General features: G+C 63.0%; 52 protein-coding genes, 2 pseudogenes and 1 riboswitch (1 of these 55 only partly in view). Of the genes and pseudogenes, 25 read left to right on the top strand and 29 right to left on the bottom strand.

Annotation, left to right across the window (positions count from 1 at the left end):
* Nucleotides 1-737, top strand: the 3' portion of a protein-coding gene (locus H9K76_RS03220; RefSeq protein ID WP_187598147.1) for a M23 family metallopeptidase. 646 nt of this gene lie to the left of the window's left edge; 737 of the gene's 1383 nt are visible here — the last part of the coding sequence; its start codon lies beyond the left edge, outside the window; it ends in the stop codon at nucleotides 735-737.
* A gap of 72 nt (nucleotides 738-809) precedes the next feature.
* On the top strand, nucleotides 810-1949 hold the full coding sequence (locus H9K76_RS03215) for an anhydro-N-acetylmuramic acid kinase (protein ID WP_187598146.1): 1140 nt from the start codon (nucleotides 810-812) through the stop codon (nucleotides 1947-1949).
* 100 nt (nucleotides 1950-2049) lie between these two features.
* Here the strand turns inward: H9K76_RS03215 and erpA are convergent, their stop codons facing one another.
* From erpA to H9K76_RS03195, 4 genes are all read right to left on the bottom strand, one after another.
* The gene (gene erpA / locus H9K76_RS03210) at nucleotides 2050-2421 is read right to left on the bottom strand and encodes an iron-sulfur cluster insertion protein ErpA (protein ID WP_187598145.1); all 372 of its coding nucleotides are present in this window, start codon (nucleotides 2419-2421) and stop codon (nucleotides 2050-2052) included.
* A gap of 249 nt (nucleotides 2422-2670) precedes the next feature.
* Complete coding sequence (gene rpsI, locus H9K76_RS03205) at nucleotides 2671-3063, bottom strand: 30S ribosomal protein S9 (protein ID WP_187598144.1); 393 nt, start codon at nucleotides 3061-3063, stop codon at nucleotides 2671-2673.
* A 10-nt stretch (nucleotides 3064-3073) separates the two neighbouring features.
* A complete protein-coding gene (gene rplM, locus H9K76_RS03200) occupies nucleotides 3074-3505 on the bottom strand; it encodes a 50S ribosomal protein L13 (RefSeq protein WP_187598143.1) in 432 nt (143 codons plus the stop codon).
* Between the two features lie 274 nt (nucleotides 3506-3779).
* Entirely contained in the window at nucleotides 3780-5777 is a 1998-nt protein-coding gene (locus tag H9K76_RS03195; RefSeq protein WP_187598142.1) for a serine/threonine protein kinase, read from the bottom strand.
* Between the two features lie 213 nt (nucleotides 5778-5990).
* Here H9K76_RS03195 and H9K76_RS03190 point away from each other — a divergent pair, with 213 nt between their 5' ends.
* On the top strand, nucleotides 5991-6869 hold the full coding sequence (locus H9K76_RS03190; protein WP_187598141.1) for a 23S rRNA (adenine(2030)-N(6))-methyltransferase RlmJ: 879 nt from the start codon (nucleotides 5991-5993) through the stop codon (nucleotides 6867-6869).
* 66 nt (nucleotides 6870-6935) lie between these two features.
* On the opposite strand, the gene H9K76_RS23645 is transcribed toward H9K76_RS03190, so the two are convergent.
* From H9K76_RS23645 to H9K76_RS03165, 5 genes are all read right to left on the bottom strand, one after another.
* Nucleotides 6936-7898: a septal ring lytic transglycosylase RlpA family protein gene (locus H9K76_RS23645; RefSeq protein ID WP_425489670.1), complete on the bottom strand. Its 963-nt coding sequence runs from the start codon at nucleotides 7896-7898 to the stop codon at nucleotides 6936-6938.
* Between the two features lie 290 nt (nucleotides 7899-8188).
* Nucleotides 8189-9034, bottom strand: a complete 846-nt coding sequence (gene metF, locus H9K76_RS03180) for a methylenetetrahydrofolate reductase [NAD(P)H] (protein ID WP_187598140.1) — start codon at nucleotides 9032-9034, stop codon at nucleotides 8189-8191.
* 3 nt (nucleotides 9035-9037) lie between these two features.
* Nucleotides 9038-10036, bottom strand: coding sequence for a TlyA family RNA methyltransferase (locus H9K76_RS03175; RefSeq protein ID WP_187598139.1), 999 nt, complete (start codon nucleotides 10034-10036; stop codon nucleotides 9038-9040).
* Nucleotides 10037-10112: 76 nt separating this feature from the next.
* Nucleotides 10113-11531: an adenosylhomocysteinase gene (gene ahcY, locus H9K76_RS03170; RefSeq protein ID WP_187598138.1), complete on the bottom strand. Its 1419-nt coding sequence runs from the start codon at nucleotides 11529-11531 to the stop codon at nucleotides 10113-10115.
* Between the two features lie 76 nt (nucleotides 11532-11607).
* A riboswitch (S-adenosyl-L-homocysteine riboswitch) is annotated at nucleotides 11608-11689 on the bottom strand.
* A 26-nt stretch (nucleotides 11690-11715) separates the two neighbouring features.
* Nucleotides 11716-12426, bottom strand: a complete 711-nt coding sequence (locus H9K76_RS03165) for a response regulator (protein ID WP_187598137.1) — start codon at nucleotides 12424-12426, stop codon at nucleotides 11716-11718.
* 83 nt (nucleotides 12427-12509) lie between these two features.
* Between H9K76_RS03165 and cobG the strand changes: the two genes are divergently transcribed.
* The 4 genes from cobG to cobJ are packed head-to-tail and all read left to right on the top strand — an operon-like array spanning nucleotide 12510 to nucleotide 15969.
* A complete protein-coding gene (gene cobG, locus H9K76_RS03160; RefSeq protein ID WP_187598136.1) occupies nucleotides 12510-13793 on the top strand; it encodes a precorrin-3B synthase in 1284 nt (427 codons plus the stop codon).
* Nucleotides 13793-14422, top strand: coding sequence for a precorrin-8X methylmutase (locus H9K76_RS03155; RefSeq protein WP_187598135.1), 630 nt, complete (start codon nucleotides 13793-13795; stop codon nucleotides 14420-14422). The genes cobG and H9K76_RS03155 overlap by 1 nt, the downstream gene beginning before the upstream one ends.
* Nucleotides 14423-14482: 60 nt before the next feature.
* Nucleotides 14483-15172 carry a precorrin-2 C(20)-methyltransferase gene (cobI, locus tag H9K76_RS03150; RefSeq protein WP_187598134.1) on the top strand — a complete coding sequence of 230 codons (690 nt, stop codon included), beginning with the start codon at nucleotides 14483-14485 and terminating at the stop codon, nucleotides 15170-15172.
* Nucleotides 15166-15969, top strand: a complete 804-nt coding sequence (cobJ, locus tag H9K76_RS03145; protein WP_187598133.1) for a precorrin-3B C(17)-methyltransferase — start codon at nucleotides 15166-15168, stop codon at nucleotides 15967-15969. The genes cobI and cobJ overlap by 7 nt, the downstream gene beginning before the upstream one ends.
* Here cobJ and H9K76_RS03140 read toward each other — a convergent pair.
* Nucleotides 15951-16697 (bottom strand): cobalt-precorrin-6A reductase, encoded by a 747-nt coding sequence (locus tag H9K76_RS03140; RefSeq protein WP_187598132.1) that lies wholly within the window; start codon nucleotides 16695-16697, stop codon nucleotides 15951-15953. The two genes, cobJ and H9K76_RS03140, sit on opposite strands and share 19 nt — an antisense overlap.
* Here H9K76_RS03140 and cbiE point away from each other — a divergent pair.
* The 4 genes from cbiE to cobF are packed head-to-tail and all read left to right on the top strand — an operon-like array spanning nucleotide 16696 to nucleotide 20025.
* On the top strand, nucleotides 16696-17889 hold the full coding sequence (gene cbiE / locus H9K76_RS03135; RefSeq protein ID WP_187598131.1) for a precorrin-6y C5,15-methyltransferase (decarboxylating) subunit CbiE: 1194 nt from the start codon (nucleotides 16696-16698) through the stop codon (nucleotides 17887-17889). The two genes, H9K76_RS03140 and cbiE, sit on opposite strands and share 2 nt — an antisense overlap.
* A complete protein-coding gene (locus H9K76_RS03130; protein ID WP_187598130.1) occupies nucleotides 17871-18368 on the top strand; it encodes a cobalamin biosynthesis protein in 498 nt (165 codons plus the stop codon). The genes cbiE and H9K76_RS03130 overlap by 19 nt, the downstream gene beginning before the upstream one ends.
* Nucleotides 18365-19195 (top strand): precorrin-4 C(11)-methyltransferase, encoded by an 831-nt coding sequence (cobM, locus tag H9K76_RS03125; protein ID WP_187598129.1) that lies wholly within the window; start codon nucleotides 18365-18367, stop codon nucleotides 19193-19195. Before H9K76_RS03130 ends, cobM begins: the two co-directional genes overlap by 4 nt.
* On the top strand, nucleotides 19192-20025 hold the full coding sequence (gene cobF, locus H9K76_RS03120; protein ID WP_187598128.1) for a precorrin-6A synthase (deacetylating): 834 nt from the start codon (nucleotides 19192-19194) through the stop codon (nucleotides 20023-20025). Before cobM ends, cobF begins: the two co-directional genes overlap by 4 nt.
* On the opposite strand, the gene H9K76_RS03115 is transcribed toward cobF, so the two are convergent.
* The 6 genes from H9K76_RS03115 to H9K76_RS03090 all read right to left on the bottom strand — a co-directional run bounded on the left by H9K76_RS03115 (nucleotide 20001) and on the right by H9K76_RS03090 (nucleotide 28886).
* A complete protein-coding gene (locus tag H9K76_RS03115) occupies nucleotides 20001-22739 on the bottom strand; it encodes a sensor histidine kinase (RefSeq protein ID WP_187598127.1) in 2739 nt (912 codons plus the stop codon). The two genes, cobF and H9K76_RS03115, sit on opposite strands and share 25 nt — an antisense overlap.
* 18 nt (nucleotides 22740-22757) lie before the next feature.
* The gene (gene kdpB, locus H9K76_RS03110; RefSeq protein WP_187598126.1) at nucleotides 22758-24842 is read right to left on the bottom strand and encodes a potassium-transporting ATPase subunit KdpB; all 2085 of its coding nucleotides are present in this window, start codon (nucleotides 24840-24842) and stop codon (nucleotides 22758-22760) included.
* Between the two features lie 5 nt (nucleotides 24843-24847).
* Entirely contained in the window at nucleotides 24848-25531 is a 684-nt protein-coding gene (kdpC, locus tag H9K76_RS03105) for a potassium-transporting ATPase subunit KdpC (protein ID WP_187600435.1), read from the bottom strand.
* Nucleotides 25532-25568: 37 nt separating this feature from the next.
* Nucleotides 25569-27275 carry a potassium-transporting ATPase subunit KdpA gene (gene kdpA, locus H9K76_RS03100; RefSeq protein ID WP_187598125.1) on the bottom strand — a complete coding sequence of 569 codons (1707 nt, stop codon included), beginning with the start codon at nucleotides 27273-27275 and terminating at the stop codon, nucleotides 25569-25571.
* Between the two features lie 111 nt (nucleotides 27276-27386).
* Complete coding sequence (gene kdpF, locus H9K76_RS03095; protein ID WP_187598124.1) at nucleotides 27387-27485, bottom strand: K(+)-transporting ATPase subunit F; 99 nt, start codon at nucleotides 27483-27485, stop codon at nucleotides 27387-27389.
* A gap of 111 nt (nucleotides 27486-27596) precedes the next feature.
* Complete coding sequence (locus H9K76_RS03090; protein WP_246475271.1) at nucleotides 27597-28886, bottom strand: MFS transporter; 1290 nt, start codon at nucleotides 28884-28886, stop codon at nucleotides 27597-27599.
* Nucleotides 28887-28946: 60 nt separating this feature from the next.
* Here H9K76_RS03090 and H9K76_RS03085 point away from each other — a divergent pair, with 60 nt between their 5' ends.
* The 8 genes from H9K76_RS03085 (at nucleotide 28947) to H9K76_RS03050 (ending at nucleotide 37357) form a co-directional block, all read left to right on the top strand.
* Entirely contained in the window at nucleotides 28947-30119 is a 1173-nt protein-coding gene (locus H9K76_RS03085; protein WP_246475269.1) for an acyltransferase family protein, read from the top strand.
* 208 nt (nucleotides 30120-30327) lie between these two features.
* Entirely contained in the window at nucleotides 30328-31956 is a 1629-nt protein-coding gene (locus tag H9K76_RS03080; RefSeq protein ID WP_187598123.1) for a peptide chain release factor 3, read from the top strand.
* A gap of 7 nt (nucleotides 31957-31963) precedes the next feature.
* Nucleotides 31964-33031, top strand: coding sequence for an acyltransferase family protein (locus tag H9K76_RS03075; RefSeq protein WP_187598122.1), 1068 nt, complete (start codon nucleotides 31964-31966; stop codon nucleotides 33029-33031).
* A 35-nt stretch (nucleotides 33032-33066) separates the two neighbouring features.
* Complete coding sequence (locus tag H9K76_RS03070; RefSeq protein ID WP_187598121.1) at nucleotides 33067-34845, top strand: hypothetical protein; 1779 nt, start codon at nucleotides 33067-33069, stop codon at nucleotides 34843-34845.
* Nucleotides 34846-34966: 121 nt separating this feature from the next.
* On the top strand, nucleotides 34967-35317 hold the full coding sequence (locus H9K76_RS03065; protein ID WP_187598120.1) for a DMT family transporter: 351 nt from the start codon (nucleotides 34967-34969) through the stop codon (nucleotides 35315-35317).
* 16 nt (nucleotides 35318-35333) lie between these two features.
* Nucleotides 35334-36317, top strand: a complete 984-nt coding sequence (locus tag H9K76_RS03060) for a glycosyltransferase family 2 protein (RefSeq protein WP_187598119.1) — start codon at nucleotides 35334-35336, stop codon at nucleotides 36315-36317.
* 53 nt (nucleotides 36318-36370) lie between these two features.
* On the top strand, nucleotides 36371-36520 hold the full coding sequence (locus tag H9K76_RS03055; protein WP_187598118.1) for a hypothetical protein: 150 nt from the start codon (nucleotides 36371-36373) through the stop codon (nucleotides 36518-36520).
* Nucleotides 36521-36568: 48 nt separating this feature from the next.
* Nucleotides 36569-37357, top strand: a complete 789-nt coding sequence (locus H9K76_RS03050) for an HAD-IIB family hydrolase (RefSeq protein WP_187598117.1) — start codon at nucleotides 36569-36571, stop codon at nucleotides 37355-37357.
* Between the two features lie 212 nt (nucleotides 37358-37569).
* Here the strand turns inward: H9K76_RS03050 and H9K76_RS03045 are convergent.
* The 8 genes and pseudogenes from H9K76_RS03045 to H9K76_RS03010 all read right to left on the bottom strand — a co-directional run bounded on the left by H9K76_RS03045 (nucleotide 37570) and on the right by H9K76_RS03010 (nucleotide 45089).
* Nucleotides 37570-38386, bottom strand: a pseudogene (locus H9K76_RS03045) (IS5 family transposase).
* A gap of 113 nt (nucleotides 38387-38499) precedes the next feature.
* Nucleotides 38500-39576 (bottom strand): acyltransferase family protein, encoded by a 1077-nt coding sequence (locus H9K76_RS03040; RefSeq protein ID WP_187598116.1) that lies wholly within the window; start codon nucleotides 39574-39576, stop codon nucleotides 38500-38502.
* An 86-nt stretch (nucleotides 39577-39662) separates the two neighbouring features.
* The gene (locus H9K76_RS03035; RefSeq protein ID WP_187598115.1) at nucleotides 39663-40400 is read right to left on the bottom strand and encodes an amino acid ABC transporter ATP-binding protein; all 738 of its coding nucleotides are present in this window, start codon (nucleotides 40398-40400) and stop codon (nucleotides 39663-39665) included.
* A 27-nt stretch (nucleotides 40401-40427) separates the two neighbouring features.
* Nucleotides 40428-41099 carry an amino acid ABC transporter permease gene (locus H9K76_RS03030; protein ID WP_187598114.1) on the bottom strand — a complete coding sequence of 224 codons (672 nt, stop codon included), beginning with the start codon at nucleotides 41097-41099 and terminating at the stop codon, nucleotides 40428-40430.
* A gap of 1 nt (nucleotide 41100) precedes the next feature.
* A complete protein-coding gene (locus H9K76_RS03025; RefSeq protein ID WP_187598113.1) occupies nucleotides 41101-41853 on the bottom strand; it encodes an amino acid ABC transporter permease in 753 nt (250 codons plus the stop codon).
* Between the two features lie 140 nt (nucleotides 41854-41993).
* Entirely contained in the window at nucleotides 41994-42896 is a 903-nt protein-coding gene (locus H9K76_RS03020) for a transporter substrate-binding domain-containing protein (RefSeq protein WP_187598112.1), read from the bottom strand.
* Between the two features lie 131 nt (nucleotides 42897-43027).
* Entirely contained in the window at nucleotides 43028-43915 is an 888-nt protein-coding gene (locus H9K76_RS03015; RefSeq protein ID WP_187600432.1) for an amino acid ABC transporter substrate-binding protein, read from the bottom strand.
* A 229-nt stretch (nucleotides 43916-44144) separates the two neighbouring features.
* Nucleotides 44145-45089, bottom strand: coding sequence for a LysR substrate-binding domain-containing protein (locus H9K76_RS03010; protein ID WP_187598111.1), 945 nt, complete (start codon nucleotides 45087-45089; stop codon nucleotides 44145-44147).
* A 242-nt stretch (nucleotides 45090-45331) separates the two neighbouring features.
* Here H9K76_RS03010 and H9K76_RS03005 point away from each other — a divergent pair, with 242 nt between their 5' ends.
* From H9K76_RS03005 to H9K76_RS02985, 5 genes and pseudogenes are all read left to right on the top strand, one after another.
* Complete coding sequence (locus H9K76_RS03005; protein ID WP_187598110.1) at nucleotides 45332-45922, top strand: TRAP transporter small permease; 591 nt, start codon at nucleotides 45332-45334, stop codon at nucleotides 45920-45922.
* Nucleotides 45919-47217, top strand: a complete 1299-nt coding sequence (locus tag H9K76_RS03000) for a TRAP transporter large permease (RefSeq protein ID WP_187598109.1) — start codon at nucleotides 45919-45921, stop codon at nucleotides 47215-47217. Before H9K76_RS03005 ends, H9K76_RS03000 begins: the two co-directional genes overlap by 4 nt.
* Nucleotides 47218-47284: 67 nt before the next feature.
* Nucleotides 47285-48321, top strand: a pseudogene (locus H9K76_RS02995) (DctP family TRAP transporter solute-binding subunit).
* Nucleotides 48322-48441: 120 nt separating this feature from the next.
* On the top strand, nucleotides 48442-49449 hold the full coding sequence (locus H9K76_RS02990) for a thiamine pyrophosphate-dependent dehydrogenase E1 component subunit alpha (RefSeq protein WP_246475267.1): 1008 nt from the start codon (nucleotides 48442-48444) through the stop codon (nucleotides 49447-49449).
* Complete coding sequence (locus H9K76_RS02985; protein WP_187598108.1) at nucleotides 49446-50477, top strand: alpha-ketoacid dehydrogenase subunit beta; 1032 nt, start codon at nucleotides 49446-49448, stop codon at nucleotides 50475-50477. Before H9K76_RS02990 ends, H9K76_RS02985 begins: the two co-directional genes overlap by 4 nt.
* A gap of 37 nt (nucleotides 50478-50514) precedes the next feature.
* Here H9K76_RS02985 and H9K76_RS02980 read toward each other — a convergent pair whose 3' ends face one another.
* Nucleotides 50515-52353, bottom strand: a complete 1839-nt coding sequence (locus H9K76_RS02980) for an ABCB family ABC transporter ATP-binding protein/permease (RefSeq protein WP_187598107.1) — start codon at nucleotides 52351-52353, stop codon at nucleotides 50515-50517.
* A gap of 317 nt (nucleotides 52354-52670) precedes the next feature.
* Here H9K76_RS02980 and H9K76_RS02975 point away from each other — a divergent pair, with 317 nt between their 5' ends.
* Entirely contained in the window at nucleotides 52671-53096 is a 426-nt protein-coding gene (locus tag H9K76_RS02975; RefSeq protein WP_187598106.1) for an acyl-CoA thioesterase, read from the top strand.
* A gap of 121 nt (nucleotides 53097-53217) precedes the next feature.
* Here the strand turns inward: H9K76_RS02975 and H9K76_RS02970 are convergent, their stop codons facing one another.
* The 4 genes from H9K76_RS02970 to H9K76_RS02955 all read right to left on the bottom strand — a co-directional run bounded on the left by H9K76_RS02970 (nucleotide 53218) and on the right by H9K76_RS02955 (nucleotide 56363).
* A complete protein-coding gene (locus H9K76_RS02970) occupies nucleotides 53218-53808 on the bottom strand; it encodes a bactofilin family protein (RefSeq protein WP_187598105.1) in 591 nt (196 codons plus the stop codon).
* A gap of 373 nt (nucleotides 53809-54181) precedes the next feature.
* Entirely contained in the window at nucleotides 54182-54685 is a 504-nt protein-coding gene (locus tag H9K76_RS02965; RefSeq protein ID WP_246475265.1) for a thioesterase family protein, read from the bottom strand.
* A complete protein-coding gene (locus H9K76_RS02960) occupies nucleotides 54682-55458 on the bottom strand; it encodes an enoyl-CoA hydratase (protein ID WP_187598104.1) in 777 nt (258 codons plus the stop codon). The genes H9K76_RS02965 and H9K76_RS02960 overlap by 4 nt, the downstream gene beginning before the upstream one ends.
* Before the next feature lie 71 nt (nucleotides 55459-55529).
* Complete coding sequence (locus H9K76_RS02955; protein WP_187598103.1) at nucleotides 55530-56363, bottom strand: acyl-CoA thioesterase; 834 nt, start codon at nucleotides 56361-56363, stop codon at nucleotides 55530-55532.
* Nucleotides 56364-56570 lie beyond the last annotated feature (207 nt).

Raw genomic sequence — 56570 nt, 5'->3', positions numbered from 1 at the left:
AACTGGCCGATGTGTTCTCGAGCAACATCGACTTCCATCGCTCCCTGCGCAAGGATGATCGCTTCTCGGTGGTCTACGAGACCCTGGAAGCTGACGGCGAACCGCTGCGCGCGGGCCGCCTGCTGAGCGCCGAATTCAACAACAAGGGCAAGACTTTCGACGCCATCTGGTTCCAGGAAGCCGGCTCCAGCAAGGGCTCGTACTACACGCTGGCCGGCGAAAGCATGCAGCGCGCCTTCCTCACATCGCCCGTCGAATTCACCCGCATCAGCAGCGCGTTCTCGATGCGCATGCACCCCATCCTGAAGACCTGGCGCGCCCACAACGGTACCGATCTGGCCGCCCCGACCGGGACCACGGTGCGTACCGTCAGCGACGGCGTGGTGAGCTTTGCCGGTGTCCAGAACGGCTATGGCAATGTGATTTACATCAAGCATGCCGCCAACCAGGAAACCGTCTACGCCCACCTGAGCCGCATCGACGTGAAACAGGGCCAATCGGTCGAACAGGGCCAGAAGATCGGTGCCGTGGGCTCGACCGGCTGGGCGACCGGCCCTCACCTGCACTACGAGTTGCGCGTGAACGGCGAGCAGCGCGATCCGATGGCCAACGCACTGGCAAGCAATGCCTCGCGCCCCATCTCCAAGGCGGCACGCCCTGCCTTCCAGCAACTGGCGGAGAACATGCGCGTGCAGCTGTCCTCGGCCGCCATGCTGTCGACGACCCAGGCCGAATAAGCGCGCCAAATAAGCGCCTCCCGGGCCGTACGGTTTTCCTGCTATCGTGTGCGCTTCGACCCAAGGAGCCACATGTCCCTTCCCAGCAGCGGCGCCCACCGCCATTTCATCGGCCTGATGTCCGGCACCTCGCTGGACGGCGTGGATGGTGTGCTCGTCGCGTTTGCAGCCGACGGCCAGCTCCAGTTGCTCCAGCACGCATCCAGGCCCTTTGCAGACGAACTGCGGGCCGAACTGCTGGCGCTCAACACCGCAGGCGACAATGAACTCCACCGTTCCGCGCTGGCCGCCAATGCACTGGCGCATGTGTATGCCGACGTGGTTCGCAGCCTGCTCACGCAGGGCGGCATGGCCGCAGCGGACATTGCCGCCATCGGCGCGCACGGCCAGACCGTGCGGCACCGCCCGCATGAGTTCGACGCCACGGGCTATACCATCCAGTTGAACAACCCCGCGCTGCTCGCAGAGCTCTCTGGCGTGAGCGTGGTGGCCGACTTCCGCACGCGCGACCTGGCCGCCGGGGGACAGGGAGCACCGCTCGTCCCCGCATTCCACCGGGGCGTGTTCGGCAGAGACGATCGCACTGTCGCTGTGCTCAACCTGGGCGGCATCGCCAACCTGAGCGTGCTGCGCGCAGATGGCGGTGTGCTCGGCTTCGATTGCGGCCCGGCCAATGCCCTGATGGACTACTGGTGCCACCGCCATACCGGCCAATGGTATGACGCCGGCGGCGCCTGGGCCGCCCAGGGCAGCATCGACGTCCGCCTGCTGGCCGCCATGCTGCGGGAGCCCTTCCTCGACCTCCAGCCCCCCAAGAGCACGGGACGCGACCTGTTCAACCCCTCATGGCTGGAGCAACACTTGGCGCTGCAGCCGGATGCGCCGATCCAGGCGAAGGACGTGCAGGCCACGCTGGCCGAACTCACCGCCCTGGCCTGCGCAAACGACGTGAAGCGCCATGCCGCCGACGCCAAAACGCTGATCGTGTGCGGCGGCGGCGCCCTCAACCACTTCCTGATGGGGCGGATCGCCGCGCACCTGCCCGGCGTGCAGGTGGAGTCCTCGCAGTCGCACGGGATCGACCCGCAGCAGGTCGAGGCCGCTGCCTTTGCGTGGCTTGCAAGGCAGTGCCTGCTGGGGCTTCCGGGCAACCTCGCATCGGTGACCGGTGCGGCCGGGCCGCGCATCCTGGGCGCGATTCACCCCGCCTGAACACAACACCGCCCCCGAGCAAGAAAGCACAAAGCCGCCTCGAGAGGCGGCTTTGTCACTGGAGAAAAGCGCGAGAGGTGCGGAAGGTGCGCTATCAGCCTTACACCGAGAAGCTGGAACCGCAGCCGCAGGTCGTCGTGGCATTCGGATTCTTGATCACGAACTGCGCACCCTGCAGGTCTTCCTTGTAGTCGATTTCAGCGCCCAGCAGGTACTGGTAGCTCATCGCATCGATCAGCAGCGACACGCCATTCTTGGTCATGGTGGTGTCGTCTTCGTTGGTGATTTCATCGAACGTGAAACCATACTGGAAGCCCGAGCAGCCGCCACCCTGGACGAACACGCGAAGCTTCAGATCCGGGTTGCCCTCTTCGGCGATCAGATCCGCCACCTTGGCAGCAGCGCTGTCGGTGAAGATGATCGGTGCGGGCATTTCGGTCGTGGAGGTGATGTTTTCTGCAACTGCGCTCATGGAATGAGACCCCTGTATGGAGATATATAACGGTGATGCTACTGCAATGCACGACCAAATGCATCGGATATGGGTTTTGACGCCAAAAGCGTTGTGGGAATAAGAAAAGACCACGCCGCAGGCCAGCCGTCCCACAATGTATAGCAGCGCTTCATCAAAGCCTTCAAAAAGAGCAGGCAACAAAAAACCGCCACGAGGGCGGTTTTTTGTGAGCAGCTGCTGGACAAAGCCCAGCAACCCACAAGCAATTTAACGCTTGGAGAACTGCTTTGCGCGGCGAGCAGAGTGCAGACCGACCTTCTTACGCTCGACTTCACGAGCATCACGGGTCACGAAGCCTGCCTGGCTCAGGACCGGCTTCAGACTTGCGTCATAGTCGATCAGGGCGCGGGTGATGCCGTGGCGGGTGGCACCGGCCTGGCCGGATTCACCGCCGCCGTGCACGTTCACCAGAATGTCGAAGGTTTCGACATTGTCGGTGAGCACCAGCGGCTGCTTGGCGATCATGATGGAGGTTTGACGGCCGAAGAACTGCTGAATGTCTTTGCCATTCACAGTGATCTTGCCGGAACCCTTCTTCAGAAACACGCGGGCGACGCTGGACTTGCGACGGCCGGTGCCATTGTTCCATTCACCAATCATTCAAGGCTCCTTAGATTTCCAGCACTTTGGGCTGCTGCGCGGTGTGCGGATGCTCGTCGCCGCCATACACCTTGAGCTTCTTGATCATGGCGTAGCCGAGGGGACCCTTGGGCAGCATGCCCTTGACGGCCTTCTCGAGTGCGCGGCCAGGATGCTTGGCTTGCAGGTCACGGAAGTTGGTGGCAGTGATGCCGCCGGGGAAGCCCGAGTGACGGTAGTACACCTTGTCGAGCGACTTGGTGCCGGTAACCTTGAGCTTGGATGCGTTGATGATGACGATGTAGTCACCAGTGTCAACGTGAGGCGTGTAAATGGCCTTGTGCTTGCCGCGCAGACGGAGGGCAACTTCGCTGGCTACCCGTCCGAGCACCTTATCGGTGGCGTCAATCACAAACCACTCGTGCACGACCTCAGCGGGCTTTGCGCTGAAAGTAGTAGTCATGAGTTTCTCTTTTCGATGAGAGAGGGTTTGCAGGTCCTTTTCCACGGTCGGTGCAACTCTGTTGGAAGCCTCTTAGGTGGGGTTCACCATCCGGTGCCGGCACCAGAGGACTGGTGCGTGCCTGGATGGCGCTATTGCCGCGGGACCCATGAATCGCTGCAAAGACTTGGGATTATACAAAATCCAGGTCGCCTGCCGCAAGCCGCCATTTCGCCCCCGCAGCGTACAGTTTCGCGTGCCGACCATTTGCGGGAAGAGAGTCCCCAGGAACACGTCACTGGGAATACATCTGGCGCTGGCGTCTTTCCTCGTCCCTGCGTCGCTTGTTTTCCACACAGATCGGATGGCCGGCCATGCCCGGCTTCTGGCATTCGTTGTGAATGCACATGGGCTTCGCGAGGAAGCCTGCATCGGCACAGCTCTCCTCGGGGCTCGCGCGCTTGACCACGGGCGGCTGCGATGCCGGCTGGGGCGCCGGCACGGCCACCGGGGCCGGCTGCGGCACAGGCACCTCTTCGCGCGCCGCCTGCACCTCCACCACCTTGCGCGGAGCCTCGGCACGCTTCCTTGGTTCCTTGACGGCAGGCACCGGCGCGGCCGCCGAGGCAGCAGCGGATGCAACGTGGTCTGCCACCAACAGTAGATCCGCCGATGCGGCCTGTGATCCCGGATTCGCCTCGGCCATTTCCGTCACGATCTCCTCGTCCGGCGTAGGGACAAAGGCCTGTTGCACCGTCTCCGGCGCGGCCCTCGTGGCGGACGAGGTCGACACGAACCATGCGACCGACCCGGCCACCAGCACCAGCGCCGCGGCTGCGGAAGCCAACAGCGCACGCCGGGGACCGCCGCCCGCCTTGGGACGACCATCGCCATTCCTTGTCCTTCCCGAGGACGACGGCCTGCCCGACCGCGACCGCGACGGCGATGCCGAGGCCTGCCTCGGCGACGAAGGCTTCCTCTGGCCGGCCGCCCCCGTGCCTGCAGAAGCAGGTGCCGCAGCATTGCCCGCCGCCGTTGCGGCCGCAGCAATGTGGGCCTCATAGGGCTCGTCGCGCGAGTCCTCGAAATCCATGCCGCGCACGACCGTGTCCTGGAAGTCCTCGGCAGTGCCGGCTCCACGCCCATCGCTCTCCACGGGCAGTGGCGGCGGCGTGCCGGGCAGGTGAAGCACCGTCGGCACCATGTCGGTGTTGTGGACGGCCTTCCTGGCGGCGGGCGCCAGGTCGGTGCCTTCGCCCATGTCCAGCAACACCGATGCTGCTGCCTGCGGTGCCTCATCGACCCAGGTGTCGCCCAGCTCCGCCTTGAAATCGAACTTGTCGAGGTTCGCCGGTGCCGTCGTCATGCCCATCTGCGCGAGAAAATCGTCGACGGTCCAATGCCGGTCGCGTGGCTGCAGCGATAGCGCCTTGCTGATGGTCTCGACGAACGGCGTGGAGTATTCGACACCGAACTGCTTGCGCACCGTCCGGGCCACGCGCGCAAACGGCACCATGCGGTCCCGGATGGAACGCAGCGTGGACGGCAGCGGCATGTCGTTGCAGATGCAGCCATAGATCACGGCAGCCAGCGAATAGATGTCGCTCCAGGGCCCGGGCTTGAGCTCGCCATCCGCGTCGGCATACTGCTCTATGGGCGCATAGTTCACCTTCAGCACGGCCGTGTGCTTGCGGTCGCGGTCTCCGATGGCAAAGCGGGCCGCCCCCAGATCGAGCAGCACCGGCGGCCCGTTGTCCTGGAGGAAGATGTTGTCCGGCGAAATGTCGCGGTGCAGCGTCTTGCCGTCATGCAGCACCCTCAGGGCGCTGCAGACCGACCAGATGACCTTGCGCAGCCATTCCTCCGGCGGTGGCGTGCGCATGTTGGCGCGCGCCTGCTTGAGCGTCATGCCCGCGTACAGGGGCATGACCATGTAGGCCGTGTGATTGGCCTCCCAGAAGCGGAACACCTTCACCAGCGAGGAGTGATCGAACTGCGCGAGCAGCCGCGCCTCCTCCACGAACGAGGCCAGCCCTGCCTGGAAGGCGGGCTCGTCCGCCGACGAACGCACCCAGATGGTCCGCCCCTGTGCGCGCCCCGCCAGCGACGCCGGCATGTATTCCTTGATGGCAACGAAGCGCAGCAGCGAGTGGTCGAACGCCTGGTAGACCATGCCGAAGCCGCCCACTCCCAGCAATCCGACGATTTCGAACTCGCCCAGCCGTGCGCCAACGGGGAGAGCGTCGACGTGATCGACATTTCCGGGGGGACGGGAAGCGGGAACTTCGGACATAGAGGATCAGCGGCAGCGGTGCATCAGACGATGGAAAGGCGGAAAGCGCGAAAGAATGGCGACTGGCTCGGGACAGGCTAGGCCTGTCAGAAGCGATTTTTCGGCATTCTTGTGAATAAACGCACATTTTGCAACGAACTGGCCCCGAAACGATTTCGACGGATTTTTTATTTACCAAGGTCCGAGACAGCCCGCGAGACGTACACTGCGCGCATGTTCAGTTACCGACACGCATTCCACGCAGGCAATCACGCCGATGTGCTCAAGCACACCGTGCAGATCGCCACCCTGCAGCATCTCACGCAGAAAGACACCGCCCTGACCGTGTTCGACACGCACGCCGGTGCAGGCCTGTATCGGCTGGACAGCGAGTTCTCGGAAGTCGGCGGCGAGGCGGTGGATGGCGTTCAGCGCCTGTTCGATGCCGAGGCGCTGGAGCCCGCACTGCAGGAATACGTCGACCTGGTGGCTTCGTTCAATGCCGGCAGCTCGCACAAGGTCTACCCCGGCTCGCCCTTCATTTCACAGCGCCTGCTGCGCGAGCAGGACCGGCTCAAGCTGTTCGAGCTGCACCCTACCGACACACGCACGCTCAAGGCCAACGTGGCCCAGCTCGAGGCCGGAAGACAGGTCGTGGTGCTGCAGGAGGATGGCTTCGAGGGAGTGAAGAAGTTCCTGCCGCCGCCCTCCAAGCGCGCGCTGCTGCTGTGCGACCCCAGCTATGAACTCAAGTCGGACTACGGCCGCGTGCTCGACATGGTCGGCGACTCGCTCAAGCGCTTTCCCACGGGGGTCTACGCGGTCTGGTATCCCATCATTCCGCGCCCCGAGGCACATGACATGCCGCGCAGGCTGAAGGCCCTCGCAACGAAGGCAGGGAAGTCCTGGCTGCACGCCACGCTGACGGTGAAGTCGAGCAAGATGAGCATCACGGCCACCGATGGCAAGCGCCCCGGACTGCCGGCAAGCGGCATGTTCCTGATCAATCCCCCGTTCACGCTGAAAGGTGCACTGCAGAAGGCATTGCCCCAGATGGCGCAACTGCTGGCCCAGGACCGCAACGCATCGCACTCGCTCGAATCGGGCGGCTGATTCTGATTTGCCGACGGGTCGATCGGTCGATCAGGGAATCACTGCAGGCCGAGCGCCCGGCCAGACCTACCGCTTCTTGGCCTTGGCGTTCGTCCGCGCTGGTGCCGGAGACTTGGCTGCCTTGCTCGTGTGGGCAGATGGTTTCCTGGCCCCGGCCTGCCGGCCTCGTGCCTTGGAAGGTGCCCCGCGGGTGCCGACCTCCGCGACGGCATCGACGGGGACAGCGGTCCTGTCCGCAGACCCATTGGAATTCCTATTGGAATTCGCGCTCAGGAATTCATCCGGGCAGCTCTCGCTCCTGGAGTCCAGCTTCCACAGCTCCACCGGCTTGATGCCCAGGCCCTGGATACCCAGTTCCCGCGCGGCGGCCTGACTCAGGTCGATCACCCGCCCCGGCGCAAAGGGGCCCCGGTCATTGATACGCACCAGCACGGTCTTGCCGGTGGAGATATTGCGCACGCAGACCTTCGAGCCGAAAGGCAAGGTGCGGTGTGCGGCCGTCATGTCGCCACGGTCGAAGCGCTCGCCACTGGCCGTGAGCCGGCCATGGAACTGACCGCCATACCAGGAGGCAAGCCCCTTGTCGACGAGCACGCCGCCGAACGAATCCTCGTCGTCGTCCTCATCCTCATCGCCATCGTCAGCACCTCCGCGCCGCGACAGATCCGCAGGAGGCCTCAGCCCGGCGCCATAGGCCGTCACGCCATCCCCGCTTTCGGGCTCGCCCGGATAGGGCGTCACACTGCTTTTGTTGACGGCGATCGCTGCGGGCTCAAGGCGCGTCAGCCGCTCGGGCCAACGTGGCCGCAAGGTCACTGTTGACGAGGCCTGCTCCGCGGTGGCGATGCCGTTGCCGCCATTGACACCGCTGTCTGCCTGCTTGGCGCCATCCTGCACCGGTGGCACCGAACACCCTCCAAGCACCATCCCCACGACCACACAGCCGCCAGCCTTGAGAAGCCTGTCGGTGCGGTGTTGAAGGGCGGCTGCGAAACGCAGCGGAAGTGTTTTCCAGTCTGGGCGGCTCATTCACATCGCCCGGAAGTGGATGGAAGAAATGCGGTGGGTGGGCGTCCTGATCCGCAAGCATACGACGAGTCCCGGCACGCGGTCTAACTTTACATGCATCACGGCATTGAGCCCCGCCCAACGCCCGAGGTTCCCCGGGCCGCTGTTTCCCTTGTGCAAACGCTGCGAACCGCCTTGGTGGTTCATCCGGTCACTGGTTACAAATCGAGGCTGCTCTTGCCATTTGCTTGCAGAGCCGCCCCGTATGCACAGGCCCGCGGAGCCGGGGTCGCGACGCACCGTATTCCGGCTCAAATGCCCAGGCGCTTGCAGATCTCGAGCGTCGCTGCGCTCTGGTTCATTGTGTAGAAATGCAGGCTGGGTACGCCGCCCTTGCGCAATTGCTCGCACAGGGCCGTGATCACATCGAGACCAAATGCACGGATGCTCTCGACATCGTCCCCAAACCCCTGCAGGCGCAGGCGGATCCAGCGCGGGATCTCCGCGCCACAGGCATCGGAGAAGCGCATGAGCTGCGACGCTCCCATGATCGGCATGATGCCCGGCACGACAGGCACATCCACACCGAGCCGGCGCGTATCGTCCACGAAACGGAAATATGCATCCGCATTGAAGAAGTACTGCGTGATGGCGGAGTTCGCCCCCGCCTTCACCTTCGTGGCGAAGGCCTTCAGGTCGGCTTCCGCGGATCGCGCCTGCGGGTGGATCTCCGGATAGGCAGCCACCTCGATGTGGAAGTAGTCGCCCATCTCCTCGCGGATGAACGCGACCAGGTCGCTCGCGTAATGGAACTCGCCGCCAATGCCGTAGCCGCTGGGCAGATCCCCGCGCAGCGCCACCAGGCGGCGCACGCCCATCTCCTTGAGCTGGGCAAGCTGCGTGCGCACGCTCTCGCGCGTGGCACCGATGCAGGAGAAATGCGATGCGGCATCCACGCCCTCGGAGAGGATTTCCTTCACCGCGTTGAACGTCCCCTCCTGCGTGGAACCACCCGCGCCATAGGTCACCGAGCAGAACTCGGGCTTGCGCTCATACAGCTGGGCACGCACGCCGCGCAGCTTCTGCGCGCCCTCGGGCGTCTTGGTGGGAAAGAACTCGAAGCTGACCGGAAAGACGGTGTTGCTGGTCTGGCTCATGGTTCACTTCCCTCTCTTCGCAAAAACAAAAAACTCGTGGTTGCCGTCGCCGCCGTCAATGGGCGAGTCCAGCCATTGTTCGACCACCAGCCCGACCGACTGGCAGCATTCACGGATGCGCTGCTCGACCTCTGCATACAGTGCCTTGTCACGCACGATGCCGCCCTTGCCTACCTGGCCCGGCTGCAGTTCGAACTGCGGCTTGACCAGCATGAGCAGCCGGGCGTCGGCCTTCATGAGCGGCACGAGCGCGGGCAGGATCAGTGTGAGCGAGATGAAGGACACATCGCCGGTGACGAAGTCGAACACGGGCGTGATGTCGACGTTTTCCGTGCCGTCCCTGCGCCTGCGCTGCACGGGCATCGAGCCGTCGACCTTCGCCTTGGCCTTCGCGGCGCGCTCGGCCTTGAAGTCCTCGATGTCCTGTTCCTTCGCATCGTCGCTGTCGTCATAGTCGTCATCGACCATGCCGCCGTTGCGCATCCACGCATAGGGCGCCGAGGGCTGCGTCTCGTTGTCTTCCTCGTCCTCGACGACTTCGCTGAGCGCTTCCTCGCAGGCATCGCGCAACGATTCGGGAGTGACCGAACGCGCGTTCATGCCTTCCACGCACACCACGCGAGGATCGCTGCGCAGCTTCTCGTGCAACTGGGCGTGCCCCACATCGACGCCGATGACCTGGGCCGCCTCCTGCTGCAGCATGCAGTCGGTGAATCCGCCGGTGCTCTGCCCCACGTCGAGACAGCGCAGGCCTGCTACCTTGAAGCCCGTGGCTGCCAATGCGCCCTCCAGCTTGAGACCGCCGCGCGAGATGTACCTGGCCTCGGCAGCATCAAGCAACTGCACTTCGGCCATCTCCGGAATGTCATCGCCATTCTTGGCCACCTTCTGCCATGGCAGCCCCGGAGCCAGACGCCACTGTACGCCTGCGCCAATCAAGCGCTGAGCCTGCGACCGCGTGGTGGCATGGCCCTTCTCAACCAAATAAACGTCTGCGCGCATTGCGCCTCCCAAAAAACTCTCTCACGACGGCTGACGTACCCTCTCCTCCAACGAGGAGGAGAGGGCGTTCATCCGTTTAGTAGCGGTAGGTGTCCGGCTTGTAAGGACCTGCCTTGTCCACGCCGATGTACGCAGCCTGCGAATCCGTCAGCTCGGTCAGCATCGCGCCCACCTTCTTCAGGTGCAGGCGGGCGACCTTCTCGTCCAGGATCTTCGGCAGCACGTAGACCTTGCCCACTTCGTAGGCGTCAGGCTTGGTGAACAGCTCGATCTGGGCGATGGTCTGGTTCGCGAACGAGGACGACATCACGAAGCTCGGGTGGCCCGTGGCACAGCCCAGGTTCACCAGACGGCCCTTGGCCAGCAGCGTGATCTTCTTGCCGTCGGGGAAGGTGATCTGGTCGACCTGCGGCTTCACTTCTTCCCACTGGTACTTCTCGATCGAAGCGACGTCGATCTCGTTGTCGAAGTGGCCGATGTTGCAGACGATGGCCTGGTCCTTCATCGCCACCATGTGCTCGTGGCGGATGATGTCCTTGTTGCCAGTGGTGGTCACGAAGATGTCGGCCTTGTCGGCTGCATATTCCATCGTCACGACACGGTAGCCTTCCATGGCGGCCTGCAGGGCGTTGATCGGGTCGATCTCGGTCACCCACACCTGCGCGGACAGCGCACGCAGCGCCTGGGCCGAGCCCTTGCCCACGTCACCGTAGCCGGCCACGCAGGCCACCTTGCCGGCAATCATCACGTCGGTGGCGCGCTTGATGCCGTCCACCAGGGATTCGCGGCAGCCGTAGAGGTTGTCGAACTTGGACTTGGTCACCGAGTCGTTCACGTTGATCGCGCGGAACAGCAGCGTGCCCTTGGCGGACATCTCGTTCAGGCGGTGCACGCCGGTGGTGGTCTCCTCGGTCACGCCCATGATCTTGGCGCTCTTGCGGCTGTACCAGGTGGGGTCCTGCGCGAGCTTGGCCTTGATGGCGGCGAACACGATGCGCTCTTCCTCGCTTGTCGGGTTGGCCAGCACGGACTGGTCCTTCTCGGCCTTCTTGCCCAGGTGCATGAGCATGGTGGCGTCGCCGCCATCGTCCAGGATCATGTTCGGGCCTTCGCCTTCGGTGTTGGCAGGGCCGAATTCAAAGATGCTGTGGGTGTAGTCCCAGTAGTCTTCCAGCGACTCGCCCTTGATCGCAAACACCGGCGTGCCCGTTGCGGCGATCGCGGCGGCGGCATGGTCCTGTGTGGAGAAGATGTTGCACGAAGCCCAGCGCACGTCGGCGCCCAGGGCCTTGAGCGTCTCGATCAGCACGGCTGTCTGGATGGTCATGTGCAGCGAGCCGGTGATGCGCGCGCCCTTGAGCGGCTGCGCCTTGGCGAATTCCTCGCGGATCGCCATCAGGCCGGGCATCTCTGTCTCGGCGATCCTGATTTCCTTGCGGCCCCAGTCGGCCAGCGAAATGTCCGCAATGGCGCGGTCTTGAGTCTTGGTGTCCATGGTTTTCTCTCCGTACGAGAATTTGCAAAAACCACGTTCTGGGGGAGCAAAAGATTGCATCTCACCGCACAGAAAGCGTGGGTGAGCGTCGTTGCCAAAGTGTTGATCCGAGCCTCACGTCCCGCTCACTGGGGGACGCTGCAACGCTCCTCGGAAAACGCGGATTATACCGGGAGCCGCCGGATCAGTGCATCAAACCCACAAGGCGGTATCCCACCTGCAGCTCCGTGATCAGGTGTTCGGGCCGCGCGGGGTCGGCCTCGATCTTCTGGCGCAGATTGGCCATGTGCACCCTCAGGTAATGCGCGCGATCGAGGTGCTCCGGCCCCCACACCTGCAGCAGCAACTGGCGGTGCGTCAGCACCCTGCCCTGCCCTGCAATCAGTGCGGTGAGCAGGCGAAATTCGATGGGCGTCAGGTGCACGACCTCCCCCGCGCGCAGCACCTCGTGCGTGGCCAGATCGACCTTCACCTGTCCGAAGTGCACACGGCTGCCCTGCGCCGCTTCGCCGGCGACCATCTGCTGGCGCCTTCGCAACAGCACACGCATGCGTGCCAGCAGTTCGGGGACCCCGAAGGGCTTGGTCAGGTAGTCGTCGGCTCCGGCATCAAGCGCCGCGACCTTCTCCTCCTCGCGGTCGCGTGCGGAAAGCACGAGAACGGGCGCGCCGGACCAGGTGCGCAGCTCCGTGATCACGGTCTTTCCGTCGGCGTCCGGCAGCCCCAGGTCGAGCACCAGCGCATCGGGTTGGCGGCTGGCGGCCTCGATCAGGCCGCGCCGCGCAGAGTCGGCCTCGAACACCTGCCAGCCCTCGTCTTCCATGGCCAGCCGCAGGAAGCGACGGATATTGGGATCATCTTCGATCAGCAGGATGCGAGGCGCGGCGTTGGTCATGGGCATGATTCTGACAAAAGCAAGGCGGGTCCCAGAGCCCGGAGCAGTAATGGACACGATAAAGTAGCGGCCTTGCCGCCGCCATGCCCAAAGACACATCCTCTCCCACATCCACCCCGCCCCCGTTGATCCAGGGCTGGTGCCCCGGCGCCTGGCAGCCCATGGCTTCGGGTGACGGGCTGGTGGTGCGCGTGCGCCCAAGGCTGGGCCGGCTGAGCGCGAAGCAGGCACTGCTGCTCGCGGATCTGGCGGAGCGGTTCGGCACCGGCCTGCTGGAGTTGACCAGCCGCGCCAACGTTCAGCTGCGTGGCGTGAGCCCGAGCCAACATCCCACCGTGCTGCAGGCCCTCGCCGATTCGGGCTTGCTGGACGCAGATGCGCGCCAGGAGCGCCTGCGCAATCTGATCGTCGACCCGCTCTGGCATGCGGATGACCAGGTGTGGAAGTTGGCACACGCTCTGCAGGAGGCCCTGGTCCGCACGGAAAACCTGGATGCCCTTCCCGCCAAGTTCGGATTTTCCATCTCGTCGGGACGTCATGCCGGACTGGCGCAGGTTGCCGCCGACGTGCGCCTGGTGCGCACGGAGGCATCGACCTGGCTCATCCATCCCGAAGGCCATGACAGGGCATTGGCAGCCCCGCATCGGGCGCACGCCACGGCGAGCGCACTCGCGCTGGCCCGCTGGTGCGCCACCCAGGCGTTGGCACGGCGCGAGCGGGGCGAGCATCCCGGGCGTTTGTCCACGCTGCTGCGTGGCTGGCACGCCGCACACCGTGAATGGCCGGCGCTGGCTGTGCCGGCGGGGGTGCGGTGGGTACCGATGCCCGGGGGGGCCGGAGAAATTCCTGCGCCAGGCTGGGTGCCGGGCCTCGGCTTGCTGATCGGTGCGCCGCTGGGCCGCGTGAGCGCGCCAGCGCTGGCCCGGCTCGCCCATGAACAGCCGAATGCACTGCGCGTAACGCCGTGGCGCATGCTGCTGGCTGAATCCATCACTCCGCAGGCCGCTGAATCGGCGGGATTGTGGGATGCCCGGCACTGGATCAGTTCCCCCGCGGACGCGCGGCTGCGTGTCTCGGCCTGTACCGGTGCGCCGGGATGCAGCCAGGCGCTGGGCCCCACCCAATCGCTGGCACTCCACCTGGCCGGGCAGGTTCCCCCGCACGCGCATCTTCACGTCTCCGGCTGCGCCAAGGGATGCGCGCGCCAGCAGGCCGCCACCATCACGCTGCGCGCGCAGGGACAGGGAAGCGGCACGTCCCCTATCTTTGAAGTGATCAGCAACGGCTCGGCGCGAGGAGTCGCCGAAGCCGCCTGGGACGAGCGCGCACTGCGCGACAATCCCGGGCTGTTGTTTGAAGAAAACTGATGGTTCATACCTACGAAACCAATGGCGCCGAGATCTATCGGCAATCCTTCGCCACCATCCGCCGCGAGGCCGACCTGCAGCGCTTCACCCCCGGTGAAGAACGCGTGGTGGTGCGCATGATCCACGCCGCCGGCATGGTGGAACTTGCTGCACACGTGCAGTTCTCGGCCGGTGTGGTCGAAGCCGGCCGGCGCGCACTCGAGGCGGGCGCGCCCGTGCTCTGCGATGTGCGCATGGTCAGCGAGGGCATCACGCGCTCGCGCCTGCCCGCGGGCAATCCGGTGATCTGCACGCTGCATGAAGACGACGTGGCGGAACTCTCCCGGCAACTGAACACCACGCGCAGCGCCGCCGCCCTCGAACTGTGGCGCCCGCATCTGGCAGGCGCCGTGGTTGCCATCGGCAATGCGCCGACGGCCCTGTTCCATTTGCTGAACATGCTGAAAGATCCTTCGTGCCCGCGCCCGGCCGCCATCGTCGGCTGCCCCGTGGGTTTCATCGGCGCCGCCGAATCCAAGGAGGCGCTGATGCAGGATCTGCCCGCGCCCTCGATGATCGTGCGTGGTCGACTGGGCGGGTCCGCCATCACCGTGGCCGCCATCAACGCCCTGGCCAGCCATGCGGAATGAAGCGCAGGCCGTCCCCCCGGCATTGTCTGTGTGGGCCTGGGACCGGGTGACCCGGAACTGATGAGCGTGAAGGCCGACAGGCTGGTGCGCAACGCACGCCATGTGGCCTTCTTCCGCAAGAAGGGCCGCGCCGGCAAGGCGCGCCAGCTGGTCGATGGCCTGCTTGCCGACGGTGCCGTCGAATATCCGATGGAATACCCGGTGACCACGGAAATCCCCGTGGACAGCGCCGAGTACGTGCAGCAGCTCTCCCGCTTCTACGACGAGTGGTGCCTGCGCCTGGCCGAACTGGCCCGCAGCGAACAGGTGATCGTGCTGTGCGAAGGCGATCCGTTTCTCTATGGGTCCTTCATGCATCTCTACACCCGCCTGCGCGAGCGCGGCGATGTCGCGCTGCAGGTGGTTCCCGGCATTCCCGGCATGGTGGGCTGCTGGCACGCCACGGGCGAGCCGATCACGTGGGGCGACGACGTCCTCAGCGTGATGACGGGCACCCTCTCCGAAGACGAGCTGGTGCGCCGCATGGACACGGCCGAGGCGCTGGTGGTGATGAAGGTGGGCCGCAACCTGCCGCGCATCCGCCGTGCCTTGGTGCGTGCGGGGCGGCTGGAGGCGGCCTGGCTGGTACAGAACGGGACCACGGCCCATGAGCAGGTGGCCAGGCTGGCCGAAGTGAGCGATGAGACCTGCCCCTATTTCGCCATCGTGCTGGTGCACGGGCAGGGTCGACGACCGGAGGCTGCATGGTGACAACCACCGCAACCACGGGCCGCCTGATCGTGGCCGGGCTCGGCCCGGGCGATCCGGCACAGATCACGCCCGCCGTGCACGACGCCCTCCTGCAGGCCAACGACGTGGTCGGCTATCTGCCCTACATCGCCCGTGCGCGCGAGCTGCTGGAGTGCACGGGCGCAGTGCCCCGGACAGACATCGCCTGGCATGCATCGGACAACCGCGTGGAGCTTGACCGGGCACGCCAGGCACTGGCACTGGCCGCGCAAGGCCGGCAGGTGGTCGTGGTGTCGTCGGGCGATCCCGGCGTATTCGCCATGGCCTCCGCCGTGTTCGAAGCCATCGAAGCCGCGCCCACCGAAGCGGCGGCTGCGTGGCATGCGCTCGACGTGCAGGTGCTGCCCGGCGTCACCGCCATGCTGGCCGCGGCCGCGCGTGCGGGTGCGCCGCTGGGCCATGATTTTTGCTGCATCAATCTTTCGGACAACCTCAAGCCCTGGCCGGTGATCGCCCGCCGCGTGCAACTGGCCGCCGAAGCGGATTTCGCGATGGCCTTCTACAACCCGCGCTCACGCACCCGGCCCGAAGGCTTTGTCCGGCTGCTGGAGCTGCTGCGCGCCCAGTGCGAACCTAGCAGACTGCTGATCTTCGCCCGTGCCGTATCCACGCCCGACGAGACACTGCAGGTCTGCACTCTCGCGGAGGCCACCCCCGAGATGGCCGATATGCGCACCGTGGTGATCGTGGGCAACAGCACCACGCGCCGCGTGGGCCGCTGGATCTACACGCCGCGCTACTACGGCAACGCGCCGTGATCCAGCCAATGCAACACGGCGCTCACCTCCTCGGTGCGCAGCCTGTCGGGCAGCACCGGCCGCTGCACCATCACCACGGGCAGGCCCAGGCGGCGCGCGGCATCGAGCTTGCCGCGCGTGGCCTCGCCGCCGGCATTCTTGGCCACAACCCATTGCATGCCGTGCTGCCGCAGCAGGGCCAGGTCATCGGCCTCGCCGAAAGGACCGCGACCCGTGATCACCGTGTGGCGCGGGAGCGAAAGACTGCCGGGCACGGGCGCATCCACAAGCCGCAGCAGGTAGTGGTGCTGCGGGTGGCGCGCAAAGGCATCGAGCTGTTTGCGCCCCACGGCGAGAAACACGCGCGATGGTGCCTCGGGCAGGGCGGCAGCTGCTGCTGCCATGTCCGCCACGTCGATCCACTGGTCGCCCGCTTGCGGCTGCCAGGCTGCGCGCTCCAGGGCCAGCAGCGGTGTGCCGGTGGCAGCGCATGCGACACAAGCGTTGCGGCTCATCTGCGCGGCAAACGGGTGCGTGGCATCCACCACGTGGCTGATGCCGTGATCGCGAATGAATTGCGCCAGCCCCTCGGCGCCGCCAAACCCGCCGCTGCGCGTAGGCAGGGGCTGCGCCAGCGGGGCGTGGGTCACGCCCGCGTACGAGAACAGGGCGGGCACGCCCGCCCGGTGCAATGCCTGGGCCAACTGGCTGGCGCCGCTGGTACCGCCCAGCAGGAGAACTTGCGTCATGACTGATCCATGGTTGACTTTGATAGGGCTGAACGAAGACGGACTTCAGGGGCTATCCCCCTCGGCCCGCCAGGCGCTGGACAACGCCGAAGTAGTCTTCGGTGGACCGCGCCATCTGGCGCTCGCCCAGGTCGATGAGCGCGGCCAGCCCTGGCCCGTGCCGTTCGATCCGGCACCGGTGCTCGCGCAGCGTGGCAAACGCGTCGCCGTGCTGGCTTCGGGCGATCCCTTCTGGTTTGGTGCGGGCGGAAGCCTGGCGGCGCAGGTCACGCCCGGGGAGTGGCGCTGTTTCGCACAACCCTCGACATTCTCGCTGGTTGCGGCCCGCCTGGGCTGGAAACTGGAAGCGACCGAATGCCTCGGTCTGCATGCCAGTCCGCTGGAGCAATTGCTGCCCCGCCTTGCACCCGGCCGGCAGATGATCGCGCTGCTGCGCGACGGTGCGGCCGTCGAGCAGTTGGCGCAATGGCTCTCGCATGAAGGCTGGGGCGCCAGCCAGATGTGGGTGATGGAATCCGTGGGCGGACCGCGCGAGCGCTGCCGCATGCTGCGCGCTGACGCCGCGGCGGACACCCCCGCGGCAGAACCCGCCCAGGCCCCCGTGACCGTGGCCTTGCTCGCACAGGGCGGCGCAGCATGGCCCCAGGTGCCAGGCCTGCCTGATGCATCGTACGCCCACGACGGCCAGATCACCAAGGCGCCTGCACGCGCCATCACGCTGGCAGCCCTCGCGCCGCGCCGCGGAGAGCGGCTGTGGGATATCGGCGGGGGCTCGGGCTCGGTCGCCGTGGAATGGTGCCTCGCCGGTGGCACGGCCATCAGCGTGGAGCAGCACGCCCGGCGCACGGCCAACATTCGTGCCAACGCCGCACGGTTTGGCCTGCAGAAGACATTGCACGTGGTGCACGGCCTCGCGCCTGATGCGCTGCAGGGCCTGCCGCCGCCGCAAGCGGTGTTTGTGGGCGGTGGCTTCGACGCCGCGCTGTTTGCCGTGCTTCGCGAGCACATGCCCGCCGGCTGCCGCCTCGTGGTGAATGCCGTGACGCTGGAAACCCAGGCGCTGCTCGTGCAGTTGCAGGGCGAATGCGGCGGCCAGTTGTTGAAGCTGGAAATTTCCAGTGCCGTGCCGCTGGGCCGCATGCGCAGCTGGGAAACCGCGCGTCCATTGATGCAATGGAGCTGGCAGCCGTGAATGCGATGGCGGACCATGAATGCGTGGTGCTCGGCATCGGCATGCGCGCACAGGCCAAGGCCGCCGTTCTGCAATCACTGTGGATACAGGCAGGGCTCGGCCTGCCCGCGCTGACACGGTTTTGCGCCGTGGCAGTGCTCGATGGCAAGGAAGGCAGTCCGGCGCTTGGGGAGTGGGTCACCCAACTTCCTTTCCACGTGGCCATATTGCCGGTGGCGGCGCACGCGTTACCGGGTCAACCTGTAGTCACCCGTTCCGAAAGGCTGCTGCGGCGTTATGGCACGGGCAGCGTCGCGGAAGCGGTGGCCCTGTCGGCTGCAGCGCCGGCCCCCACACTGCTGCTGCCCCGGCGAGTGGCGGATGACGGCAGCGCCACACTGGCCGCCGCCCTGCGACATCGCCAGAGTGGCCAGATCTATCGTTGTCTGGCGGCAGGATGCGCTCCTGCCGCCACTGAAAGTCAAGGAGTTACGGCATGACCGTTCATTTCATCGGTGCAGGCCCCGGCGCCGCCGACCTGATCACCGTGCGGGGGCGCGACCTCATGGCGCGCTGCCCCGTGTGCCTCTATGCGGGCTCGCTCATTCCACGCGAGCTGCTGGCCCATTGCCCGCCGGGTGCGCGCATCGTGAACACTGCCTCCATGAGCCTGGAACAAATCATGGAAGAAATCTCCGCAGCCGAAGCGCGCGGAGAAGATGTGGCACGTCTGCATTCAGGCGACCTGTCTGTCTGGTCTGCCATGGGCGAGCAATTGCGGCGCCTGCGTGCGCTGGACATCGCCTACACCGTCACGCCGGGCGTACCGTCGTTTGCCGCAGCGGCGGCCACGCTCGGCGCGGAACTGACGCTGCCCGGCCTGTGCCAATCGGTGGTGCTCACACGCACATCGGGCCGCGCCACGGCCATGCCCGAGGGCGAGAACCTCGCGGCGTTCGCGGCCACCGGTGCCGTACTGGCCATTCACCTGTCCATCCACGTCGCCACGAAGGTGCAGGCCGAGCTGCTGCCGCACTACGGTGCGGACTGTCCCGCCGCCATCGTCTGGCGCGCCAGCTGGCCCGATGAAACAGTGGTGCGCACCACGGTGGGCGAGCTCGCGCAGGCGGTCGCCACGAGCATGGAGCGCACGGCCATCATCCTGGTGGGCCGCAGCATTTCCGCACAGGAGTTTGGAGAAAGCCGCCTCTACGCCGCCGACTACGACCGCCGCTACCGCCCTCTCGGCACCGAGCCGCGTTTTCCCGGCAACGGAGCGGCCGTGGACACCGCCACCGATCGCCCGTTACCCGAGGCGCAGGCATGAGCACCACACTGCCGCCCGTGGAACTGACGCTGATCGGCATCGGCACAGGCAACCCTGATCACCTCACGCGCCAGGCGATCAGCGCCATGAACGCTGCTGACCTGATCCTGCTGCCCCACAAGGGCGAGGACAAGGCCGAACTGGCTGCCCTGCGCCAATCGCTGTGCGATGCAGTACTGGCGCCCGGCACGGCGGTGCATATTGCCGGATTCGACATGCCAGTGCGCCGCAGCCAGGGCGACGACTATCTGGTGCAGGTGGATGAATGGCATGCTGCCATCACCATGCGCTGGCAGGCAGCCATGGCCGATGCGCTGGCACGGGGCGCCGTCGACCCGTCCCGGCGGAACGCCCTGCGCGTGGCCCTGCTGGTGTGGGGTGACCCCTCGCTCTACGACAGCACGCTGCGCATTGCCGCCCGCATGCAGCCCGCACCGGTGCGCATCACGGTGGTGGCCGGCATCACCTCCATGCAGGCCCTGACGGCGGCACATGCCATTCCCGTGAACGACATCGGCCAGCCCTTCGTGGTGACCACGGGCCGCCAGTTGCGCGAGCACGGCTGGCCTGCGGGCGTGGATACGCTCATGGTGATGCTCGACGGCCAATGCAGCTTCGCTGTGCTTCCATCCGACGTGGCGCACGACGTCCAGATCTGGTGGGGCGCCTATCTGGGCATGCCGCAGCAACTCCTGGACCATGGACCGCTTGCCGAAGTGGCGGAACGCATCGCTGCGACACGCGCCGCAGCGCGTGCGCGGCATGGCTGGATCATGGACATCTACCTGCTGCGCAGGTCGCCCGCTCACTCCACGTCGGGTTGCGCCTGAACCGGCAGCGCGATCGCAAATACAGCCCCAGGCCCCGGCTCAGCGGAATGCGCCGTCAAGGTGCCGCCATGCGCCTCCACAATGCGCCGCGCCAGTGCCAGTCCCAGGCCGATCCCGGAGATGCTCGATTCGGATACGCCACGCGTGAAAGGCTCGAACAACTCGCTCTCCGCCATCTGGACAGGCAGGCCAGGTCCGCTGTCGGCAATGCTCAGCACCAGTTGCTCCGCACCGTTCACCGTCGACTCGACACGCGCGGCGATGCGCAAAATGGTACCTTCAGGTGTATACCTGCAGGCATTGTCGAGCAGGTTCACAAGCACGCGCTCCATCATCGTCCCATCGATGCTGAGCAGCGGCAGATGCGCAGGCAGATCCGTGCGCACAGGATGGCCCGCAAGCCTGTCACGCAACTGCTGCAAGGCGCTTCCCACCAGCTCCTCGACCGGAATCCACTCGCGTTTAAGATGCACGCCGCCCTGCTGCATACGCGCCATGGCCAACAGATTCTCGACCAGCTGCTGCATGGACTGGGCCTGATTGCGCAACTGCACGAGCATCTCGTGCCCGGGGCCTTGCGGCACATGCGGCAAGGCTGCCTGCGCGGCCCCCAGGATGCTGGTCAGCGGCGTCCGCAGATCGTGCGAGACGGCAGACAAAAGCGTGTTGCGCATGCGCTCGCCCTCCATCACGATCTGTGTCTGCTGCGCCACCTCCACGAAATGCACGCGCTCCAGCGCCAGGGCGATCTGGCTGGCACAGGCCTCCAGCAGGCGCCGCTCCTCCGGCACGTCGAGCCGCGCGGGCGAGCGCATCTCCAGCGCCAGCACGCCGCGCCCCCGCACGGGCGCCTGCAGCGGAACATACAGCGCACTGGCCGCATGCAGCGTATCGGTGCCGCGCCCGGCCATCTGGCCATGCTCCATGCTCCAGCGCGCAAGGCTCACGTCGGGCGTGACCGCACTGCCTGCCACCAGTTGCAGCCGCTCTCCCGGATCAGGCAGCAGCAGCCCTGCACGCGCATCGAACACACCGGACACCGTGCCCAAGGCGATCTCCGCCACCTGCTCCTGCGTGAGCGCCCCCGACAGGTCGCGCGCCAGCCGGGCAAGTGCTCCCACGCGCCGCTCACGCTCGGCCGCCACATGCGCCTCGTGCCGCAGCCGCGCCATCAGCTGGCCGCACACCAGCGCCACACCCAGCATCAAGGCAAAGGTGAACAGGTACTGCGTGTCGGCAATGCTGAACGAGCCTCGCGGCTGCACGAAGAAGAAATCGAAACACAGAACGGCCAGCAGCGCGGCCCACGCGCCGGGCCCGCGTCCCCAGCGCAGCGCGCTCAGGATCACGGTCAGCAGGAACACCATCACCACATTCGCGGGATCGAACACCTGCAGCAGCATTTCCGCGAGCGCGGTGACGGCCAGGCAGGCCAGCGTGGCGCCCACATAGCCCCGCCAGCGCACCGGCTTACGCACCGGCAGCGGCTCGCGCGCCGGGTGCGCCTGGCCCGCATGGCCATTGGCGGCCCCTTGCCCACGCGTGGAGAGCACAAGAACGTCCAGGCTCGAATCGATCTCCGCCACGCGCTCCGGCAGGCTGCGCGCGAACCGGCGCAGCAGCGTCCAGGCGGAGCGCGCGCTCTGCGCCAGCACCAGATGGCTGGCATTGCGCTCCCGCGCGAAGTTCACCAGCGCCAGGGCCACGTCGTCACCGGGAATCGTGGCGGTTTCCGCTCCCAGCCGCACAGCAAGCGCCAGTGTCTTCAGCACCGCCGCCTGTGCGCTGCGCGGCCGGTGCTGCCGGTGGGGTGCATCGACATACACCACCAGCCAGTCGGCATCGAGCCGCCGGGCAAGCCGCGCCACCTGGCGCACCAGCGCATCGTCACCGGCACGTCCGCCCACTCCCACCAGGAGTCGCTCTCGCGTGGGCCAGACGTCGCCGATGGATCGCTCGCGCCGGTAGTCGCGCATGTCCTCGTCCACGCGATCCGCCGTCCTGCGAAGCGCCAGCTCGCGCAGCGCCAGCAGATTGCCGCGCCGGAAGAAATGCCTGGACGCGCGCTCCGCCTGCTCCAGGTGGTAGACCTTGCCCTCCTTGAGACGCCTCAGCAGCTCGTCGGGCGAGATGTCCACCATCACCACTTCATCGGCATCGTCGAAGATGTGGTCGGGCACCGTCTCGCGCACCCGGATGCCGACGATGCCGCCCACCACGTCGTTCAGGCTTTCAAGATGCTGCACATTGAGTGTGGTCCACACGTCGATGCCCGCATCGATCAGTTCCTCCACGTCCTGCCAGCGCTTGGCGTGGCGCGAGCCCGGCACATTGCTGTGCGCCAGTTCATCGAGCAGCAGCACGTCGGGGCGCCGCGCGAGCGCCGCGTCGAGGTCGAACTCCTTGAGCTGCCTGCCCTGGTAGACAACGTCCAGCAACGGCAGTTGCTGTAGCCCGTGCAATTGCTGCGCGGTCTCGGCCCGGCCATGGGTCTCGACCAGCCCCACCACGATGGAGCGCCCCGCCTGCGACTCGCGCTGCGCGGCACCCAGCATCGCGAAGGTCTTCCCGACACCGGCATTGGAGCCGAAGTAGATGCGCAGCTTCCCTCGATGCGCGCTCGCCTGCTCGGCCTGAAGCCGCGCGACGAGCGCGTCCGGATCGGGACGCAGGTCGTCTATCTCCTTGTCGATGTCGTTGGACGTACGGGGCATATCAGCGACAGCGTAGCATCAGACCATCCCGGCGCCCGCCAGCAGCATGTCGATCAGCTTGATGCCGACGAACGGCACGACCAACCCGCCCACGCCATAGATCAGCAGATTGCGGCGCAGCAGTGCCGCCGCGCCCACCGCACGGTACGGCACGCCGCGCAGCGCCAGGGGGATCAGCGCGATGATGATGAGCGCATTGAAGATCACGGCGCTCAGGATGGCCGATTCGGAACTGTGCAATCCCATCACATTGAGCGATGCGAGCTGCGGGTAGGTGCCCACGAAGGCCGCAGGGATGATCGCGAAGTACTTCGCCACGTCGTTGGCCACACTGAACGTGGTGAGCGCCCCGCGCGTCATCAGCATCTGCTTGCCGGTCTCCACCACCTCGATGAGCTTGGTGGGGTTGCTGTCCAGGTCCACCATGTTGCCGGCTTCCTTCGCCGCCTGCGTTCCACTGTTCATCGCGACGGCCACATCGGCCTGCGCGAGCGCTGGCGCATCGTTGGTGCCGTCACCCGTCATGGCCACCAGGCGACCCGCCGCCTGCTGCGAGCGGATGAGCTGCAGCTTGTCCTCGGGCCGCGCCTCGGCCAGGTAATCATCCACACCGGCCTCGGCCGCGATCGCTGCGGCGGTGAGCGGGTTGTCGCCCGTGATCATCACGGTCTTGATGCCCATCCGGCGCAGCTCGGCAAAGCGCTCGCGGATGCCATGCTTGACGATGTCCTTCAGCTCGATCACGCCCATCACACGCGCATTGTCGGCCACCACCAGCGGGGTGCTGCCGCGACGTGCGACCTCTTCGACGAGCTTCTGCACGTCGGGGGGAAACTGGCCGCCCAGTGCCTCCACATGCTTTCTCACCGCATCGGCGGCGCCCTTGCGCAGCGCACGCGGTCCGGTGGCGTCACGCATGTCCACGCCGCTCATGCGTGTCTGCGCGGTGAACGGAACGAAGGTGGCATTCAGGGCACTCAATTCACGCTCGCGCAGGCCATGCCGCTCCTTCGCGAGAACGACCACGCTGCGGCCTTCGGGTGTCTCGTCGGCAAGCGATGCCATCTGTGCAGCATCCGCCAGTTGTGCCGGTGAGATGCCGGAGGCCGGCAGGAAATCGCTGGCCTGGCGATTGCCGAGCGTGATGGTGCCGGTCTTGTCGAGCAGCAGCACGTCGACGTCCCCCGCAGCCTCGACGGCACGGCCCGACGTGGCGATCACGTTCGCCTGCATCATGCGGCTCATGCCTGCCACACCGATGGCCGACAGCAGGCCCCCGATCGTCGTGGGGATCAGGCACACCAGCAGCGCGATCAGCACCGTGAGGCCGACAACGGAGCCCGCTCCGGCCTGCTCCACGGCAAATGCCGAAAACGGCTTGAGCGTGACGATCACCATCATGAACACCAGCGTCAGTCCAACCAGCAGGATCGACAGCGCCAGTTCATTTGGCGTCTTCTGGCGCTTCGCCGACTCGACCATCGAGATCATGCGATCCAGGAAGGATTCGCCGGGATTCACCGTGACCTGCACCACAAGCCAGTCCGAGAGCACGCGCGTGCCGCCCGTCACCGAAGAAAAATCGCCGCCCGCCTCCCGGATCACCGGGGCGGATTCTCCCGTGATGGCGCTTTCATCGACCGATGCGACGCCTTCGAGCACCGTGCCATCGAGCGCGATGGTGTCTCCCGCCTCCACAAGGATCACGGCGCCCGCACGCAGTTCGTTGGCCTGAATCGGCGACCATTGCGCCCCAAAACGTGGCTTGGTGAGCAGCTTGGCCACGGTGTTGCGTTTCATGCCGCGCAGGCTCGCCGCCTGTGCCCGGCTGCGCCCCTCGGCCAGGGCTTCCGCGAAATTGGCGAACAGCACCGTGAACCACAGCCACAGCGCGATCGACAGGATGAAGCCCGCGGGTGCCTCCGCATTGCCGCGCAGCGCCTCGATCCAGAGCAGCGTGGTGATGACCGCGCCCAGGTAGACCACGAACATCACCGGATTGCGCCACTGCGCGCGCGGTGTGAGCTTGCGCAACGAATCCTCCAGCGCGCCGCGCACCAGTGACGGATCGAACAGCGGCAGCGGAACATCTTTTCTCGACATCTTGATCACTCCTTCACTCCCTTCACGGCCGGGCCACCCAGCGCATCGAGCGCAAGGTTCAGGGCCAGCACGTTCACGCGCGGCTCGCCCAGCAGCCACAGGTCACGCCTGTCCGTGTTGTTTTCCACCAGCCTCGCCACCACGTCCTGCGGCAACGTGCGCTCCTTCGCAACGCGTGCGGCCTGCAGCTTCGCGTTGGCTACGGAGATATGCGGGTCCAGGCCCGAGGCCGATGCCGTCACCGCATCCACCGGCACGGGGGCGTCCGCCGCCATGCCATTGAGCTGGCGATACGCCGCAACGCGTTCAGCCACGGCATCCGCCAGCGCCTTGCTGGTCGATCCCTGGTTGCTGGCGGCCGACAGCGCCGCGTTGTAGGGGGCGCTGATCGTCGCCCCCTCATTCTTGGGATCGGGCGCCGAAGTGACGCTGGGACGGCCTTGAAAATACTTTGCCGACGTGAACGACTGCCCCAGCAGCTCCGAGCCCACCACCCGGCCGTCCTGCCGTATCAGGCTGCCCTCTGCCGCATGCGGGAAGACGCCTTTGGCAACCACCGTGGTGAGCAGCGGATAGGCCATCCCCGTCACGATGCACAGCGCCAGCGTGGCGCGCGCGCATTGGGCGAGCGTTCTGCCCCATGAAGTGTCGCCCTGGCGGTCAGCGCCATGGGCACGTGTTTGAACCATTGTGTTCATGATGAATTGCTCTCCTGCTTTCACCGGCTCAGGAATACAGCTGGCCGGCGATCATCTGAAGGTGTTCGACCACCGGGCCGAGCGCCAGCGAGGGAAGAAAAGTGAGCCCGCCCACCACCAGGATCACGAACACCAGAAGGCCCATGAAGAGCGGCGTGGCCGTGGGGAACGTGCCCGGTCCGGGCGGCACGGTGGCTTTCGCTGCAAGGCTTCCGGCCACGGCCAGCATCGGCAGCATGGTGAGGAAGCGGCCGAGCAGCATCGCCAGACCGATCGTGGTGTTGAAGTACGGCGTGTTGGCATTCAGCCCGGCGAATGCCGATCCGTTGTTGGCGGTGGCCGACGCATAGGCATACAGGATTTCGGAGAAGCCATGGGGCCCGTGGTTGGCAAGGCTTGCCGATGTGTCTCCCCAGACCGCAGCCAACGCCGTGAAACCGAGCACGCATGCCGGGTGCGCCAGCACGGCCAGCATCACCAGCTTGATCTCGCGAGCCTCGATCTTCTTGCCCAGGAACTCGGGCGTACGGCCGATCATCATGCCCGCAACGAACACGGTGAGAATCGCGTACTGGATCAGGTTGATGATGCCCACGCCATCACCGCCGAACACGCAGTTCAGCATCATCAGCGCCAGGGGCGTGATGCTGCCCAACGGAGTGAGCGAACTGTGCATGGCGTTGACGGAGCCCGTCGTCGCGGCGGTCGTGGTCGTCACGAACAACGCGGTGTCGGCGATGCCGAAGCGCATCTCCTTGCCCTCCATGTTGCCGCCCGGCTGGTCGACACTCAGCACCTGATCCGCACCGGCGCGGGCCAGCAGATCGCTGCCGCGTTGCTCGGCATGGAACGTGAGCGCCAGAAAACCGATGAACATCACGAGACAGGCACCAAACAGCACCCAGCCCTGGCGACGCCGCAGCAGCATCGAGCCGAAGGCGTATGTCAGCGCCGAAGGAATCAGCAGCATCGACAGGATGTGCACGGCGTTGGTGAGCGGCGTCGGGTTCTCGAACGGATGCGCCGCATTCGCGCCGAAGAAGCCGCCGCCGTTGGTGCCGATGTGCTTGATGCTCTCCAGGCTGGCGATCGGACCCGTCACGATGCTCTGCGTGCCGCCTTCCAGGGTGGTGGCCGGCACCAGGGACACCATGGTCTGCGGCATGCCCTGCCACACATAGAACAGCGCGATCACGAAGCACAGCGGAAGCATCACGCGCCAGAGGATGCGCATGTAGTCGACCCAATAGTTGCCCACATCGCTCGCATTCGCACGCGCAATGCCGCGAATGAATCCGGCGCCCACGGCCACGCCGGTGGTCGCGCCCGCGAACATCAGGAAAGTGATCACCACCATCTGCGTTGCGTTGGAGAGGCTCGCCTCGCCCGCGTAGGACTGCCAGTTGGTATTGGTGATGAAGGAAGCCGCCGTGTTGAACGCCAGGTCGGGCGTCTGCGCGGCCAGGCCCAGCGCGTTGAGCGGCAGGCTCGCCTGCATGCGCAGCAGCAGATAGCCCAGCAACATCATGAGCATGTTGGACAGCAGCAATACCGTCGCGTATCGCTTCCACCCCATGCGCTCATCGGGATTCACACCGATCACTCGATAGCTCCAGCGCTCAATGCGCCAGTGTGAATCGCTGGTGAAGCAATGTGCAAGCCACTGCCCCATCCCCACCGTTAGCGCCGCAAGCAACAGCAGCACCAACGCATATTCAAGCCACGCCATCCACATGGAAATTTCCTTCCTTCAGAGGCGCACCAGTGCGGCGGCAATTGCCACGAAGCCGGCAAAGCAGGCCACCGTGAGCACGACATAGACAAGATCCAGCATGGTGTTTTTCCCTCAGAACTTTTCGGGGCGCACCAGCGCATAGCCGAGATAGCCAAACAGGCCGATGGCAAAGGCCATGGCCAGCCAGTCGATCCAACCCAGACTCCACATGATTTCTTCTCCCACGGCGCGACCGAAGCGCACCCATTGACGATGGGAGAACTGTAGGAATCAGCAGGTCAAGAGCGGGTTGAGATTGGCGCCCGCCGTATCAAGATGGCATCAAGACGCCGTTTGCGCCGCCGCGGCGGCCTGCCGCTGCACGCGCAGGGCAAAGTAGAAGGTCACGGCCAGCCCTGCCAGCGCCATCCACCCCATGCCGCTCCAGCCGAACTGCCGCAGGAACCACCCGCCCAGCGCGCCGAGAATGCTGGAGCCCATGTAATAGGCCCACAGATAGAGCGACGACGCATGCCCCTTGTTCTGCACGGCGAGCCGTCCTACCCAGCCGCTTGCGATGGAGTGCGCGACGAAGAAACCCGCAGTAATGAGCACGATGCCCAGCACGATCGGCCAGAGGGCCTCCAGCGCGTTGCCGAGCATGGTGCACAGCACGCCCGCTGCCATGATCGACACGCCCGCCAGCAGCACCTTGCCGCGCCCGAGCCGATCGGCCAGCGCGCCCGCCACCGGTGACGCAAAGATGCCGAAGATGTACGCATAGAAGAAATAGCTGATCTGCACCTGGTTCAACCTGAACGGCGCGCCCGAGAGCAGAAAACCCGCATAGTTGTAGATGCTGACGAATACACCCATCAACCCGAACGAGATGACGAACAGCGACAGCAGACCCTCATGCCGCAGGTGCTGCCTCCATGCCTTCAGGTGATGTGCCGCACCCAACCCGGCCTTGGCAGAGAAGCGACGCGACGGAGGCAGCAGCCAGATGAAGCCGAACGCCACGAGCAGGTCCAGCAGCGACAGCACAGCAAGCGCATGCTGCCAGCCCAGGTATTCCGTCAGCACGCTGGTGCCGATCCGCCCCGCCATTCCTCCGAACGCCGTGCCGCCCACATACAGCCCCACCGCATAGCCCAGCCCCTTGGGATCGATCTCCTCGAACAGATAGGCCATCACCACCGCCGGGACGCCGCCCAGCAGGATGCCCTCCAGCAACCGCGCGGCGAGCAGCGCATGCCACTGCGGCAGGAACGAGGCCGCCAGATTGCACAACGTGGCAAGAACGAGGGAGGCAAACATCAGCCTGCGCCGCCCCAGCCCCTCGGAAAGCGCGCCCGCCATCACGATCGCAATGGCAAGGCTGCCGGTCGTCAGCGACAGTGCCAGCGCGCTCTGCGCCGGACTCACCCCATAGGCAAGGGCCAGCTCGGGCAACAGCGGTTGCACGCAGTAGAGCAGCGAAAACGTGGCGAAGCCGACGAGAAAAAGCGCAATGCTGACGCGGCGATACTCGGGCGTGCCGCGCTGAATGCCGCTACCGGGGAGCGGTCCCAATCCATCAGGTGATTCCGACGAGGTTTCCGCCTGCGCATTCATCGCGGTAGGATTCATTTCTAAGCTTGGGTTGCAGGAATTCACGGTTGCCTGGATTGTGCGGCCATACTCAAGCCATTGCGGAAAGCGGTACCACTTTCCACAGTTCCAGAACAAGACCGGCGCAATTCTGACGAGATGTCAGGAATTGACGCCTTCACGCGACCATCGACACGTCATTTCATGAACGCTCCACAGCACGCCAACCAGTTCGACAAGATTCGCATCCTTGCCGCATTGGGCGTGATCTTTTCCCATCATTTCAACCTCGCCGGAATGCAAGGCCCATTCTGGCTGGAGAACCGCTGGCTCAATTGGGCGTTCATGGGCGGAGTGAGCGTGATGGTGTTCCTGATCATCAGCGGCTATCTCATCACGCTGAGCTGGTATCGCAAGCCCCGGCTCGCGCCCTATCTCTGGAGCCGCTTCCTGCGTATCTGGCCCGGCATGCTGGGATCGGTGCTGATCTGTATCTTCGTGCTGGGACTTGTCTTCACGAATCTGCCCGCAAAGGAATTTCTGGGCCACGACGCGACGCGCCAGTTTCTGCTCTACAACCTCAGCCTGTTCCGCGACTATGCCGACCTGCCGGGAGTCTTCATGAACCAGCCTTACAAGCAGGTCATGAATGGCGTCTATTGGACGATTCCCATGGAGTTCATGTGCTACCTGATCCTGGCGGCCCTGGGTGTTGCAGGGGTCATGCGCCACAAGTGGTTGGCCACGGCGCTTGCAGCCATCTACATCGCAACGTTCCTCGTCTTCGGCAACTACGATTTCACGGGAAAAATCCACCACTGGATCGAATACCCGGCCTACTTCGCCGCAGGAAGCCTGATCGCGGTACACAACGAATGGTTCATGCGCAATAGCAAACGGCTGGTCATGGTGCTCGCGCCCCTGCTTCTCATCGCATATTTCCTCACGCCCTATCAAGCCACGGTGCGCATCTTCTTGATGCCCCTGCTCGTCGTTTTCATCGGCAACCTTCCAGCGACCGAAAACTGGTTTACCCGGATGGGTGATCCGTCGTACGGAATCTACCTCTACGGATTTCCGCTGGCCCAGTCGGTGATTGCAGTTTTCCCCCAGCTCAATTTCTGGCTCAGCATGGGGCTCTCCATGACACTGGCGATCACTGCTGGCTATCTCTCGTGGAGTCTTCTGGAGTCGCGCGCGCTGCGGTTGAAGGCGCTGTTTTCAGACAGCCCCTTGAAAGATGCCCGGACAGCCAATATCAGCCGCCCCTGAACGGGCAACCGGTGACATCTGTCCAGGCAATGTACACGCCCAGTTCATGCAAACTCCGACTGGATCTGATTCAGGTCGAAAGGTTCGTGTCGGTCTTTGGGTGCGCTCACATTCACTCGTGTTTTTCAGGGTCCCTCTGTAAAATACCCGCATTCGCCATGACCGGACTCGGTCATGCGCTCTCTGTCTCGTTTCCCCTGGATTCCCCTTGACCTACGCTCCCGAAACGCGGCGCCGCCGCACATTCGCCATCATTTCCCACCCTGACGCGGGTAAAACCACGCTGACGGAAAAGCTGCTGCTGTTCTCGGGCGCGATCCAGATCGCCGGTGCCGTGAAGGGCCGCAAGGCCAGCCGCCATGCCACATCGGACTGGATGGAAATCGAAAAGCAGCGCGGCATCTCGGTGGCTTCGTCGGTGATGCAGATGAGCTACCGCGATCACGTCATCAACCTGCTCGACACTCCCGGCCACAAGGACTTCTCGGAAGACACCTACCGCGTGCTCACGGCCGTGGACTCCGCACTGATGGTGATCGACGCGGCGAACGGTGTGGAAGCGCAGACCCGCCGCCTCATCGAAGTCTGCCGCCAGCGCGACACACCCATCATCACCTTCGTGAACAAGATGGACCGCGAAGTGCGCGATCCGCTCGACATCCTCGACGAAGTGGAACGTGAACTCGGCATGCCCTGCTGCCCCATCACCTGGCCCGTCGGCCAGGGCAAGAGCTTCGGCGGCATCATCAACCTGCGCACGCAGAGCATGACCGTGTTCTCCCCCGGCAGCGAAAAGCGCCCGCAGGATTTCGAGACCATTCCGCTCAGCGAAGCCGACAAGCTGCGCACACGCTTCGGCCAGGCGTTCGACGACGCGCTCGAAAGCATGGAATTGGCGGTGGGTGCCTCGGCCGAGTGGAACCATGAGGCCTTCCTCGCAGGCAAGCTCACCCCCGTGTTCTTCGGCTCCGGCGTGAATAATTTCGGTGTGATGGAAGTGCTTGACGCGGTGGTCGACATGTCTCCCCCACCCGGCCCGCGCAAGAGCACCCTGCTGGTTAACAAGCAACCCGTGGAGAAGATCATCCAGCCCGAAGATTCCGGCTTCTCGGGCGTGGTCTTCAAGGTGCAGGCCAATATGGACGCCAACCACCGCGACCGCATTGCCTTCGTGCGCGTGGCCTCCGGCAAATTCACGCACGGCATGAAGATGAAGGTGCAGCGCACCGCCAAGGAACTGCGCCCCACCTCGGTCGTCACGTTCATGAGCCAACGACGCGAGGCTGTGGAAGAGGCCTATGCAGGCGACATCATCGGCTTCACCATCCACGGCGGCGTGCAACTCGGCGACACCATCACCGACGGCCCCAACCTGCAATTCACCGGCCTGCCCTTCTTCGCCCCTGAATTGTTCATGACCGTGGTGCTGCGCAACCCACTGCGCACCAAGCAGCTTCAGCAAGGCCTGATGCAGTTGGGGGAGGAAGGCGCGATCCAGGTGTTCAAACCCGAAGCCGGCGGCAACATGTTGCTGGGCGCGGTCGGCCAACTGCAGTTCGAAGTGGTGCAACACCGCCTGAACACCGAATACGACTGCGACATTCGTCTGGAAGGCTGCCAATACACCGGGGCTCGCTGGATCACTGCGGATACGCCTGCGGAGCTGCGTGAGTTCGAGAACGCCTATCCATTGCGCATGGCGCGCGATGCGGCGGATACCCTCGCTTATCTGTGCACCAGCCCGTATGACGTGCGGCTGGCGCAGGAGCGGTTTCCTAAGATTCACTTCCATCCGTTGCGGGAGCATGCGGGGTTGGCGTTGCAAGCAAACGGGTGATTACAGCATGACGGGAAACAAGGGCCCCTTCAAAACGAATAACTTTGATTTCATCCGAATCGTGGCTGCGTCCATGGTTCTTATAAGTCACCATTTCGCACTAACTGCACAACAGGAACCATCGTTTTTCGGGATCTTTAGTTTGGGAGGGCTGGCGGTCGCCATTTTCTTTGTCATCAGCGGTTACCTGGTGATGACAAGTTGGAAAAGAGATCCCAATCTGTTACGTTTTGCGTTGCGCAGATTTCTGCGCATCTGGCCCGCACTGATATGCGTGGTGGTTTTCACCGCATATGTCCTCGGGCCCATCGTGACCGAGCTGCCCGTCAAGGAATACCTGCGACATGGAGCAACGTCGGACTATCTGCGAACCCTGTACATGCAGATCTACTACGTTTTGCCAGGAGTTTTTGAGCACAACCCCTATGCCCGAGGCGTCAACGGATCGCTCTGGACCATTCCCTACGAGGTTCGTTGCTACATCGTGTTAGGAATTGCAGGGATTATTGGGCTATTGAAGTATCGGTCCATCTTCTTGGCAACTGTCGCCATCTATTTGATTTGGTTTCTCTCGAAAAGCAATGCGGATTTGACTCAAGTAACCAACTACGGTCGCGAATTAAGCGCCTACTTTCTCATTGGTGCCGCATTAGCAGTTTTAGAACCTTATTGGTCGCGCGCCCCCCATTACTGGGCATTGACTCTGGCCACTATTTTTGTAGTCTTGTGGTCGATTGGCTGGCGGCATACAGCATTGCTAACCGCCTTGCCTTTTCTGATTGTCTATACAGGAACTCGCTCAACCGCCTATGTTCGCCAAGCCGGGCGATTTGGAGATCCCTCGTTTGGAATTTACTTGTATGCATTTCCCGTTCAGCAAACAGTTATTCTCTACACATTTTCACAAGCCGGTTTCTGGGGTACACTTTTTTTATCGGCGATAACTACAATTGCACTGGCTTTTCTTAGCTGGAATTTCGTTGAAAAGCAAGCTTTAAAATACAAACCCAACCCCAACAAAGCATCTATTTTGACGAGGGCTAAAAGCTATTTCATGCGCTCACCAAGCCATTGATTCTACGCCTCTGTAAATTTCGATGCATATCCCATATGTATGAGCAAAATTTTCCGTTGATCGAGCAGCCGGATACCAATGCTCCTCGTCGTTACTTATTCTGGGGTCTGGTAGTTCCGCTGATCATCTACGCCGCGCGATCAGTTCCGCTGCTGCTGAATCCAGATATTCGAATTGATACGATCTACACCTATTTTCCCCTGGCGCGGCAATTGCTGGCGGACGGCGCTTCTTTTTGGCAGGACCCCAGTTCACTGAAATCCGCTCCCGGCATATACACCTATATGGCGTTGGCGAATGTGGACGTCGTGACTCTCAAAATCATTGATTTGGTGATGGCGCTATCCGTCGTCACCATGCTCAGTGATATTGCATGGCGCATTGCAGGGAATGTTGCCGCGGGCGCAACCGCATGGCTGATAGCTGTGTCGCCCCTGATTCTGCCCTTGAGCATTTCGCCCATGGCGGAGCCTCCGGCATTTTTTCTTCTCGCACTCTGGCTATGGGCCACAAGCTGTTGCCTTCAAATGGGAACGGGGCCAAGGCGCAGATATGGCTTGGTTGTTTTGGCCGGCATTGCGCTAACGGCGGCCACGCTGACCCGCGCAACCACCATGTATTGGATTCCGGCATTGGTGCTTCTGAGCGTGATTGCGCTGCTGATCAAAGGTCCCATCAAGGCGCTGCTCCCCTGGAAACGCCTGCTGATCATCCACCTCGTCGCCCTGTTGGGCGTTGGCGCGTACATGGTAAAAAACCAGGTCAATTTTGAAAAACCACTGATTGCGACCGGTGCCGGGGTGGCGCTTTACTTTGGAAACAACATGCTGACCTATGGTCAGGAACCCCCTTTCTTTGGCCTGCAGCATGATGAATTTCTGATCACCAAAGAGGAGAGTCACCTGTCAATCAAAGGTGACCACCGCTTGTCTGTTGCAGCAGTGGAGCGGATCAGGGAGGCACCGTTTCCTGTACTGGTAGCGACGTATATCAATGGCGCGGGATCGCTTCTCTTTTTCAGCAAGAGCCATTTGCACAATTACTCGGATCGCATCTGGCGCATCTGCCTCATCACCCTGGCCGTCTTCGGGATCTGGTTTGGACGCCGGCACCCCATGGTCATTCTCCTCAGTGGCTTGGCACTGTACATGTGGGCGGTTCATCTGCCTGCGCTGTACAACCCGCGTTACAGCATTTTGGCGCTGGATATCGAATTCAGTCTGCTTGCCGGTATCGGGGTGGCTGGAATCTGGCAACAAGCGCGCAGAAAATCAACCATCGTGGGCACACTGCTCATCATGCTGCTGGGTAGTGTTATCGGCTCCGCCCATCAACGATACAGCTCGGCGATGCAGGCGAATTTCACCGCCATGCCACCACCAGCCATACGGATGGCCACGCCGACCGAGGTTCAGACCTCAGGTTTCTCAACGGACCCATTCATCACACTGGCGACCACCACGTCCAACTTGGTAAAAATTACGTGGACCCGCGATTTCCCCGAAATCAATCCCCTGATGCTGGTACATCTGGGAATTGAAACACTCACAGGAGAATGCACCAAAGCGTGGATTGGCTACATCAACGCGGCTGGCGTGAACCGGGTCGATTCCGTTCGCGTTGCCTCATTATCTCAAGGGCAGAATTTCTCACGCGGTCTGGCTTTTGTGACGTCACCTGGGCGCGGGAAGCAGTTAGAAATCACCTTGGAATGCACTCAAGGGGCGCAGATACAGTTGAGCTCGCTCGGGCTCTATGACGCATCATTCGGGAAGCGCGCTCGGATAAACGAGCCCCTGCCTGGAGACGATTGACTTGGCGGCGCACCCAAGAGGCCGAAGCCATTGCAAATCGGCGCGGATTCGGCATTGCCTCGCAAGAAACCGGGTTGACTGAATACGCTACAGTCAGCCCATCAACCCACCAATTCCTGGCATGAATTTTCTGCTCTCCACCGTTACCGTCCTATGTGTCGTCGGTATTTCGCTCGGGCAAATGCTGTTCAAAAAAGCGGCAACCGCCATCCCGGCCGCGGCAACGTGGCAGAACTGGGTACTCAACCCCTGGCTCATCGTAGCGCTGGCGCTTTATGGCATTACCACCCTCGTTTGGATCTGGGTGTTGCGCCATGCCCCCCTGCATCTGGCGTATCCATTCATGGGACTGGCGTTTCTCATCGTGCCCGGACTTGGCTGGTTGTTTCTGGGCGAACCCATTCAACTGCCCACCGTAATCGGTGGCGCGCTCATTCTGGCCGGTATTGCCGTTGCCGCCCAGGCGGCGTGAAGAGTCCATTAAAACCATGAAGATCGCTGTTGCCATTCCCTGCTACAAAGTCACGCAGCATGTGATGGGTGTCATCTCAGCCATCGGGCCTGACGTGGAGGCCATCTATGCCGTGGACGATGCCTGCCCTCAGCAAAGCGGTAAGTTCATCGAGGAGCACAACACCGACCCACGCGTGCGGGTGCTCTACCACCCCGAAAACCGTGGTGTCGGGGGTGCCATCGTCACCGCCTACAAGGCAGCCATCGGCGATGGCATGGACATCGTCGTGAAGATCGATGGCGACGGCCAGATGAATCCCGCACTGCTGCCCCAGTTCGTGCGACCGCTGCTGCGCCATCAAGCCGACTACACCAAGGGCAACCGCTTCTTCCGTCCGGAATCCGTTCAGGGCATGCCGCCCATGCGGCTGTTCGGCAACGCGGTGCTGTCTTTTCTCACCAAGCTGAGCTGCGGCTACTGGACCAGCATGGATCCCACCAACGGCTATACCGCCGTGCGAACCAATGTGCTGCAAGAGTTGCCGCTCGACAAGCTGGAGCGCCGCTACTTCTTTGAAACCGACATGCTGTTTCGCCTGAACACGGTGCGTGCGGTGGTCAAGGATGTACCGATGGATTCCGTTTACGGCGACGAGGAGTCGAACCTCAAGATCGGAAAGATCCTTCCCGAATTCCTGCGCAAGCACTTCTCGCGCCTGGGACGCCGCTATGTCTACAACTACCTGGTGCGCGACTTCAATGTGGGCACTGTCTACAGTCTCGTGGGCGGGCTGCTGGTGCTGGGCGGCGGGCTGTTCGGGTTGGGGCACTGGATCACCGGAAACCTGCACAATCAAACCGCATCGAGCGGCACCGTCATGCTTGCGGCTTTGCCCATCATCATCGGTATCCAATGTCTGATTGCGTTCATGCACTATGACGTAAGCAATGTGCCTACCGAACCGCTGAGCACCACACTCGACGACCTGCAGATGCCGCAAGGCACTCGCGTACTCTGAACTGAACGCAGCAATGGAAACGTGATGGCGCTCAGAAGGATGCCGTCGCGCGCTTGATCTCGCCCTACTACTTCTCCGTGGTTCCCGAGCGCCTCAAAGCGTCCACGGAACATGACGTCAATCGCATGGAACTCCGCCCTGACAACCCCAAGGACGGCTCGGACAAGTTCTATCGTGCGATCATCGAGTTCGCCAAGCACTGAGGCGCTTATTCACTCTTTCCGGGCGCCCTGTTTGCCTATTTATTGAACATGCTCCCCCTTTCCCAATGGCCGCTGGCCAGTCGTGCCCCGGTGCACGGCATCTTCACCGACATCGACGACACCCTCACCACCGACGGCGCCATCACGCAGGACGCGCTAGAGGCGCTCGCAGCGCTGAAGGCCGCCGGACTGCATGTCATTCCCATCACCGGCCGTCCCATCGGCTGGAGCGAGCCGTTCGCCGGCACCTGGCCCGTGGATGCCATCGTGGCGGAAAACGGTTCGGTCGCGTTTCGCCATCGCAAGAACGGGGATGGCATCGAGAAGATCTACCAGCAGGATGCCGCTACGCGCGAGAAGAACTATGCGCGCATGCAGGAGGTCGCCCGACAGATCGTGCGTGAAGTGCCCGGCGCCATGCTTGCTACCGATTCGCTGGGGCGTGAGACTGACATCGCCATCGACCATAGCGAGTCCACGCATCTTTCGCAGAAAGGCATCGACCAGGCGGTTGCCATCATGCGGGCGGCCGGCATGAACGCCACGGTGAGCAGCATCCACATCAACGGCTGGTTCGGGGACCACAACAAGCTCGAAGGAGCCCGCTGGATCGTGCGTGAGCTGTTCGGGCGCGATCTCGAGCAGGAGCTCGACCATTGGGCCTACGTCGGGGACTCGACCAATGACCAGCAAATGTTCGCGCATTTCAAAAACAGCATCGGTGTAGCCAACATCGCGCGGTTTGTTCCTCAGCTCAAGGACTTTCCAAACTACGTCACCACCAGGGAGCGTGGCGCAGGGTTTGCCGAGGTGACGAAGGCACTCTTGCAGCTCTAAGTCTCACGATTTGTATAAGCGCGAACATCTTCTTGCTATTGCCATGCATGACACCCTGTTCTAGGGAAGGTCTGAAAAACTCACCTCCGGCGCCGAGCGCGATGAAGGCGCGTATTTGAAGCTGCGATGGATGGCCATCCGATGTAGCACTCACTTCAGAAGTCTTTTCAGACACCCTGCCCAAGCGCTCCCCCGGCTGTTTGCAGACGCACCTATGCCCGCAAGGCCGTGAGCTTTTTGCGCGCCATCCACAGATTGGCCAGTGCAAACAACGTCACGATCTGTCCCGTGTTCTTGGCTAAACCTTTGTAGCGCGCCTTGGCAAATCCGAACTGCTGCTTGATGACCCGAAACGGATGCTCCACCTTGGCGCGAATGCGTGCTTTGATCGTCTGTCTGACCGTGCATCAAGCATTGGCTTACGTCACATCACTCACACGGGCCGCCGTCGTGATGATCGAGTGCGCCAATCCCGAATCTGCGTCCACGCCAATGTATGTAGGCCTTGATTCCAAAGTACCACTGATTGCCCTTCTTGGTCTGGTGCATCTCGGGATCGCGCTCGCTGCTGTCGTTCTTTGTCGAACCCGGTGCATTGATCAGAGTGGCATCGACAGCCGTTCCGGTCTTGAGCCGCAAGCCCTTGCAGCTCAGCAGATCGTTGACCACCCGCAGCATGTCCGGCGCCAGATGATTCCTCTCCAGCAGGAGACGTAAGCGCAGGATGGTGCTCTCGTCAGGCAGTCGATCAAGAGCTTCTTTGAGCTTGGCAAACTCGCGGTACACGGGCACGTCATGCAAGGATTCCTCCATGGCCGGATCACTCAGACCGAACCATTGCTGCAGATAGTGAATGCGCAGCATCGTCTCGATGGGAAATGCTGGATGCCCAGTCTTGGCTTTGGTGTAGTGCGGCGCGACGATCTGCACGAGCGCATCCTACGAAACCACCTTGTCCATCTCTTCAAGGAACTCGCGCTTGCGGATCTTCTTGGTCGACAGGTTCAAACCCAAACTAATTTGCCTCATATGAGGATGATCGCAGAATCGTGGTGATGGAGGCCGGCTTCAGGGGGGTTTACAGACCTCCCCTAGGGGGCCTCAGAAAAACGACAGCACTTCGGATATTCATTGATATCCGATTAAACTCCTCGCGCAGTCAATACATCACGCAATTTGGATTCTATGAAAGCCTTGCATTTCACATAGAGCCTTTTCTCTATCAATGAAAACCAAATCATCGAAATTAGCACCACCCCAAAAATAGTCACAAAATACACAGGCAGTCGAGGTAAAGTGAATTTATAAGCAAGCAAACCCATGATGGATATAATCAAGGGATGTATCAAATACAGACTAAATGAAGCATCGCCGATTTTTTTTAAAAAATTCGGAGGTGAATATTTTGTACCATTCAATTGCAAAAAAACCCACAATGTGCAGACGCCAAACACACCAAAGGTCATTACCCGAAGGAATTCATAATTCACAAAAAATATATCTTTGAGGCCAACCAAAAATCCAAAAATACCCAATACTATCGCAGGGAAAATGCTAGCGCGGTGATTTTTATTCCACTCCGTGGATGCAACAAAAGCGCCAAGCAAAAACTCCAACACAAAAGCATTCAATTCATATCGGAGCGGCCAACCTCCTCCAATTACTTGATTCTCTCGGAAAAGGTAGAAATACAAATTGTAAAAAAAGAATATGGAAAAAGTAAAAATAATTTTTACCTGCAATGAAGCACTTCTGTACGCGATGAATATAAAAAATACAATAACGTATAGCCGCAGCTCCAGCGCAATACTCCATGCAGTTTCGAGCCAGTTTTTTACAATATTTGGAGATAGCAAAAAAATACTGGGCCATGCATTTTCCATCAAACCGTGAATGGGCCTGACACCTGCATAGGCAAGTGCGAGCGTCAACAGCATAACAGGCCAGTATCCAGCAAAAATTCGGACGAACCGCTCCACCAGAAATGCAGCATACACATATTTATTATTCTCTCGCCGAATCAATGTTGAAGTAACAACAAAACCACTCAACGCAATAAATACATCCACACCAACATACCCATGCCGGCCAAGCAGTTTCAAGAAATTTGATACGGCCCCATCTCCCAGCATCGCCGATGCATGAAATAAAAGCACATAGATTGCCGCCAAAGCACGAAGCGCTTGCAACCAGGCCAGGTTATTGTTTGCCTTTTCCATCGATCCATTCATCTGATCAGCTGAGGGGCGCTCCTCGTCAGCGGGAGCCCCTCAGCCTCGGGCGCGCAGCTCCTTGGGGGTTGGATTTAGTGCTGAAGGATCTTGTTGAGGAATTCCTTCGTGCGTGGCTGACGTGCATCCGGGTTCCCGAAGAACTCGTCGCGCGAGCAGTCTTCCAGGATCTTGCCGCCCACGTCCATGAAGATCACGCGGCTCGAGACCTTGCGGGCGAATCCCATTTCGTGCGTCACGCACATCATGGTCATGCCTTCATTGGCCAGGCCGATCATCACGTCTAGCACTTCGCCGACCATTTCGGGATCGAGCGCGGAGGTGGGTTCGTCGAACAGCATCACGATCGGATCCATCGACAGCGCACGGGCGATCGCCACGCGCTGCTGCTGGCCGCCCGAGAGTTGGCCCGGGAACTTGTCCTTGTGCGCCATCAGGCCCACGCGGTCCAGCATCTTCAGGCCGCGCTGCTTGGCTTCATCCGCGCCGCGGCCGAGCACCTTCATCTGGGCGATGGTGAGGTTCTCTGTCACCGAGAGGTGCGGGAACAGCTCGAAGTGCTGGAACACCATGCCCACGCGGCTGCGCAGCTTGGGCAGGTTGGTCTTGGGATCGTGAACGGCCACGCCATCGACGAAGATCTCGCCCTTCTGGAACGGCTCCAGCGCGTTGATGGTCTTGATGAGTGTGGACTTGCCCGAGCCGGACGGCCCGCACACCACCACCACTTCACCCTTCTGGATGTTGGTGGAGCAGTCGGTCAGCACCTGGAAGCTGCCGTACCACTTGGAAACGTTCTTCATTTCAATCATTGCAATTCCTTTGATCGGGCGGCAGCCTCAACGGATGATGGCGATCTTCTTGTGCAGGCGCTTGACGAACCACGACAGCGCGTAGCACAGCACAAAATAGGTGATGGCAGCGGCCAGATACGACTCCACGGGGCGACCGAAGTTCTTGCCCGCGATGTCGAAGCCCTTGAGCATGTCGTAGGCGCCAATGGCGTAGACCAGCGACGTATCCTGGAACAGGATGATGGTCTGCGTCAGCAGCACCGGCAGCATGTTGCGGAAGGCCTGTGGCAGCACGACGAGGCGCATGTTCTGGCTGTAGGTCATGCCCATGGCCTGTCCGGCAAACACCTGGCCGCGCGGGATCGACTGGATGCCCGCACGCATGATTTCGCTGAAGTAGGCGGCCTCGAACGCCACGAAGGTGATGATGGCAGAGGTTTCCGCGCCGATGGGCTTGCCGATGATCATCGGCATCAGCAGGAAGAACCACAGGATCACCATCACCAGCGGGATGGAGCGCATGCCGTTGACATAGATGGTGGCGGGCAGATCCAGCCACTTCTTGCCCGACAGCCGCATCAGGGCCAGCAGGGTGCCGAAGAACACGCCGCCCACGGTAGCGATCAATGTCAGCAGCAGGCTGTATTTCAGACCTTTCCAGACATAGTTGCTGAACAGGTCCCACGAGAAAAATGACCAGTCAAGACTCAGCATCATTTCAGTGGCCTCCACCGCTTGCCGCGATCAGACCCGGGACGCGCGAGCGCTTCTCGATGAACGTCATGATGCGGTTGACCACAAAGGCCGAGAAAACATACAGCGCCGTCACGGCCAGATAGACTTCCACGCCGCGCGCGGTTTCTTCCTGCGCCTGCATGGCGAACATCGTGAGTTCCGCCACCGACACGGCGAACGCGACCGACGAGTTCTTGAACACGTTCATGGTCTCGCTCGTGAGCGGCGGAATGATGATGCGGAATGCCATGGGCAGCAGCACGTAGCGATAGGTCTGGAACGTGGTGAAACCCACGGCCATGCCGGCATAGCGCTGGCCGCGCGGCAGGGCCTGGATACCCGAGCGCACCTGCTCGGCGATACGCGCCGAGGTGAACAGGCCGATGGCGAACACCACCAGCACAAAACCGTCCACGCGCTTGAGCGCCGGGAAAATGGCCGGAATCACGTGATACCAGACAAAGACCTGCACCAGCAGCGGAATGTTGCGGAACAACTCGACCCACGCATTGCCCAGGCGGACGATCCACGGCCGGTCAGGCAAGGTGCGCAGCGTGCCGATGATGGCGCCCAGAATCAGCGCGATCAGCAGCGACAAAAGTGACACGGAAACCGTCCAGCCCCAGGCCGACAGCATCCAATCGAGATAAGTGATGTCGCCGTTTTTTCCAAAACAGCTTTGCCCGACCTCTTGGGTAATGGTGTCTTGACAGAACACCTGCCAATCCCAACTCATACGAGCACCTCTTTTTCTTCAAACAACCAGGGAGACCGCATCCTGCCGCAGTGGGCGCTCACAACGCGATCTCGCAACAAAAACGCCCCTTCGGGCTTGGCCGGAACCGGCCGAAGGGGCGCAACCTTCAAGCGACAGGATCAGTCGGCGATCTTGTACTCTTCCATGGGCTTGTCGTTCGGAGCGTCCCACGCAGCCTTGGTGGCGGCCGACAGCGGCAGGCCGATCTTCACGTTGTTCGGAGGAATCGGCTGCATGAACCACTTGTCGTACAGCTTGGCCAGGGTGCCGTCCTTGATCTGGCGGGCGATGGAGTCATCCACGGCCTTCTTGAAAGCAGGGTCGTCCTTGCGCAGCATGCAGGCGATGGGTTCCACCGACAGCACTTCGCCGACGATCTTGTACTCGCTGGGAGCCTTGGACTTGGAGATGTTGGCGGCCAGGATCGAGCCGTCCATGATGAAGGCGTCGGCACGGCCGGTCTCCAGCATCAGGAACGAGTCGGCGTGGTCCTTGCCCATGACTTCCTTGAAGGTCAGGCCGTCGGCGCGCTTGTTCTTGCGCAGGGTCTGCACGGAGGTGGTGCCGGTGGTGGTCACCAGGGTCTTGCCGTTCAGGTCCTTGATGCCGGTGATGCCGGAATTGGCCTTCACCGCAATGCGCACTTCCTCCACGTAGGTCGTGTAGGCGAACGCGGCATCCTTCTGGCGAGCCAGGTTGTTGGTGGTGGAGCCGCACTCGATGTCCACGGTGCCGTTCTGCACCAGCGGAATACGGTTCTGCGATGTCACCGGCTGGTACTTGATTTCCATCTTGGCTAGGCCCAGCTGTTTCTGGACGTCGTGCAGGATGTTCTCGCCCATCTCGGTGTGGAAGCCCACGTACTTGCCGTTGCCCAGCGTATAGCCCAGGCCGGAGGATTCGCGCACGCCGAACGTCACGGCGCCCGAAGACTTGATCTTTGCCAGTGTGTCATTGGCCTGGGCGAATGCCGTGCCTGCAGCCAGTACCGAGATGGCGGCGACCATCAAATGCTTCTTCATAGAATCTCCTTGCAAGTGAAGCGAAAAAAACAGTGTAGTGAATTCAGAAGTCAGTGAATGTCAACGAGTGATCCGTTGACATCGCAGTTTCCGATCAGCACCCGCAAACTGTGGTTGGGGGAATTGCACCATCAACCGGGGAGCTGATCTGTAGGGTATTTCCAGAAGTCTTTCAATAAATAACTGACCGGCAGGTTCAGCGAGTGCTGCGCTGGCGCAATTGGCTTGAGGAACCATTTGTCATATAGCGCATGGATTTCCCCGCTCGAGATCAGCCGGCGCATCTCGGTATCGACCAGCTTCTTGAATGCCTCGTCTCCCTTGGGAAGCATGATGGCAAGCGGCTCGGTGGTCAGAAACCGACCGACGATCTTCATCGCCTTGGGATCCGCGCTATTGGCCGACAACCCGGCCAGCAGCACGTCATCCATGACGAAGGCATCCGCTTCGCCCTTCTGGACCATCGCGAAGGCCGCATCGTGATCGGGAGCGGTCAGGATGTTCATACGCAAATAGCGTGCCCGATTGGCCTGTTCGAGTGCGGCCAGCGGCGTTGTGCCCTTGGTGGAAACCACCTTCTTCTGCTCGAGATCCTCGAGGCGCTCCACCTTGCTGCCCGCGGGCACCAGGATGCGCGCACCTGTGATGAAGTGGGCGACGGTGAAATCGACATCCTGCCGCCTTGCGGCGTTGTTGGTGGTGGAGCCGCACTCCAGGTCGGCTTTGCCGGTCTTCACCACATCCACCCGGTTGGCGGGCGTTACCTGCACGAACTGGACCGGCATGTCCTTGACGCCGGCCTGCCTGCGCACCTGTTCGGCGATGCGCAGGCACAAATCCAGTGCATAGCCGATCGGCTTGCCCTGATGGACGTAGGAAAAGGGAATGGAAGCCTCGCGATGTGCAATCACCAGGGGCGCCCCCTTGGCGACCCGATCCAGCACCCCGTCCGCGTGCGCGGCTGCGGCGGTCACGATCAGTCCCAGGCATGCAGATGCCCGCCAGAGAATGTTTCTCATGAGATGACTGTGCTCCTTGGCTCCAAGAACAGGACAGATCAAGCGCATGGGGGCTCGGTAGGGCCCTGCATGCGCAGTCAAGCGGTCTGTCCAGCGAAGATCCGATACCTTTTTGAGGGCCGGATCAATTTTTCAGCGAATGTATAGGTGCCATTCGATGAGTGCCAATGCTAATTGCTACTCGTAACTATGCAATCAAAACATGAATGACCACATAGTCACCCCCGCTTCAATCCTCGACGATGGCCGCGTCGGTCTGTGACTGCAGGTAGCTCCAGAAAGATTCGGCCAGCGAATTCCCCGGTTCCTTGGTGCTGGGCCTCTCCCGATATGCCCGCACCTCCATTGCCATGTGCAGATGCGTCGCGTCCGCGGGCGCAGCGCTTACCAGCTTTCCGGCCCGCAATTCCTTCTTCACGGCGCTGTGCGGCAGAAAAGCCACACCGTGGCCTTCGAGCGCCATGGCCTTGAGCCCCTCGGCCATGTCGGTCTCATAGACGCGATCGAGATGGATCGTGGTGGCCGCCTCCTTGAGGATCAGGTCCGTCACCCTGCTGAGGTAGGCACCGGGCGCATAGCCCAGGTAGGGCAGCGGCTGGCCCGGCTTGCCCGGCAGCGCATACATCGGCTTGCCTTCGGCGTCGGGCTTGCAGTAGGGCGAAAGATATTCCTGGCCCAGGCTGACCATTTCGTAGCGGTCCGCATCGAGCTGGATCGGCTGCGAGGGGTGGAAATAGGCGATCAGCAAGTCGCAACCGCCTTCGATCAGGCGCATCACGGCGTCGTGCACGTTCAATGCCAGCAGGCGTGTCTTGAGCGGGCCGAACTCGGTGCGCAGCTTGGTGAGCCATGCGGGGAAGAATGTGAACGCCAATGTGTGCGGCACGGCAAAGACGATCATGTCCTTGCCCGTGGATGTGTGCGCCCGCAGCATGGCGCGTGTGTTCTGCAGCGCCTGCAGCATTTCCAGCGCCTGGTCATACAGCGTCTTGCCCGCGCTTGTCAGCCGCGTGGGGTAGGAACTGCGATCGACCAGATCCGTCCCGGCCCACGCCTCCAGCGCCTGGATGCGGCGTGAAAAGGCGGGCTGCGTCACATGGCGCAGTTGTGCCGACCGGCTGAAGCTGCGGGTTTCTGCGAGGCTGACAAAGTCCTCAAGCCACTTGGTTTCCATGCCGCGCATTATCCGCGCACGGCACTGTTGCTCAGGCTCTCGCGGCAAGGCGGATCGCAATCTTCGATGCTGCAGCGCAGCAAATTTTTCACCAGGACTCGGGGAACACCCGCACATTCCCAGCCTGCCTTCAGGGGCAAAATGATTTGCACACGCGCGCATGACGCGGCCCCACATGCACAACATGGAAAGGCCCGGCGTTGGCATCCCCGTCCGTTGACCCTTCGCTCCTGCCTTTTCAGATGTCCTCCAAATCTCCCGCCGGAACGGATCAGAACGCCGTTCCGGAAGCCCCGGCTCCTGCCCAAGAAGAACCCCGCTCCCTGCGTATAGAAGACTGGCTCACCGTCATCGTGATGGCGGCCCTGGCTCTCATCACGTTCGCCAACGTGCTGGTGCGCTACTTCACCAATTCCTCGTTTGCCTGGACCGAGGAGATCTCGGTCTTCCTGATGATCGTGCTCGCGCTCGTCGCAGGCTCGGCCGCGGTGGGGCGCGACCGGCACATCCGCATCGAGTTCTTCTGCGAGGCGGGCTCGGCCGCGCGCCGCCGCCGTCTGGCCCAGCTCGGCGCACTGATGGTGGCGCTGCTGTTCGCGCTGATCGCCGTGCTCAGCATCCGCACGCTCTACGACGACTTCCGCTTCGAGGAAACCTCGCCCGGCATCGGCGTGCCCCAATGGTGGTACACGATGTGGCTGCCGATTCTCTCGGTCGCCATCTCGATGCGCGCCATCGGCCTGTTCATCCGCCGCACGCGCCAGCCGGATGCGGAGTACCTGAAAGACGGTACCGCCGAAGGCCCTGCCAACGCCAGAGACAAGCAGCCATGATCGCCACGCTTCTGTTTGTCGCCTTCATCGTGCTCATGATGGTGGGCGTGCCCATCGGTGCTGCGCTGGGTCTCGCGGGAGCCGCGGCGATCGCGCTGGCCAACAGCGAGACGCAATGGTTCGGCCTGCTGGCCGTGCCGCAGAACTTCTATGCCGGCCTGGGCAAGTACCCCTTGCTTGCCATTCCGATGTTCGTGCTGGTCGGCTCCATCTTCGACCGCTCGGGCGTGGCCTCGCGCCTCGTGAACTTCGCGGTCGCCATCGTCGGTCGCGGGCCGGGCATGCTGCCGCTGGTCGCAATCTCGGTGGCGATGTTCCTGGGCGGCATTTCCGGCTCGGGTCCCGCCAACGCGGCTGCCGTGGGTGCGGTCATGATCGCGGCGATGAACCGTGCGGGCTATCCCGCGAGCTTCTCCGCCTCGGTGGTCGGCGCCGCTGCCGCCACCGACATCCTGATTCCGCCGTCGGTCGCCTTCATCATCTACTCGGTGCTGGTGCCCGGGGCATCGGTGCCCGCGCTGTTCGCCGCCGGCATGGTGCCCGGCGTGCTGGCCGGCATCGCACTGATCTTCCCTGCCGTGTGGATGGCACGCAAGCACAAGATGGGCGCGCTGGAATCGTCCATGCCGCGCCCGCCTTTCTGGAAGAGCCTGCGCGAAGCGTCCTGGGGCCTGGCGGCGCCGGTGGTGATTCTGGGCGGCATGCGTGCAGGCTGGTTCACTCCCACGGAAGCCGCTGTGGTGGCCGTGTTCTACGGTCTCTTCGTCGGCATGATCATCTACCGCACGATCAAGGTGCGCGACCTGTTCACCATCCTGCAGGAGGCGGGCGAGCTGTCCGCCGTGATCCTGCTGGTCGTCTCGCTGGCGGGCATCTTCGCGTTCTCGCTTTCGACACTCGGCGTGATCGATCCCGTGGCCAACGCCATCGTGCATTCGGGCCTGGGCGAATGGGGCGTGATGGCGCTGCTGATCCTGCTGCTGATCACCGTGGGCATGTTCCTCGACGGCGTGTCGATCTTCCTGATCTTCGTGCCGCTGCTGCTGCCGGTGATGAATCACTACAAGTGGGACCCCGTCTGGTTCGGCGTGATCCTCACCTTGAAGGTCGCACTCGGCCAGTTCACGCCGCCTCTGGCGGTGAACCTGATGGTCTCGTGCCGCATCGCCAAGGTGCGCATGGAATCCACCGTGCGCTGGGTCGGCCCCATGCTGTTCGCGATGTTCCTGGTGATGATCGCCGTGATCGCCTTCCCGCAGCTCGCGCTGTGGCTGCCCAAGTACCTCGGCTACTAGGATCACGCGCACGCCCTGAATCAACAGCTTTTCCCACACAAGATTTCAACCCTGGAAGGAGACAACCATGAAAGTCCGCACATTCCTCACCGCGACGGCTGCCGCCGCTGCAGCACTCGTCCTGTCGCCTTCGGCAGCGCTTGCACAGCAGAACTACAAGAGCGAGTACCGCCTGTCGCTGGTGCTCGGCCCCCATCGCCATGGGGCATGGCGGGCCAGATCTGGGCGGACCTGGTGAAGGAGCGCACCAAGGGTCGCATCAACATCAAGCTGTACCCCGGCGTTTCGCTGATCCAGGGCGACCAGACGCGCGAGTTCAGCGCATTGCGCCAGGGCGTGATCGACATGGCCGTGGGCTCGACCATCAACTGGTCCCCTCAGGTCAAGTCGCTGAACCTGTTCTCGCTGCCCTTCCTGATGCCTGACTACGCAGCCGTCGATGCGCTGACACAGGGCGAGGTCGGCAAGGAAGTGTTCAAGACGCTGGAGAAATCCGGCGTGGTGCCGCTGGCCTGGGGTGAGAACGGCTACCGCGAGCTCACCAACTCCAAGCACGCCATCAGCAAGCCCGAGGACCTGAAGGGCATGAAGATCCGCGTGGTGGGCTCTCCGATCTTCACGGACATGTTCACCGCGATGGGCGCCAACCCCACGCAGATGAGCTGGGCCGATGCGCAGCCCGCGCTCTCCAGCGGCGCCGTGGATGGCCAGGAAAACCCGTTGTTCATGTTCACCATCCTGAAGCTGCAGACCGTCGGCCAAAAGTATGTGACGACCTGGGGCTACATGGCCGATCCGCTGGTGTTCGTGGTCAACAAGGACATCTGGGCCACGTGGAGCAAGGCCGACCAGGACATCGTTCGCCAGGCCGCCATCGATGCGGGCAAGCAGGAAATCACCATCGCCCGCAAGGGCCTGGTTGAGGCCGGCAAGCCGCTGCTCAAGGACATCGCCGGCATGGGCGTGACCGTCACGCAGCTCACGCCCGAACAGCGCGAAGCCTTCGTCAAGGTGACACGCCCCGTGTACGACAAGTGGAAGCCACAGATCGGCACCAGCCTGGTCGACATGGCCGAGAAGGCCATCGCGGCCCGTCCCAAGTAATTCGAGTCCCAGGTACCAAGGCCCAGGCAGCTCCCACCCGATGACGGCATCGGCGCGCAGCCCCCAATCACAAGGGCTGCGCGCCGGGTCGGCTCGCGCTCCGTATTTCTTCAGCCAGTCATGACAGATCTGCTTTCTCTATTCCGAACCATGGTGCGCATACGCGCATTCGAAGATGCCGCCGAGGCCGCCAGCCAGGGCGGCGTGAGCTGGGGCGGCGCCGCGACGGGCAAGCCCGGTGAAGTGCGCGTGAAGGGACCGCTGCACCTGTCCACGGGACAGGAAGCCGTGGCCACCGGCGTATGCGCCCATCTGGGGCCCGAAGATCTGCTCACATCGACCCATCGCGGCCACGGCCATACGCTGGCCAAGGGCGCCGATTCGACGAAGATGATGTGCGAGCTGTTCGGCCGCGCCACCGGCTACAACGCAGGCAAGGGTGGGTCTATGCACATTGCGGACTTCTCGGTCGGCATGCTCGGTGCGAACGGCGTGGTGACGGCCGGCCTGCCGATCGCCGTGGGGGCCGCGCACGCCCTCAAGATCCGCAAGACCGGGGCCATCGCCGTGAGCTTCTTCGGCGACGGCGCGATCAATCGCGGGCCGTTTCTCGAAGCGCTGAACTGGGCGCAGGTGTTCAAGCTGCCCGTGCTCTTTGTCTGCGAGGACAACCAGATCTCGGCCACCACGAAATCCGCGCCGATGACGGCCGGCACCAACGCTGCAAGCGCCCGCGCGCAGTCCCTCGACATCGAGGCGACGCGCGTGGATGGCAACGACGTGGAGGCGGTGAGCGATGCCGCGTCACAGTTGATCGCACAGATCCGTGCAGGTTCGGGGCCGCGCCTGCTGCACGCGATCACCTATCGCCAGAAAGGCCACGTATCCGTGGATCCTGCCACCTACCGCAAGCAGGAGGAAGTGGCCGAGGCGCTCAAGGACGACCCGATTCTTCGCGCCCGCGCACTGCTCGCACAGCGCGGCCTGGGCGAGCAGGCGGCGCGCATCGAAGCCGAGGCGAAGGCCGAGATCGACGCGGCCGTCGCCGCAGCCTCCGCAGCCCCCGCGCCCGATGCAGCCGCTGCATACACCGACATTCTGACAACCGGCGAAGGGATGTGGAAATGACCGACTTTGCAACGACGAACACCGCCAACGAGCCGCGCGTCTCCACCCTCACCTATGCCCAGGCCGCCGCCGCCGCGCTGCAGGAAGCCATGCGCGCCGATCAGCATGTGGTCGCCATGGGCGAGGACCTCGGGCGCGGAGGCGTCTTCGGCCAGTACCGCAGCGCGGATGGCCGCAATCTGGTGGACATCTTTGGCGAGGAGCGCGTCATCGATACGCCGATCTCGGAGGCCACCATCATGGGCGCTGGCGTCGGCATGGCGCTGGCGGGGCTGCGTCCCGTCGTCGAGATGCGCGTGGCCGACTTTGCGCTGTGCGCGATCGATGAACTGGTGAACCAGGCCGCCAAGAACCGCTACATGTTCGGAGGACAGGGCCGCGTGCCGCTCGTGGCCCGCCTGCCGATCGGCATCTGGACGGCTTCTGCCGCACAGCACTCCCAGTCGTTCGAATCATGGTTCGCCCATGTGCCCGGGCTGGTGGTGGTGGCGCCGTCCACGCCCGCCGACAACTACGGCCTGCTGCGCTCGGCGCTGCAATGCGGAGACCCCGTGGTCTACATGGAGCACAAGGAGCTGTGGGGCATGTCCGGCGAGGTCGTTCACGAGCCGGTGGAATTGGGACGCGCACGCGTTGCATTTTCAGCCGGTCCGAGCGGCCGCACCGACGTCACGCTGGTGTCCTGGTCCAGGCAGGTGCATGTGTGTGTGGACGCCGCCCGCGCGCTGGCCGAACAGGGCATCCATGCGGAGGTGCTGGACCTGCGCACGATCTGGCCCTGGGATCGGGATGCGGTGCTTGCGAGTGCGCGCCGCTCCGGCCATCTGCTGGTGGTGCACGAGGCCGTTCAGGCGGCAGGCTTCGGGGCGGAGGTGGCTGCCACCGTCGCCGAGCACACCGACGCGCGGGTGGCGCGGCTGGGTGCACCCCGCATTCCCGTGGGGTATGCGGGATCGCTGGAGCTGGAGTCGCGGGTGGGTGTCGAGCAGATCCGCCAGTCCGCCCTGCGCCTTCTGAAGCGCGCGTGAGCCTGCGCGCCGCCTCGCGGCGGCGCCAGCAGGCTGCTCAACCGACCTCCTCTGTCTCGGTCCGCTCCTGCGCATCGCGCTGCAGCATCCACATGCGCGCGTATCGCCCCTGCATCGCAAGCAGTTCCGCATGCGTGCCGCGCTCGAGGATTTCGCCCGCATCCATCACCAGGATCTCGTGCGCGTCGACCACCGTCGAGAGCCTGTGTGCAATCACCAGCGCCGTCTTGTTCCGCGCGGCGCGGCGCAACTCGTTCTGGATCGCGCGCTCGTTCGCGGAATCGAGCGCCGAGGTGGCCTCATCGAAGATCAGGATCGGCGGGTTCTTGAGCAGGGTGCGCGCGATAGCCACGCGCTGTTTCTCGCCGCCCGAGAGCTTGAGCCCCCGTTCGCCAACCATCGTGCCGTAGCCCTTCGGCGATGCCGCAATGAAATCATGGATGCGCGCTGCGCGCGCGGCCTCCTCGACCTCCGCGTGCGTTGCCCCCGGGCGGCCGTAGGCGATGTTGTACTCGATGGTGTCGTTGAACAACACGGTGTCCTGCGGCACGATGCCGATGGCGCGGCGCACGCTGGACTGCGTCACATCGCGGATATCCTGGCCGTCGATCGTGATGCGGCCGCTGCCCACGTCGTAGAAGCGGAACAGCAGCCTCGCCAGCGTCGACTTGCCGGAGCCGGACGGCCCGACCACCGCGACCGTCTTGCCCGCGGGAATCTCGAAGCTCAGGCCATGCAGGATCTCGCGCGCGGGGTCATAGCCGAAGTGCACGCACTCGAAGCGCACCGTCGGGGGAGCGTCGCAGACGAGCGGCCTGGCGTCGGGCCTGTCCTCGATCTCTCGGGCCTTGTCCATGAGCGAGAACATGCGGTCCAGATCCGTCAGGCTCTGCTTGATCTCCCGGTAGATCGCACCCAGGAAGTTGAGCGGTATGTACAGCTGGATCATGAACGCATTGATCATCACCAGATCACCCAGCGACAGCTTTCCCGCCACCACGCCCTGCGTTGCGCGCCAGAGCATGATCACCAGTGCCGTGGCAATGATGAACTGCTGTCCGGAGTTGAGCAGGCTGAGCGTGGTCTGGCTCTTCAGGCGCGCGCGGCGCAGCTTCTCCAGGCTCTCGTCGTAGCGGCCGGACTCGAAGTCCTCGTTGTTGAAGTACTTGACCGTCTCGAAGTTGAGCAGGGAATCGATGGCCTTGGTGTGCGCGGCCGAGTCCGCGACATTGGCCTCGCGGCGAAAGCGCGTGCGCCATTCCGTGACCGACACGGTGAAGGTCACGTAGAGCACCAGGGCTACCGCCGTGATCCAGAAGAACCAGGCATCGAACCGGATGGCAAGAATGCCGAGCACCATCGCCACTTCGACGAAGGTGGGAAGAATGCTGTACAGCGAATAGGAAATCAGCGACTCGACGCCCTTGACACCCCGCTCGATGTCGCGCGTCATGCCTCCCGTCTGGCGCTCCAGGTGAAACCGCAGGCTCAGGCCGTGCAGATGCTGGAACGTGGTGAGCGCAATGCTGCGCGCCGCGCCCTGCGTGGCCTTGGCGAAGACCAGCTCCCGCAGTTCCGTGAAGAGCGACGTCGACAGCCGCAGGAGGCCGTAGGCCAGCAGCAAGCCTGCGGGAACCACCAGTACCGCCGCCGCATCGCCGGGTTGAATGGACAGGGCATCCACCAGGTGCTTGAGCAGAATGGGAATGCCGACGTTGGCCACCTTGGCCGCCAGCACGAACAGCAGCGCGGCCAGCACGCGCCATCGGTACTGCATCAGGTAGGGCACCAGCCGGCCCAGAGTCTGCCAATCGTTGTGGGTGCGCTGCTGCGCGCTGGGATCTGAGGATGCCGATGAGGAACTGTAGCCGCGCATGGTTCGTGGGTTTTTCTTGGAGCGTGCTTTGCTGCTTTGACTGCTTTTGCTCTGGGGTGCTTCTGCACGCATCGATCGCCTGGCAGTTGGCGCGGATCGGGATGGGCAGAGGGTCCCCGGGATTGTCCCCCGAAGAGCACCCACGCGCACAGGCAGCGGCAGATACACGCGCAAGGCGAAAGACTGCACCCTCATTAAGGCTGATGCGCAGCCCGGCTGCGCGAGTGACTTGGTTGCGAAATAATAAGGGTTTACCCTAGTAACTGTTGCGCCATTTGCGGCAACAGTGTCGAACCGCTTACATGACAACAACAACCATGACCGATCCAGAAACCCTGCGCATCATCACGCCCGAACTGCCTTCCGACAAGGAACTGGTGCTGCGCGTCATTCCCATGCCCGCGGACACCAACAGCAACGGCGATATCTTCGGCGGCTGGGTGATGGCCCAGGTCGACCTGGCAGGTTCGGTACTGCCAGCTCGCATTGCCCAGGGCCGCGTGGCCACCGTGGCCGTCAACGAATTCGTCTTCAAGCAACCCGTGCGCGTCGGCGACATTCTCTCGTTCTATGCGCGCATCACGCGCATTGGCAATACGTCGATTGCAGTGGATGTGGAGGTCTTCGCCGAGCGCATGTCGCTGCAGGGCCAGCACATCAAGGTGACCGAGGCCACGCTGACCTACGTGGCGATCGACGATAACGGCCACCCGCGCCCTCTCCCCAAGCCGACAGGCCGGTAAACAGCGTACCTGCAGAAGGCAAAAAGGCGATGCATTCGACATGCATCGCCTTTTTCTTTCGAGCTTCGTCTTTGGAAGCTGCGGCCGTCGGCAAACCCGAATCAGCCGCCCAGATGCTTCATCAGGAAGCTGCGGCCGCGGAGGATGTGCTGGTGCTGTTTGACGAAGCAGACGATGTCGCAGCAGATGACGCAGAGCGCGATGCGTTGCCGATGCCGGCCTCGATTTCGCCGGAGAGCTGGCCGCCCTCCTCGATCACCACCTTGCCGTAGCGGATCTTGCCGCTGACCTTGCCGGTGCTGTAGATCACCAGCTTGTCACGCACCGTCAGCGTGCCGTCGAACTGGCCATGAATCTCGGCGATGTCGATTTCTGCGGAACCCCGGAATGCCCCTTGCTCTGCGATCTGGATCACGCGGGAATCCATGGTCGCTTCGACCGTGCCCTCCACAACCAACGTGTCGCAGTCGGTGATCTCGACGCCCTTGAGCTTGATGTTGGGGCCGACCGTCAGCTTGCTGCCGGCGGATTCATTGGAGACGCTGGTTGCGGTTTTGCTCACGACGGATCCGAGTCCAGTGGAAGAAGTCGAGGAGTTTACGGCAGAGTTGCTGCCCACGGTGGAAGCGCCACCACCCAGTACCGAGCCTGGCTGCCGGGGTTGCAGCACATCGGAATCACGTTTGCCAAAAAATGGGTTTTGCACAGCCATCGGTTCTCCTTGGGGAATTAACACACTTGCCGGAATCGGCCAAGATTCATTCAGTCGACAGGTACCTTACGCGACTTGCAAGTACAGCGTCAAACAAGCCCCGACAAACGGGTCAAGCTCGTTGCTGCACCTGCCGATGCATCCGCACGTGCCCAATGCCCGCCGCATGCATGACGCACCGGTTGCAACAGAACCCGACAGCCCCGAAACACCCGCGTACCCAACCGCGAGAAATCGTAATGAGATTTGAATCGAATGAACCGTCTTGTTCCGAAAGAGGAGTAACCAAAACGCTCAAAAGTTGCATCGCCTTGCAAGGCTTGCAGCGGCACACATGAAGACCCGCGTTCATCGGCGCACATCGGGGCGTTTGTCAGGAAACGATGTACGAGGCCGTCCCGACGGACAGCAGTTCGTCCTGTGCTGAGAGGAACTCCATGCGCACCGTGGCGACTCGCGACCCCAGGCGCAGCACCTGGGCCTTCTGCTTGAAATACGTTCCGATGGCGGGACGCAGATAGTCGATGCGCAGATCGATGGTGCCCAGTTTCGCGAAGCGCTGCAGACGCCGCGCTGGCGGCTCGTCCATATGCCGGGCACCGATGGCGGCCATGACTGCGAGTCCGGCCATCGCGTCCAGCGCCGCACTGATCACGCCACCGTGCACGCGGTTGTAGGCGAAGTGGCCGACCAGCTCCGGCTTCATGCCGATGCGCGCCTCCACGCCCGCAGGCGCAATGCGCACGATCTCGAGGCCGATCACCTGGTTGAAGGCAATCTGGCGCTCGAAGACGTCGGTGAGCGCCTCGACGAACTCCGGCTCGAACTCCGCAGGTACGGGCGCCACCTGCAGATCACCGCCCGTCGCCGTGCTCACAGCTTGCTGAAGTCGGGAGCACGCTTTTCCATGAAGGCCGTGAAGGCCTCCCTGGCCGCCGGTTCGCCAAGCATGCGGCCGAAGCTGGCCGCTTCCTCGTCGATGCGCCCGAGCAGCTCCTCAGTGTTCGTCTTCTTGAGGAGGCGCTTGGTCTCCATCAGCGAGGCCAGCGATTTCGCGGCGAGCTTCCTCGCCTGCATCTGCGTGACCATGTTGCACTCCGTCGGCGGTACCACGCGGTTGACCAGGCCCACCTCCAGCGCGGCCTCCGCCATGAAGGGCTCGCCCAGCAGCAGCGCCTCTGCCGCGCGGTGGTAACCCAGCATCTGGGGTGCGAGCAGGCTCGAACCCGCCTCAGGGCACACGCCCAGGTTCACGAACGGCATCGAGAACGCCGCGTTGTCGCCCGCATAGACCAGGTCGCAATGGAAGAGCATGGTGGTGCCGATTCCCACGGCGGGCCCGCAGACGGCCGCGAGCAAGGGCTTGGGAAACGTGGCCAGCACGCGCAGGAAGCGGAACACCGGCGCGTCCGTCGTGACCGGCGGGCGCTTGAGGAAATCGCCGATGTCGTTGCCCGCGCTGAAGATGGCCACGTCGCCCTGGAACACCACGACGCGTGTGGCCGCGTCCGCGTTGGCGTTTTCCAGCGCATCCGCCAGCGCCGAGTACATCGATGCGGTGAGGGAGTTCTTCTTGTCGACGCGATTGAATGTGATCGTGGTGACACCTTGTTCGTGGTGCACCAGAATGTCCTGAGCGGGCGTGGTCATGGAAATGAAGCTCCAAAGAGGAAAATGGACGGAAAACGCGGCGGCCCGGCAGTGATGCCGTACCTGTGCGTTCACTCCTTGTAGTAAACGATCTGGTTGCTGGTGGCGAGCATCAGGCCTTCGGCATTCCACAATTGTGCCGTCTGGTCGAAGAAGCCGTTGCGCAATTCCTGGGCCTGGGCCTGGGCGAACAGATAGCTGCTGCCGGTCTGCGCCAATTGCGCGCCGGTGGCATGAAAGTAGGTGGTGATCGACACGGTGCCAATCGGCACGCGCTTGGCGCGGCGCAGCCAGATGCGTGGGAAGAACAGGTCGGACGCCGCCGCCAGCGACACGAAGTCGAGCGAGCGCTCGGGCATGTCGCGCACCCAGAGTTGCGACAGACTGGCATCGCCACCGCCGTCCCAGGCTTTCGGAAAGTTGCCGGTCACGGGCCGCATGTCATACGCATTGAGCCACTGCGCGGGAAAGTCGGGTGCAGCACGTTCGAAGTGGGATGCATCGGGCACCTTGGGCATGGGGCAATCCGACACGCTCCAGGTCTCGCGACGAACCGCCGTCACAACCGTTGCCGTGGTCGCCACCATCATCTGGCCGTCCGGGCCCGGCTGCTCGAGCGTGAGCATCCAGTGCTGGGTCGAACGATTGGTGCGCACCGGGTTGGCTCGGATGGTGAAGTCGCCCTCCATCACCGCACCTGCAAAATTCACCGTGAGCGAAATCGGCTCACCCAGCAACTGCGGATGCTGCATCACCGCCTGCAGCATCGACGCCGCCGTGATGCCGCCGAACGGCCCCACCATGTTCCAGTAGGCCTGTGTCGTGTGGCCGACAAAGACGCCGTTGTCCCTGGCTTGCAGTGCCAGCGCGTCGTCCAGGGGATGAGTCGTTGCTTGGTGTGTCATGTTCGCAATCATGCTCTCAAGTGTGACGGCAATTGCGGGATCCGTGCGTCATCATGGTGACTTGGAATGCCACGCATGCAAGCGAGTCCACGCCAGCAACTGCCGCGCAAGGGCCACCCACCGTTCCGGCTGTGCCACAGCTCCGAAGCGAGAGCCAGGGCATGGCATCAAAGTCACCACGGCGGTAAAGATCAGAAGGCCGCGGAG

The sequence above is a fragment of the Diaphorobacter ruginosibacter genome, from assembly GCF_014395975.1.
Lineage (GTDB): Bacteria > Pseudomonadota > Gammaproteobacteria > Burkholderiales > Burkholderiaceae_C > Diaphorobacter_A > Diaphorobacter_A ruginosibacter.
The sequence above is the reverse complement of the archived record's forward strand: the minus strand, read 5'-3'. Positions and strand labels throughout refer to the sequence as shown.

What these genes read in the sequence shown, in the direction of transcription:
- H9K76_RS03215 (WP_187598146.1), top strand. Translation starts at nt 810, where the DNA reads ATGTCCCTTCCCAGCAGCGGCGCCCACCGCCATTTCATCGGCCTGATG.
- erpA (WP_187598145.1), bottom strand. Translation starts at nt 2,421, where the DNA reads ATGAGCGCAGTTGCAGAAAACATCACCTCCACGACCGAAATGCCCGCA.
- rpsI (WP_187598144.1), bottom strand. Translation starts at nt 3,063, where the DNA reads ATGATTGGTGAATGGAACAATGGCACCGGCCGTCGCAAGTCCAGCGTC.
- rplM (WP_187598143.1), bottom strand. Translation starts at nt 3,505, where the DNA reads ATGACTACTACTTTCAGCGCAAAGCCCGCTGAGGTCGTGCACGAGTGG.
- H9K76_RS03195 (WP_187598142.1), bottom strand. Translation starts at nt 5,777, where the DNA reads ATGTCCGAAGTTCCCGCTTCCCGTCCCCCCGGAAATGTCGATCACGTC.
- H9K76_RS03190 (WP_187598141.1), top strand. Translation starts at nt 5,991, where the DNA reads ATGTTCAGTTACCGACACGCATTCCACGCAGGCAATCACGCCGATGTG.
- H9K76_RS23645 (WP_425489670.1), bottom strand. Translation starts at nt 7,898, where the DNA reads ATGAGCCGCCCAGACTGGAAAACACTTCCGCTGCGTTTCGCAGCCGCC.
- metF (WP_187598140.1), bottom strand. Translation starts at nt 9,034, where the DNA reads ATGAGCCAGACCAGCAACACCGTCTTTCCGGTCAGCTTCGAGTTCTTT.
- H9K76_RS03175 (WP_187598139.1), bottom strand. Translation starts at nt 10,036, where the DNA reads ATGCGCGCAGACGTTTATTTGGTTGAGAAGGGCCATGCCACCACGCGG.
- ahcY (WP_187598138.1), bottom strand. Translation starts at nt 11,531, where the DNA reads ATGGACACCAAGACTCAAGACCGCGCCATTGCGGACATTTCGCTGGCC.
- H9K76_RS03165 (WP_187598137.1), bottom strand. Translation starts at nt 12,426, where the DNA reads ATGACCAACGCCGCGCCTCGCATCCTGCTGATCGAAGATGATCCCAAT.
- cobG (WP_187598136.1), top strand. Translation starts at nt 12,510, where the DNA reads ATGCCCAAAGACACATCCTCTCCCACATCCACCCCGCCCCCGTTGATC.
- H9K76_RS03155 (WP_187598135.1), top strand. Translation starts at nt 13,793, where the DNA reads ATGGTTCATACCTACGAAACCAATGGCGCCGAGATCTATCGGCAATCC.
- cobI (WP_187598134.1), top strand. Translation starts at nt 14,483, where the DNA reads ATGAGCGTGAAGGCCGACAGGCTGGTGCGCAACGCACGCCATGTGGCC.
- cobJ (WP_187598133.1), top strand. Translation starts at nt 15,166, where the DNA reads ATGGTGACAACCACCGCAACCACGGGCCGCCTGATCGTGGCCGGGCTC.
- cbiE (WP_187598131.1), top strand. Translation starts at nt 16,696, where the DNA reads ATGACTGATCCATGGTTGACTTTGATAGGGCTGAACGAAGACGGACTT.
- H9K76_RS03140 (WP_187598132.1), bottom strand. Translation starts at nt 16,697, where the DNA reads ATGACGCAAGTTCTCCTGCTGGGCGGTACCAGCGGCGCCAGCCAGTTG.
- H9K76_RS03130 (WP_187598130.1), top strand. Translation starts at nt 17,871, where the DNA reads ATGGAGCTGGCAGCCGTGAATGCGATGGCGGACCATGAATGCGTGGTG.
- cobM (WP_187598129.1), top strand. Translation starts at nt 18,365, where the DNA reads ATGACCGTTCATTTCATCGGTGCAGGCCCCGGCGCCGCCGACCTGATC.
- cobF (WP_187598128.1), top strand. Translation starts at nt 19,192, where the DNA reads ATGAGCACCACACTGCCGCCCGTGGAACTGACGCTGATCGGCATCGGC.
- H9K76_RS03115 (WP_187598127.1), bottom strand. Translation starts at nt 22,739, where the DNA reads ATGCCCCGTACGTCCAACGACATCGACAAGGAGATAGACGACCTGCGT.
- kdpB (WP_187598126.1), bottom strand. Translation starts at nt 24,842, where the DNA reads ATGTCGAGAAAAGATGTTCCGCTGCCGCTGTTCGATCCGTCACTGGTG.
- kdpC (WP_187600435.1), bottom strand. Translation starts at nt 25,531, where the DNA reads ATGGTTCAAACACGTGCCCATGGCGCTGACCGCCAGGGCGACACTTCA.
- kdpA (WP_187598125.1), bottom strand. Translation starts at nt 27,275, where the DNA reads ATGTGGATGGCGTGGCTTGAATATGCGTTGGTGCTGCTGTTGCTTGCG.
- kdpF (WP_187598124.1), bottom strand. Translation starts at nt 27,485, where the DNA reads ATGTGGAGTCTGGGTTGGATCGACTGGCTGGCCATGGCCTTTGCCATC.
- H9K76_RS03090 (WP_246475271.1), bottom strand. Translation starts at nt 28,886, where the DNA reads ATGAATCCTACCGCGATGAATGCGCAGGCGGAAACCTCGTCGGAATCA.
- H9K76_RS03075 (WP_187598122.1), top strand. Translation starts at nt 31,964, where the DNA reads ATGACGGGAAACAAGGGCCCCTTCAAAACGAATAACTTTGATTTCATC.
- H9K76_RS03070 (WP_187598121.1), top strand. Translation starts at nt 33,067, where the DNA reads ATGTATGAGCAAAATTTTCCGTTGATCGAGCAGCCGGATACCAATGCT.
- H9K76_RS03065 (WP_187598120.1), top strand. Translation starts at nt 34,967, where the DNA reads ATGAATTTTCTGCTCTCCACCGTTACCGTCCTATGTGTCGTCGGTATT.
- H9K76_RS03060 (WP_187598119.1), top strand. Translation starts at nt 35,334, where the DNA reads ATGAAGATCGCTGTTGCCATTCCCTGCTACAAAGTCACGCAGCATGTG.
- H9K76_RS03050 (WP_187598117.1), top strand. Translation starts at nt 36,569, where the DNA reads ATGCTCCCCCTTTCCCAATGGCCGCTGGCCAGTCGTGCCCCGGTGCAC.
- H9K76_RS03040 (WP_187598116.1), bottom strand. Translation starts at nt 39,576, where the DNA reads ATGGAAAAGGCAAACAATAACCTGGCCTGGTTGCAAGCGCTTCGTGCT.
- H9K76_RS03035 (WP_187598115.1), bottom strand. Translation starts at nt 40,400, where the DNA reads ATGATTGAAATGAAGAACGTTTCCAAGTGGTACGGCAGCTTCCAGGTG.
- H9K76_RS03030 (WP_187598114.1), bottom strand. Translation starts at nt 41,099, where the DNA reads ATGATGCTGAGTCTTGACTGGTCATTTTTCTCGTGGGACCTGTTCAGC.
- H9K76_RS03025 (WP_187598113.1), bottom strand. Translation starts at nt 41,853, where the DNA reads ATGAGTTGGGATTGGCAGGTGTTCTGTCAAGACACCATTACCCAAGAG.
- H9K76_RS03020 (WP_187598112.1), bottom strand. Translation starts at nt 42,896, where the DNA reads ATGAAGAAGCATTTGATGGTCGCCGCCATCTCGGTACTGGCTGCAGGC.
- H9K76_RS03015 (WP_187600432.1), bottom strand. Translation starts at nt 43,915, where the DNA reads ATGAGAAACATTCTCTGGCGGGCATCTGCATGCCTGGGACTGATCGTG.
- H9K76_RS03010 (WP_187598111.1), bottom strand. Translation starts at nt 45,089, where the DNA reads ATGGAAACCAAGTGGCTTGAGGACTTTGTCAGCCTCGCAGAAACCCGC.
- H9K76_RS03005 (WP_187598110.1), top strand. Translation starts at nt 45,332, where the DNA reads ATGTCCTCCAAATCTCCCGCCGGAACGGATCAGAACGCCGTTCCGGAA.
- H9K76_RS03000 (WP_187598109.1), top strand. Translation starts at nt 45,919, where the DNA reads ATGATCGCCACGCTTCTGTTTGTCGCCTTCATCGTGCTCATGATGGTG.
- H9K76_RS02990 (WP_246475267.1), top strand. Translation starts at nt 48,442, where the DNA reads ATGACAGATCTGCTTTCTCTATTCCGAACCATGGTGCGCATACGCGCA.
- H9K76_RS02985 (WP_187598108.1), top strand. Translation starts at nt 49,446, where the DNA reads ATGACCGACTTTGCAACGACGAACACCGCCAACGAGCCGCGCGTCTCC.
- H9K76_RS02980 (WP_187598107.1), bottom strand. Translation starts at nt 52,353, where the DNA reads ATGCGCGGCTACAGTTCCTCATCGGCATCCTCAGATCCCAGCGCGCAG.
- H9K76_RS02975 (WP_187598106.1), top strand. Translation starts at nt 52,671, where the DNA reads ATGACCGATCCAGAAACCCTGCGCATCATCACGCCCGAACTGCCTTCC.
- H9K76_RS02970 (WP_187598105.1), bottom strand. Translation starts at nt 53,808, where the DNA reads ATGGCTGTGCAAAACCCATTTTTTGGCAAACGTGATTCCGATGTGCTG.
- H9K76_RS02960 (WP_187598104.1), bottom strand. Translation starts at nt 55,458, where the DNA reads ATGACCACGCCCGCTCAGGACATTCTGGTGCACCACGAACAAGGTGTC.
- H9K76_RS02955 (WP_187598103.1), bottom strand. Translation starts at nt 56,363, where the DNA reads ATGACACACCAAGCAACGACTCATCCCCTGGACGACGCGCTGGCACTG.